Raw genomic sequence first — 57,671 nt, forward strand, 5'->3', positions numbered from 1 at the left:
AGGATTGAGCATCCCGATTTGGATTTATCCCGTAGGAGCAATTTTCCTAATTATTATCTTTATTCCCAAGATTGGCTGGACTTTGGGCTTAATTGCGATCGGCGAACGAGAAGTGGGAATTGTTAAGCTGTTTGACATCTAAACTGCATTAACTTGCGTTGCCTTTATTTTTTATTTTTCGGTTCCATTTCATAATTAGTTCTCCTTCATTTAACAGTTTATGTAACACTGCTTCTAGTTTTTCAATGGATTCAAATAATCTAGGTAGTCCTGCATAGCAAGGAAAGTCCAGGGTTTTAATTGATAGATAAACTGGCGTTATACTCATGAATAAAATACCAAATACCCCCAATATGATTGGAGAGTTTTTTGGAGAATGAAAGAGTTTTTCTCACCAATCTAGATATTCTTTGTCTCATCGTATTATTAAATCTTTCTATATAGTTTGTCAGACCCGTTTCCTTTCCTACTGCCTTGTGTCTTTTTTGAGGAAAAACTGTGACCTAGGCGCTCCAAAAGTCAGTATAACTTACGGCACATTGACGATAAACTGGTGGTAAAGAATCCCATAATCCTTGAGCGCCAGCTTGATCTCTTTTGCCAATATACACTCCTACAATTTCTTTGGTTGATACATCAATTGCCAGCCAAATCCACTGCTTGTTATCTTTATTGCCTACAAATGACCACATTTCATAACATTGAATTGTTAGCTTCCCTTTCTTTTTTGACTTAACTTCTACTTCTCTTTTTACAGCTCCTAATTTTTTATAAACACATAGTATTGCAACCACCGTTCTGAAACCCCAGTTGCCCTCACAATCCCAGCCAGAGATATCTTTTCTAATAAAAGTCTATCTATCAACTCTTTTGTTGCTGATGAAATCGGTTGATGTCTGGGAGTTATGACGAATTGTCTTCCACAATCTCGACATTTAAAATTTTGCTTGCCGGAGTGAGTGCGACCATTTTTCAAGATGTATTCAGAGTTACACTTGGGACAGTTCATAAGCTAAAATTTAAGGTAGGTTATAAAAAATAAAATTATAACACATTTTCCTTGCTATGCAGGACTACCCCAGAAAACATTCCTGTATTGCTAAGTAAATGCTACACAGATCGAGCTTTAGTAGACATTTTTAAAATTAGAAAAGCTTATCTTGAAATAGCCCCTTCTCTATCTGAAGAATTGCAGTATCTCATTTTTCTAGCCATTTGTGCCATTCTACGTCCATCAAGTCATGTAGGTACTGCACAGTGGCAATATATTCTCCCTAACAAACGCAAAGCTAAGACTTGTGAACCCTTCGATGCGCTAGAAAAGCAGGTTGCTATGATGCAAGAAGATATGTATCAAATGCAATTTATCACTACATCTAGTCAAGCTACTTTGATTAAAGAAGATGCCAGAAACTTAAAAAGCATTCCCGATCATTCAATAGATTTAGTGATTACTTCTCCCCCTTATGCCAACAACTATGATTATGCAGATGCTACACGTCTTGAAATGACCTTTTGGGGCGAGGTTAATTCTTGGAGTGATTTACATGAGACAGTGCGTAAATTTCTAATCCGTTCAAGTTCACAGCACGTTTCCAAAGAGCGACTTAGCTTGGATACTCTGATGAATGAATCGATTATCGATCCGATTAGAGACGAGTTGCTCCCTATTTGTCAAGAAATGGAAATGATTCGCCGAACCAAGAGTGGCAACAAAGCATATCATACAATGATTGCTGCTTATTTTACAGATATGGGATTTGTATTTAAGGCACTTCGTAGAGTTGCAACATCTGATGCCAAGATTTGCTTTGTAATCGGAGATTCTGCTCCCTATGGAGTGTATGTTCCCGTTGAGCAGTGGCTCGGAAAACTGGCTGTTTCAGCAGGGTTTAATTCCTGGTATTTTGAACATATTAGGGAGCGTAATATCAAATGGAAAAATAGAAAACATAGTGTCCCGCTACATGAAGGTAGACTTTGGATAGAAGGTTAATTTATGGCAGAATCCTCATCACACAAATTTGGACAGGAACTAGGCAAACTTATTGAAGATATCGTACTTAACGATATTCTAAAACCTAGGTTACAACAGTTTGTACAAACCAAAAACTACTACCTCGATTGGCAGCGGACTCGTCCAGCTAGAAGTGGTAAAAAAGTTACTTGGAAAGACAAATATGAGAATAAACACGATCTAGATTTTGTAATTGAGGTCGATGGTAACGATACCCAGCTTGGTACACCTGTGGCATTTATCGAGTGTGCATGGCGTAGATATACAAAACACTCAAGAAATAAAGCTCAAGAAATCCAAGGCGCTATACTACCCATCGTTGAGCTTCATAATTTGTCAGCGCCATTTTATGGTGCGGTATTGGCTGGAGAATTCACAAAACCAGCTTTGGAGCAACTTAGAAATAATGGATTTGCCATTATTTATATTTTTTATCCAAATGTGGTAGCAGCATTTAACGAAATTAATTTGGGTATTGCATTTGATGAAACAACTCCAGAAACAACCTATACCATAGCCTCACAACAGTTAGCTAATCTGAGTATTTCAGATAGAAAGAAGCTAGGAGAAGCTTTAATCTCAGTTTCAAAACAAGAGGTCGATAGCTTTATGGATACGCTGGAAAAGACCCTTGAACGTTACATTTCCAAAATAATTATCATCCCGCTTTTTGGTACAAAACACGAGTTTAAGAGGATTGATGATGCACTAATAGAGCTAAATACCCTTGATATCGATAGTCCAAGTGGTGGGTTTGACAAATTTGAAATTATTGTTGATTACAACAACAATGATAGAATTAGAGCAACTTTTCACAACAAAACTTTGCTTGCTGATTTCTTGAGAAAACTGAAAAGTTGACATCAGCAGATTTTAGATTAATACCCAGAGTCCCGACTTCTTAAAGAAGTCGGGGTTTTAACACCGATCGCATTTATCGACTCCTACTCTATTCACTAACCGCCCGTGAATTCCTCGCCCTGACTAACAAACCGTGTTTCGGAGCAAAAATCATCGCCAACACAAACAGCAGCGTTTGCAGTACCACAATACATCCGCCCGTCGCACCGTCAATGTGATAGCTGATATAAGTTCCCATGACGCTAGAAAATACGCCAGAAGCCATCGCAATCAACATCATGTGGTCGAAGTTATCGCTCAATAAATACGCCGTTGCTCCCGGAGTCACCAACATTGCTACTACTAAAATAATCCCGACTGTTTGCAATCCTGCAACTGCGGTGAGCGATAGCAAAGATAGCAGCACGTAATAGAGAAACGTGATATTTAAACCGATCGATCGCGCGTGAGTCGAATCAAAACAAAACAAAATTAAATCTTTGCGTAAAACTGCCAGCGTCACTAAGGTGATGACACTAATAATTACAGTTTGAACAATATCTGAATCGGAAATGCCTAAGACATTGCCAAATAAGATATGCGTCAAGTCTATCGAACTTCTGACTTTAGAAACTAACACTAAACCAAGGGCAAAAAATCCAGTAAACACTAAACCGATGACCGTATCTTCTTTGATGCGAGTTTTCGCTTTGATAAAGCCGATCGCAATTACCGAGCCCACACCAAACACAAACGCCCCCACCGCCAAAGGAATATTCAGCACATAAGCAATCACAACCCCCGGCATCACCGCATGGGAAACCGCGTCACCCATCAATGCCCATCCTTTCAAAGTCATGTAGCACGAAAGCGCCGAACAAACAAGCCCGACTAAAGCACTGATTAAAATTGCTTTTAGCATAAACTCATGCTGCAACGGCGCGGCAAACCACTGAATTAAATCCATTATTTTTTCTCCAAATCGACTTGAGTTAACTGAGATCGGACACCACAATCAATAATCCTATAGGGGCGGATTCGCGATCGGGCATTAAACGTGCAAACCCACCAAAAAATCCTTTGTTGACATTGCTACAATATCTCAGGTTGACCGACTTTTTGCAGACGAAAAATCGCCAACGGAACCTCCAAAAGTTCGCGAAAGATTTTCTTCTGTAAATACATCAGAGGTATTGCCATAGGCGAGAATGCTGCGATTAATTAATACTACTTGGTCGCAAAACGTGGTAATAGACTCTAGATCGTGAGTTGAAACGAGAATTGTATGTCCTGTTTGACGCAGTTCCATCAACAAATCAATCATCAATTTCTCAGTTTTGATATCGACTCCAGCAAAGGGTTCATCCAGTAGCAAAACCGTTGCCTGTTGCGCCAGAGCCCGCGCAAAAAAGGTGCGTTTCTTTTGTCCGCCGGATAACTCTCCGATTTGCCGATCGCGCATCGGCCACATTTCCACCCTTTCCAAGCTTTCTCGCACCACTTGTTTGTCGATAGCTCCAGGAATCCGCAACAGATTCATGTACCCGTAGCGCCCCATCATCACCACATCGCGAACATTCACCGGAAAATTCCAATCTACCTCTTCCGACTGAGGCACATAGGCAACCAGATTGCGTTTTTGCACTTGACGAATCGGCAACCCATTAATTAAAATGCGTCCGGTGTTTAGCTTCACAAACCCCATAATCGCCTTGAACATCGTCGATTTTCCCGCACCATTCATCCCAACCAAACCGCAAATCGTCCCCGCCTTGAGTTGCAGCGAGGCGCTGTGCAAGGCTACTTTGCCGTGATAGGCAACTGTCACATTTTCAAGATTGATGCCGATTTCATTCATTTTTTTTATTTTCCTTAAGTAACTTTACTTAATTAAACGTAAGATACAGATGGCTAAAAAGCTTGCTGTATGAGAATTCTTCCTTCTTCCGACGGACATCGGACTGATGACGTTGGACGGAAAGTTCGGGGGGACAGCATTAATAACTAATGACTAATGACTAATGACTAATGACTTCTTCCTTCTTCCTTACTTTCCCTGTAACCCTTTTATCAAAGTATTGACATTGTATTCAAGTAACTTAAGATAGGTTGATGCTGGGCCTTCCGCTGGAGAGAGGGAATCGACATAAAACACCCCGGCAAATTTTGCGCCTGTTTCCTTGGCTACCTGAAGCTGTCCTTGGTTGCTGACGGTACTCTCGCAGAATACAGCAGGTATTTGATTTGCTTTGACTGTATTAATCACCCGTTCGACTTGTTTCGGTGTGGATTGCTGTTCGGCGTTGACAGGCCAAATATAAACTTCTTTCAAACCGTAATCGTTGGCAATGTAAGAAAAAGCGCCTTCACAACTTACTATGTAGCGTTTGTCCGGGGGAATGGCTGAAATAGCTTGTTTGAGTTTTTCGTCGATCGCCCGAATTTGTTCACTGTATTTTGCCGCATTTGCGTCATAGGTTGCAGCATTAGCCGGATCGATATTTCCTAAAGCCTTGCGAATATTATCAACATAAATCAAAGCATTTTTGGGGGACATCCAAGCATGGGGATTTGGTTGACCTTGATAGGCATCTTCCGAAATATTAACTGGTTGGACTCCCTCGCTCAAAGTAATGTGAGGAACCTTCGGAAAACTGTTATAAAATCGAGTGGCCCAGCGTTCTAAGCTCAAGCCATTGTCTAAAATCACATCGGCTTTTTGCCCTCGTGTTAAGTCGCTGGGCGTGACTTCGTAGCCGTGAATTTCCGCCCCTGGCTTGGTAATGGATTCAACAGTTGCCTTGTCACCGGCGACGTTCTGAGCCATGTCTGCCAGCACTGTGAAGGTGGTGAGAATGACTTTTTTATCTTTGTTTCTCAAATCGGTGGCGGTTGGGCCTGAAGCTGGATTTTGGTTGGTTTGAGGCTGGGTCGTATGAGTGTTGCACCCGCTGAGACAAACTGCTAGCAACAGCCCGAATCCTAGGAGATGATGTTTTTTACTAGGGGGAGAGTCCGGGAGGGGGAGAGGGAAATTTAGGGTAATTTGACGGTTTTTCCGCATATATTCAAAAATTCCAAGTGAACTTCGCTACAGTTTTCTGCTGGCGGTACGATCGACCGCCACTACTTTTCATAATCGTTTCATTTTTGACTTTACCACAAAATCACAAAGAATGAAAGAATTATGAAAAATGAATGAATGCGGGCCCGTGCAGCATCAGTCTGGTGTCAAAGAGCTCTAATAGTGCTATTATCTCGCCAGATAGAGCGGCTGTGATGGCGAAGGGCGATCGAACGTTTGGGGGAAAGTTGGGTGAAAATCCGGCGCTGTCGGCCGACTGTAATGGGACGATCGTAGGTTAGTTAGATTGAGATTTTTTTGACCGCAGATATCAGCAGACAAACACAGATGAACGCTGATGGAATTTTGTGATTTTGATGTCAATTTGTTGCAAAAGTTTGCTTTTTTGGCAGTTCAGTGTTATGAACAGGTATGCAAGGGCTGGGAAGAATTTTAACCCTCCCGGAAATCCTTAAATTAATCTAACTTTCTCAATGTCGAAGCAAAAATCAATCTCTATTTCTAAAGTGACTCGCTACCAAAATGCGGCGCTGAATTACTATTTGGGGTTGACGGATTCGCCGTATCTTCATTACGGTTATTGGAAATCTCTACCTGTGCCGGCTGAGGATCTCACTATCGGGCGGCTGCGTTTTGCTCAGCAAGCTTACACAGATAAACTTTTGGATTTTATTCCTAAAGAAATTAAGACTGTGTTGGATGTTGGGTGCGGGATTGGCGGAAATGCGGCTTATTTGCTCGATCGCGCTTTTGCAGTGGAAGGGCTAGCACCAGATCCGTTCCAACAACAGCGCTTTCTTAAGTGTACGGGCGATCGGGCAATCTTCCACCTCACCAGATTTGAAGACTTCAAAGCCACCCATTCCTACGATCTGATTCTCTTTAGCGAAAGTAGCCAATATATGTCTGCTGTCGATATAGCCAAAGGCGCTGCGGCTGTCCTCAATCCTGGAGGCTACGTACTACTTGCTGATATGATGCGCTCTAATCCTAACTATACAGAGGGAATGTTTTCTAATTGTCATGTTGTCAAAGAACTTAATGCGGCCTTGTTGCAAGCTGGGTTTAATTTAGTAAAAGCTGAGGATATTTCTGCTCATATTGTACCAACAATTGATTTATATGTCGATACTTTCCGCAGGTATGGACTTAACACAATGATTTATGTGGCAGATTTGATTTCTATCGCCGTTCCGCCCATTCACAAATTCCTGCGCTGGATATTTCGCCGCTGGTTTAAAAAATTGGTGGTTGAAGGATTGGAGGCGAGTCAACTTTTTGAAGAGCATCTTTGTTATGAAATTCAACTTTGGCAGTTGACAGTTGACAGTTGACAGTTGTGATCAGTTATTTGTTATTTGTTAGTGGCAAGCAATAACTAATGACTGATGACTGATGACTGATGACTATAGCAATCCTAAATGATTCACAAAATTTGTAGGTAGTGCCAATAATGCCTACCCTCGATCGGGGAAACCGAGCGGGGGATTGTTCCTACAATAAATTATACAAATGATGTGAGGATTGCTACTATAACAAATAACAAATAACAAATGACTAATAACAAATAACAAATGACTAATAACAAATGACTAATTCCTCACTCCCAATTCTCGAATTCGATCGCACTTTCTACTCCTATCCCTGCGGTTCGCGAGTAGCAATTCAGGACTTAAGCCTCAAAGTTCCCGCCGGGAAGCGCTGCGGGCTGATCGGTCAAAATGGCTGCGGCAAAACCACCTTTTTCCTGCTAGCAAATGGTTTGTACCAACCGCAACAGGGAATCATTCGCTGGGAAGGTGAACCCTTTCGCTACGATCGCAAATCTCTCACGCAACTGCGCCAACAAATCGGACTCGTCTTTCAAAATCCCGAACACCAATTAGTAGCTTCCACGGTAGAAGAAGATATATCTTACGGATTGTACAATTTGGGTTTGTCAGAACCGGATATTGCGAGAATGGTGCAAGAGGCGATCGAGCAATTCGATCTAAGCGAACTCGCCCGCGAACCAATTCACAACCTCAGCTTAGGGCAAAAAAAGCGCGTTTCCATCGCCGATATCATGGTTCTCAAGCCCAAACTGCTGCTGCTAGATGAACCTACGGCCTATCTCGATCCGCGTCACACGCGACAACTGGTCGGTTTACTCCAACAAATTCACGCAGCCGGAACCACTATCCTTTTAGCAAGTCACGATCTAGATTTCATTTACTCCTGGGCTGATTGGGTGTTTGTGATGGATCGCGGAAAATTGATTCTAGAAGGAACACCGGAAGCTGTTTTTGCTCAGCGGGAGGTTTTGGAGCAATTGCAGCTTGGCGTACCGCTGGCGATCGAGCTGATGGAGCAAATAAGGGCGATATTTGAGAAAGATCGTAACTCAAAAATCCCCGCTTTCGATGAATTGCAACAACAAATTTTAGATGCGCGCCGAGGGCTTTAATCATCCATTTTAGTCAACTTTGCTTACAGATTTTCTGCAAATTTTTGAACAGCTTTTGGCGCGAAAGCAGCAACTAAAAAAGCATTCGTAATGTATTTTACCTCAGAATCATTGCTAGTTATTGTGCTTGTGCCAAACACAATCGCTGCAATCAGCGCAATAAAACTCATGGCTCGTATTGTCGAGTATTTGCCATTATTGCCCTGGAAAAATTCGGCAAGCTCTTTTCGGTGTTCAGAAGAATTTGGTTGAGTCTCAAGGCTAGAAAAATATGTTCTTTTATTGGCTACCTTAAAGGTTAAAATTTAACTAAGTCATAACTTATTTATTGCTGAACAAGGGGGAAAGAGCGATCGCAGTTTTCACCTTCATTTCCTATTATTTGGTGAGGAGATGAATGGGTGACTGGGTGCGTTCAATCTATGGCTCTACTTCTTGCTAAAAATTAACAAAAACGCCATAATTTGATCTATTAGCTTTCAGTTTTTGCTGCATCACCTCTTAATAAATAAAACTGAGATTCAATAGCCTTCAATTCTTCTGTACCTTCTACATACTTAACATCAGTCAACAAATTATTAGCTTGCGCTTGAAGAATACGATACGCTCCCGCCCTTTGTTTAACTGGAAATGCGTTTCCAATTGATTGAATAGCAACGATAACTCCGCCTAGAATGCCAGTAGCTATCTTTTTGTCTTGCTCGTCTATTCGATCCCAGGTAGACAAAAGGGTAATTATTAAAGTAAGAACGATCGTGGTAATTGTCAAACCTCCATCCCAGTTCCGATTGATTCGTCTGAGCTTAGTCATTTCTTGAGTTAATTCCTTAACTTCATTCTCTAAATCTTGTCTTTTGTCCTCAAGTGAAGATTGAGATTGCATTTTTTATTCTCCTCTCATTTTTAAATTTGCACCAATTTGAAGTAGATGCACCTGATGCTGAGAACAGTCAGCACAACAGATTTTATAAGCACGCCGTCCGACTGCTTTAATCATCCATCTAACTCAACTTTACTTACTCTTTTCCGTGTTTAGAAAAATTTGGTTTAGTCTCAAGGCTAGAAGAATGTGGCATTTGATTAACCTCCTAAATGTTTAAAAATATCTACAGTCCCCAGTCCACAACTAACAGGCGTGGATCGTACTTGCGGAGCAATTTCACAAGTTTTATCAAATCATCAATTGTAGTAGCACACACACATCCTTCACTGCCTGCACTTCTACCACTTTGAATCCAGTTCCAATCAGCATGAAAGCCGAAGGCATCTCGACAGCCAATACCCTTTTTTTCACAACTTTCGTAACGCTCTTTCGATTTAACAAGAGGTACCCATACAGGTCCAAGTCCATCTCCATTTATGGGGTGTGAAGCAGAGTAATTGTCTTTGCCACCAGCCCAGTCGATATCCGAGATGTAGTAGTTATCTTGTGGGATAGGTGCCAGATTGCCCGGTTGACTTTCAGGATCATCCCACATTAAAAAGCTCTGAGCACCCGGTACGCCAGAAATAACATCTAATGAATCAACAACTACATTCCCTTGAGGATTTACGAAATCTAGTTTGCACCGTTTAAGTCCTTCGTAGGCATCTCTTCCTGTACGTGTGAGACGGCAGTATACACCTCCATCTAGCCCAGATGAATGTACAGATATCTCTCCACGCGCACGTTTGAGAGCATTCTCTATAGCCCTCCTCGTTTCTGGACCTACCTTACTATCAACTCGGCTAAGAGCTTCGCGGGTTTGAAAAAGCTTGACTGCGCTCTCCGTAATGTCAGTAAATTCGTTAGGCTGAGAACCTAAACGAAGAAATTTGAGTCCTGCTAGAGCGCAATTAAGTATGTAACAGTCTTCTCCAATATGTCGTTTCTGAAGAGTACGAGTGAACGGTAATGGTACGGGAGCAGGTTTATATGGAAAATCTCCCTTCGGCGGTTGAGCCAAATCTTTAGGCTTTGTGACAAAACCTATTGCTGGATCTATATCTGAAAAACCATCGCGCCGAAATAAAGCTTCTTCCTCGTTTCGACGATTGACCAATCCTGGGAATGGTCTTCTTGTGCCATTATCTTCACCATGTACCCAACGATCGAATTCCCTGACTGCTCCTTCATAATTGCCTTTGTTTAGCTCCCGCAACAGAGTTGACTCACCGAATGCACCAATCCCGATGTTGTAAGTGAAGGAAACAAGAGCATCAAACATACACTGCTTGAGCGAAACTTTGCATAAACGTTCAACATCTTCTGCTTTTTCCCCAACTTCAATCTGTAACCATCGCTCTGCTTTTTCTCGGGTGATAATATCACCCTCTACAATCGGTCTATTGAGATCCAAATGCTCAATAGAGCCATAACCAATTGTCCAAATCCCAACCGGATCTAGGTATGCTTTAATCCGTCCATCAGAAAGCTTTTTATGGAGTCCTTCCCATTTTTTGATTAGTTCAAAGCATTCGTTAGAAGGTTTCATATTTTTCCTCTAGTGTCAATGTCTTGAATGAAGTTTAAATTTCAACAGTCTGAGCGACTTCTGCTCTGCCTTAACTCAAAGAATAAACCACCCCGATCGCCCTGCCGGTGAGAAAAAGTGACATAGTTGTGTAAACTTACGTAAATTCACTCAATCGATTTGAGATTTGACATCTGAGATTGTGGAATTAACCTCTTCCCAAATCCGGCTTAAATATCCCTCTTACTTCTTAGTCCGCATTGGCGGACTTTGTTTGTGTAAACCTGGTTTCAACCGCCGAATATAAAAGGGACTACGTTGCGGTTAATTAAGTAAATTTGTTTTCTATCCTGAAAAGCAACCCCCACTCAGAATAATCGGTAAATCTACTGAATTAATCAATCAAAATAACAACTATGACAGCAGAAGAAGCGATCGCCCTAATCGACCATCTGTTACAATCTCTTAAGAAAAAGCAAAAACTCAATGACATTCAATCCCTCGTATTTCTGGAAACTTGGGAAGGACACTCTTATCAAGAGATAGCCGATAGCTTACTTTACGAACCTGACTATATCAAACACGTCGGTTCGCATTTGTGGCGAAATCTCTCTCAAATCATCGGCGAAAAAGTCTCAAAGCAAAATCTGCAAGCAGTCTTGCGCCGCTACCAGCATGGCCGCGCATCAGATAACTGCATCCAAGACTGGGGAGAAGCGATCGATGTTTCCGAATTTTACAACCGACAACAGGAACTCGAAACATTAGAAACTTGGATTAGCGGCAATTCTACTCGTCTGATCGGTATTTTTGGACTTGGCGGTATCGGCAAAACTTCTCTGTCTGTCAAATTCGCTCAGCAAATTCAATCTCAGTTTGAATTTGCGATTTGGCGGAGTTTGCAGCAAGCACCAACCTTAGATGTTATCCTCAGCAATATTTTGCCGATTTTAACTAATTCAGAACACACAAACAACCACTCTATTGATGCTCTCATGGAACAGTTGCGGCAAAAACGCTGTTTGTTAATTTTCGACAATTTGGAGTCGATTTTGCAAGGTGGAAATCGCAGCGGACAATATCAACAAGGCTATGAAGATTACCGACAGTTGTTGGCGCGCATTGCTGACGAACCGCACCGAAGTTGTCTGATTTTAACCGGAAGAGAACAACCGGGCGGGTTTGCTTTGCGATCGGGCGAAAATTTACCCGTGCGATCGCTCAAACTATTCGGAGTTTCACCGCCAGTATGCCAGCAAATCCTCGCGGCTAAAGGATTAAAGGCAACGCTATTGCAGTGTCAAGATATTGTCAACTACTTTGGCGGCAATCCCCTCGCCCTCAAACTTGCTGCAACGACTATTAAAACACTTTTTGGCGGTGATATTCACGCATTTTTAGTGCAAGGAAATACTGTTTTTAGCGATTTGTGGGATTTGCTCGATCGCCAGTTCGATCGCTTGTCACCCCTGCAACAAAAAATTATGTACTGGATCGCCATTAATCAAGAAGGAGCGACCCCTGCGAAGTTAAAAGCGGAAATTTTGCCCAAAGTTTCTGGAAGGCACCTGATGGAAGCATTGGAGGCGCTGGCTGAACGATCGCTCATCGAAGATCGGCGATCGCTCAATGATACCGCATCAACAAGTTTAATGCTACAACCGGCGATCGTCGAGTATGTCAGAGAACGCTTGCTCCAAACTGCTGAGCAATAAACGATCGCAAACAAACTTAACTCATGAAAACTCATGTTTTAATTGAATCCCAAACCCAAGACTAGATCGGCGACTCATAAATTCAACTGATGTTGTATCCTTTAATAGAACGTCTATTAACCCATTTTGAAACTGCAATTTCAACTCAAACAGCATCTCGGCAATATTTTAGCTTGGTTGCGCGATCGAAAAGCAAACCCGACAGATTATGCTGCGGTTAATCTGCTGAATTTATCCAGTCAGAAACCGGGTTTTTTACGAAAATACTGCGTTGTGCCCCGCAGATTCGGTATAAAAACCCAGTTTCTTTGTCGGAGTGCGATCGCGAACTGATTAAGTGCGATCGTACCAACTTTGCAGCGCCAAGCGGTGAACTTCGCGCCAACTAATGTTTTTAAGTCGGGCAATTTCCGCGCAATCTTCGTATTCCGGCTGCACGTTAACAATCGTTTGTCCAGACTTAGCAACTTTTATTTGCACTTCGCCGTATTCTGTTGTAACTTTCTTGATTTCTCGATCCAAAATCGTTCTTTGTTGAGTCGAGATTCTAATTCCCAGAGTAGTAGTCTCGCGAAAGATAACTGCTTCGCAAGCATCCTGAAATTCGGGATGACAAATCGCAGTTAACAAAACCCCCAGCCGCGACTTTTTCATCACTATTGGCGCAGTAAAAACATCCAGAGCTCCGGCCGCAAATAAAGCATCAAAAACATAGCCGATCGCCTGCGGACTCAAATCATCAATTTGCGTTTCCAATACCGCAATAGTTTCTATGGAATTGGTAATCGGTAATTGGGAATCGGGAATGGGGAATTGGGAATTAGTAGCCGTCTTTCTCCCACTCTCCCACTCTCCCCCTCTCCCCCTCTCCCCCTCTTCCTTCTCCCCAATCCAGAGGCGCAAAATATTAGGAATTGCCAGGTTTCGAGAACCCGCACCCAATCCGATCGCCCGAAGCTGCATCGGCGGCGGCGGGCCAAAAGCAGCAGCGAAAGTACAGGCGATCGCAGTTCCCGTAGGAGTGCACAATTCGCGATCGATCCCGTTGCTATAAACCGGCACTCGGTGCGTTTCCCACAACCGCATCACAGCAGGCGTGGGCACAGCCAGCTTACCGTGGGCGGCCTTCACCGTGCCGCCACCAGTCGGCATCGGCGAAAAGTAAAACTCGTCAATATCCAACCAATCCAAACCCAAACAAGTACCAACAATATCAATAATTGCATCCGTAGCCCCCACCTCGTGAAAGTGAACCTCGCTTGCGGGGATACCATGTACTGCAGCCTCTGCATCTGCCAATTTGCCAAATACGGCCAAACTCCAAGCTTCCACGCGCGGAGGCAATTTTGCAGAGACAATAATCTGCTCAATTTCTGGCAAATGGCGCTGATGACTGTGGCTAATTTCGGCATCTGCTTCGCCGTGACTGTGAGAATGTTCTTCCCCGTGATGGTGGTGGTGGCGGTTGTCGAAAGTCGGCGATTCAGTTTCCGAGGGATCGAGGGCGGAGTCAGCAGCCGGATTGTTTGATTTTAAGGGCAAATCGGCAGCTATATCGACATAAAATTTAGTTGCTTGTTGAGTATTCCGGTGGACTAATTCCGCCCGCAATTGGTACTCAGTCGAAATGCCGAGTAAGTTGAGTTTTTCGATTAGGTAGTCTAAGGGAACGCCCGCGTGGAGTAGGGCTCCGATACACATATCGCCAGCAATGCCGGTGGGACAGTCAAAATAAGCTATTTTATTCATTATTAGCAATTAATTTTCAACATTGATTGTTTTAGCACATTTGGCGATCGCCCACTTAGCCTACAAAATCTTAACATGGCAATTATTTACGGACTGCATCCAGTTGCACCCCAAAAAGACAGAATCGAGAAGATTGCAAAAGCTCTTAAAGATGGAGCAGTGATGCTTTATCCCACAGATACAGTTTACGCGATCGGCTGCGATCTCAACTCCAAATCAGCCGTAGAACGAGTCAGGCGGATCAAGCAACTATCCAACGATAAGCCTTTAACGTTCCTGTGTTCCTCATTGTCAAATATCACCGAGTATGCGAGTGTCACCGATGAAGCATATCGAATTATCAAGCGGTTAATCCCCGGCCCCTACACATTTGTGCTACCAGCTACCAAGTTAGTGCCCAAATTGGTAATGAGTCCAAAACGCAAAACCACAGGTATTCGTGTTCCCGACCACCCGCTTTGTTTTGCACTTGTGGAAGCCTTGGGAAATCCAATTGTTTCCACATCCGCTCACATTACCACTGATGAAGAAGGTACAGCACCAGCGCCGTCTGGAAAAGAAGAAAGCTTTGGCAAAGCTGAACTTTTTGATTGTTTTTTAAAGTTAGTAGATATCATTGTCGATGATGATTCCGATCCCAAAGATCGTGTTTCTACCATTCTCGATTTGACCGAAAGCGAACCGACTATCGTTCGCCGCGGTTTGGGATGGGAAGCAGCCGCTGCTTGGACAAAAGATTAAAATTTGAGGGGGCGGCTTAAGTGCAAAAGTCGCACAAAACCCGCCCCAAATTTTTAACTCATCCACTCGTGTGATATCGTTTCCGATTGCATCGGTATTGTTCAAATATTCAAATATTCAAATGTCCAAACAGTCAACAGTCAACAGTTATTTCTGATCGCATTGATGTTGTCCAAATGTCCAAATGTTTAAACAGTCAACAGTCAACAGTCAACAATTATTTCTGAATTCAACCGGAATTGATATCAAGCCTCTACCTTAACTCCTTTCCAAAAAGCCACATATCCGGCAATATTTTTAGCAGCATCTTTGGGAGTAGGATAGTACCAAGCAGCATCTTTATTCACTTCGCCGCCGACTTCCACACTGTAGTAACTAGCAACACCTTTCCAACCGCAAGTAGTGTGAGTGCTGCTATCTTTGAAATACTCGCGGTTGATTGCATCCGCCGGGAAATAATAGTTGTTGTCTACAACTTCGCACTTATCGCTTTCTGCCAAAACGGCACCATTCCAAATTGCTTTCGGCATCGGTTTCTCTGGTTAAATTTAGATTCTCAAATATTGTAACTGTATTTGTGCTCAAAAGACCTAGAATAGGGTAGAAGTCAACAACCAATTACTGCAAATGTCAGGGTCGAATCCGCCAACATCTCTCGCGCCCTCATCCCTCGAACAATCCCTCAAACATTTTTTTGGGTATGACTCTTTCCGCACCGGGCAGCGGGAAATTGTCGAAGCTGCTTTACAAAAACGCGATATGATGATTGTCATGCCGACTGGCGGTGGCAAGTCTTTGTGTTTTCAATTACCGGCTTTGTTGAAACCGGGATTGACTGTGGTTGTTTCGCCGCTGATTGCTCTGATGCAAGACCAGGTGGAAGCTTTGCAGGATAATGGCATTGGGGCGACTTTTCTTAACAGCACTTTGAGCGCGATGGAAACCCGATCGCGCCAAACAGCAATTCTCGAAGGTAAAATTAAATTGCTGTACGTTGCGCCCGAAAGATTGTTGGGTGAAAGATTTTTGCCGTTTTTGGATATAGTAGCAGAAAAGTTAGGAATTTCGGCATTTGCGATCGACGAAGCCCACTGCGTTTCGGAATGGGGACACGACTTTCGACCAGAATACAGGCAAATGCAGCGAGTGCGCGATCGCTACCCAAACATCCCCATTATGGGACTCACCGCCACCGCCACCGAGCGCGTCCGTGAAGACATCATCCAGCAGCTAAATCTGCGAAATCCCTACATCCACGTCGCCAGCTTCAACCGCCCCAATTTATACTACGAAGTTCGCCCCAAAACCAAACACAGTTTTGCCCAAGTTTTGCAAATCATCCAAAAAAAAGGCGGTTCAGGAATCATCTACTGTCTCAGCCGCAAAAAAGTTGACGAAGTTGCCTACAAATTGCAACAAAGTGGCATCCAAGCTTTACCCTATCATGCCGGCATGAGCGATAGCGATCGCACAACCAACCAAACCCGCTTCATTCGCGACGACGTACAAGTAATGGTAGCAACAGTCGCCTTCGGTATGGGAATCAACAAACCCGACGTGCGGTTTGTAATTCACCACGACTTACCCAAAAATCTCGAAGGATACTATCAAGAATCAGGCCGCGCAGGCCGAGACAACGAACCATCCCACTGCACCTTATTTTTTGGATTCGGCGATGTCAAAACCATCGAATACATCATCGAGCAAAAACCAGACGAACAAGAACAAAGAATAGCCCGCCAACAGTTACGGCGAGTAATTAACTATGCAGAATCCAGCGAGTGCCGCCGCACAGTCCAATTAAATTATTTTGGCGATTCATTTCCCGGCAATTGTGGCAATTGCGACAACTGTTGCAACAAAAAACCAGTTGAAGATTGGACAATAGAAGCAATGAAATTTCTTTCCTGCATCGCGAGATGCCAAGAGAAATTCGGCATGAATCATATTATCGACGTACTGCGCGGCTCAAAAAATCAAAAAATATTGCAATACCAGCACCAGCAACTTTCTACTTACGGCATTGGCAAAGACAGAAGTGCAGAGGATTGGAAAAGATTGAGCCGTTCGCTGATCAATCAAGGTTTGTTAGACGAAAAAACCGACGGTTTTCCCATCTTAAAACTCAACGAAAAAAGTTGGGAAATCATGAAACGCCAGCGCACAGTTGAAATTGCCATAGAAGCACAGCGGGAAGTACAGGGAAGAGTGCGGTCTTTGGCTGTAGAAGTCGAAGGTTTATTTGCCATACTTCGCACGCTGCGAAAACAAATTGCCGACGAACAATTTGTGCCACCTTACGTAGTTTTTGCCGATAGAAGCTTGCGAGACATGGCCGAAAAACGCCCGCAAAATCTCACCGAATTTGAGGATGTTTACGGCGTTGGTAGCAACAAACGAAATAAGTACGGCAAGGTTTTTTTAGAGGCAATTCACACTTTTTGCAAAGAACAAGGATTATCCACAGGTGCTGCACCTTCTGATGTGGTTAATCCTCCCAATCTTGCTAATGTTCCGTCTTATTCGCAGATGCAAACCTGGGAATTGCACAAGCAAGGTGTGACTGTAGAAGTTATCGCAGAAATGCGGGGGATGAGCCAGAATACTATTGCGGGACATTTGGTAGAATTGATGGATACGGGCCGGGAAGTTGATATAAATTTGTTGGTGGAATCGGAACGCCAGCAGGCTATTGTACACGCTATTGAAGTTATTGGAGATGAACGGTTGAGAGCGATTTATGATTTTTTACAAGAATGTTATACGTTTGAGGAGATTAAGTTTGTGCGGGCTTGGTGGCGACAAAATTATGTTAGTTTTTAACCGCAGATGTTGGCTGATGGACGCTGACAATTAATGGATTGGAGGGGGAAATGAGCATCAATAAAGTAGATTTTTTATATTTTCTGAAAGTGGCTTTTTGAACTAATCTATTTTTCTGATTTTGCCTTATTGGTTGGGGTGTCTGGTGTTGGCAAAATTGAAGTGTTTAAGGGAATTTTGAGGTTGACAAAAATAGCGAATGGTGTTTCGTTAAATGGCTGAGGGCGGGATATTACATTTTCGACAATTGATGAGGATGTGGAGTACAAATGGCAAGGGAAGTTTGAAACAAAAAGTGACGCGAGGGGAATTGTCGGATCTAAAATCCGGCTGAGGGTTATAAGGTTGTGTTTTTTAGTAAGGGTTATGATGAGGCACAGTATTGGCTTTTAGAGGATGAGTATGAAGCCGTGGAAGGGCGGCTGAGTGTGTCGGAGTTGGTTTGAATGATACAGTTCCCAGAGGTTGCGCTTTTTGACAATTTGGGATGTAAGGGCGATCGCGTATCAGAGAAACCGGGTTATTGACAGTTATAAATTCGCGATAAACTCATCAGGTGTGACCTTGGCTTGCTTTAGAACACCGCTGAGTGTACCAATTTTTAACTCGCGGTGGAGTGGCACAACGCAAACAATTTCTCCGTCTGGGAGAGGTTTTTTGAGGACAATATGGCTACCCGTTTGCCTAGCTTGATAGAAGCCTAAACGTTCTAATACACTAATTACTTCTAGGCTTGATATTCTGGGCAATCTAGGCATAGCTAACTTCTATGCTAGTTACAAACCTGGGACTTATTTTTGGTAAGGGACATTCTTCGAGATAGAGTTTTGTAGCTTCTTTGAGATTGGCGATCGCTTCTTCTATGGTTTCGCCTTGGTCAACTGTGCCGACTTCGGGACATTCGGCAATATACATATCTTCTTCTTTGTAAATGATGGCTGTGAAGCTTTGAGTTTTCATTATGGTTTTCGCTTCCATCATCAGAGGTTGCTTGATTTCTCTTTCCTAGTTTATCTCAGATGGAAATTTTTTACAAGCACAGGGGAAAGAAGGGCGATTCCCTACGGGATATCTGCGCTTCACGCACTTTTTGACAAATTGGGACGTAAGGGCGATCGCCTTTACGTAATTATTCTGCACTGTTTGCTACAATTATTTAAGTTAGCTCTCAGAACTGCCATGACTCAAGCTACCTCAATCACAACTGAATATCAAATAACTGTAAGTTCTCCAGTCTGGCAAAGAGTTGAGCAAATTGCCGGAGAATTTAACTTGTCGGTTTCTGAACTATTGGAACAGATAGGCGAAGGTCAACTGAAAGTTGTTGCGGTTCCAGCTAATTCGGACAAACTTAGCGATCGAGATATTGCAAATGCTTTCATCTGGTTAGCCGCGCAAACTGATGTAGCAATCAACGTCTACAAGCTACAAAAACTCATGTACTACGCTCAAGCTTGGTATTTAGGAGTTTACGGTAAGCCGCTATTTGATGCAGATTTTCAAGCATGGATTCACGGGCCGGTGATTCCTGATTTATTAGAGAAGTATCAACGCGAATTTAGTTGGGAACAAATTACAGAGAAAATCGAACAACCGAAACTTCCCCAAAAAATTGGGCAATTTATCGAAGAAGTTGCTGAGGCATATTTTGAGTATGATGATGAAACTTTGGAACGAATGATTTGCAGTGAAATGCCTTGGCTGGAAGCGAGAGGGGATGTACCCAGAGACGAATCTTGTCATGCGATTATTTCTCAAGAATCGATGAAAAAATATTATTCGGGTCGTTTTTTCTCTAAATAATCTAAGTGAGGGGCGATCGCACTTTTGGACAATTTGGGATGTAAGGGCGATCGCGCTTTTGTAGTAACTAGGATATCAGAATCTAGGGAGCGAGCTTATATCTCTGGTAAGTTCAAACTTAATTGGTAATCTTGATCTAGGTTAGAAGGTAAGCCTATTTTAGAAAAGAACTCATTAGAGAAGTTTAGAGAAGATTCCACAGCCCACTTAGCGCAACCATATCCCAGACACCGATGCGGGAAGAAAAGGCTTCCTTCTTGTGTCATTGGGTTAAGCTTTTTGATTTTCTTCTCTAACTTTTGCCTTAATTTTTCATTAAGCGTCTTATTATAACTTTCTCCAGTTCCAATCCACTCAGGTTTATAGTGGATTAAAGCATTCCGTAGGAAAATGAGTGAAGCAGCAGATTGATAAGGTTCTGCTCCTTTATCAAAGCTTTCTGATTTCACTATACAAAGAGCCCTTTCGTATTTTATTATAAGTTGTAAGCTTCGTTCCTTATCCCACTCTTCATTCATTTTTTGGGTAACATCAGGGCTCCATTCATTAGAACGGGAAATATATTCTACATTTGTAAACAATTCGTTGATTGTAGCCTCAAGATAGCAGACCGCAGTGATTATGGAACCTATGACATAGGATCTATGTTCGTCACGCAAATCTGACGAAGGTTGGCTGTCATCATACTCATCTTCTTTTTTATAACTTAACTTTGCAAAGTGAGCTGCTGCTTTAATATGGCTAAATGATAATTGATGACTCACTTCAATATCACTAATGTCCATGTTAGAGTGATCTGTGTAAATATTGGCGCTTAGAGGATAGTCAGTCATAGCTATTTTATGAGTAAATAATGAATTTGAAATTTTGAATGTTCATGGATGAAATCATGATCCTTATCGTTGACAAGGTTTTCAAGGTTATAGATAATTTACTTTCCTTTAAGTTGCTTAAACATACTTTTAGGAGCAATCTTAAAATCTGCTTTGGTCGCCCAATTTTCTAAGCTCATAATGGTTGATTACTCCGTGTCTGATGATTCAAGTATTGCTTCTATTTCATCAGAATAGCTAGAGGCTTTCCCCCAAATTGTACTGACAATTTTTTCAAAACTTCCATAAATAGGGCTACCTCTTAGCTCAGGGAATTCTGCGTGTATAATTCGCTCTAAGTCTTGATTAAAAAACTTATTATTTACGTTCCTCTGAAAGCACTCATGAGATATTTCATAATACAACATATTTTTATTTATAAGCTCACTTAAGTATGGGCAAATTTTATAATCCTTGGATTTTTCAAACTTCTGAGTGGCCAATTTAGCTGGAGCTATCACACTTGATAAATTCAGATAGCTGACACCGACGCTGACTCTAGCATCAACTTTTCTGAATTCATCTAAGACTGTATGAGCCAGATTAGTTGTTAATAATTTAGCTTCGGATTGAGCTGCCTCGATCAAGATTCTTTTTTGTTCTTCCTGCCTTAACCTTTCCTGTTCAGCTTCTTCAGCCTTTTGTAAAGCTTCTTCAGCTTTTTGTAAAGCTTCTAGCTGTCGCTTAGCAGCAGCAGCTTTCCCACTCGGAGTATTTTGATATTTTACATAAGCAATACTTGCTGCAATAGCTATAATAACTGCCAAGGTGTGATTCACAAAAAGCATGAAGAATGCTATTACACTCAGGATTATAAATGCAACATTCCATTGATTGTCTGATAATAGTTCTGTTGAGGTTTCATTAAGAATTTGTATTGAGGATTGCTCCTGGCTTGTTTCTGCATACGAATTATTAGCAGAAAGCCGATTTGTAGTATTCACTCCTAGATTATGGGAGGATGGACTTGCTCGTGCCATCAACTCAAATTCTCGATTCCAAGCCGGAAAATCCTCACCCGCCTGCTGCCCGTAAACCTTCACAGAAGCGATCGCCCCCGCCTTCAAATTCGTCAACTCCCTGCGGACAATCCTGATAGAAACCTCCTCATCAGGAACCCGATCGCCCTCCAACATCACCTGCAAACAACCATCTTGCAAACTCGCAGTCGCCGTAATTCCCTTATTTTGCAACGGAAGATTTAACAGAGATGCGATCGCCTCCACATCCCCAAGCTTAGCCCGTTCCTTCAAACTAAGCTGATTTGACTCCGTATGATCACTAGAACTTGCCCGCCCGTCTGTGACATTTGCGACAGGCAACTTTAGCCCCGCCACTTCAAACTCTTGACTCCACGCCGGCACCTTCGCCCCCGTCTGTCGCCCGTAAACCTTCACTTTCTCAATCGATGCAGCCCCCAAACCAGCGATCGACTTACTCACCCACCCGGCTAGGGCTTGCTGACTAGGCGCTTCTGTCGCTTCCAGCATCACCTGTAAACAACCATCCTTAAGGGAAGCTGCGGCGGTGATGCCCTTGCCTTGTAGCTGGCGGTTCAGCAGAAGCGCGATCGCCTTTGCATCTCCCTGTTTAGCGAGTTCCAGAATATTCGGTTGTGTCATAACAGGTAGATACAAGTAGCGCTTAGCATAATCTTTTGCTCTCTTAAGTATAAATCTTTCCCTAAATACCAAAGCTTGTCAAGCCATATTTAGTCATATTTAGTAGTTTTTTTCCATCCCAACTAGGCCATAAAAAGTAACATTTAGCTGGTTGCTACCGAAAAAGTCATGTTTAGTTGGGTTACAATCAAGTCAAACCCTTGCATCTACGTGACTAATGGATATTGAAGATGCCTTAAAATTTACTGACAATCTAGCTTTGACTACTACGGAAAAACACTTAGATAGTCTGCAAAAAGCTATACTACGTGGCGCTTGGAACAATCAGAAATATAAAGAAATTGCACAGCATCACAACCGTTCAGAGAAATACGTTAAAGAGGTTGGCTTCAAATTATGGAAACTTTTATCAGTTGCATTAGGCGAGGAACAAGTATGTAAAGCAAATTTTAGAGCAAAGCTGGAAAATTTACGAGTTTCCAATGTCTCACTCGTCGGGAATGGCTGTATTAATATTCGTAACATCTCCGCAGATACTTTTTACTCTCCAAAAGTCTCACAACCTGAAGCGCAAGACAAGGATAAATTTAACGAAAAAATCAGCAATTCCGAACCTAAAATACATTTAGACTTAGGTGATGCACCAGAACCCAACCTATTCTATAACCGCACATCCGAACTTTCCACCCTCGAAAACTGGATTTTAGGCCGCACCCGCCTCATCACCATATACGGCTTATCCGGTATTGGCAAAACCGCCCTAACACTCCAACTAATCCCACAAATTCAACACGAATTCGATCGCATTATCTGGCGAAGTCTCCGCGACGCGCCACCGCTGGCTTCACTCCAAACCGACTTAATTAAATTCCTCTCCCAGCAGCAAGAAACTAACCCCCCCAACCCCCCCTTATCAAGGGGGGGCGAAGAGATTCAACCTCTTTCTCCCGGGCGCGGCGAAGAGATTCAACCTCTTTCTCCCCCCCTTAGCAAGGGGGGGTTGGGGGGGGTAATCAACTATTTACGATCGCACCGCTGTCTCCTAATCCTCGATGATATCCAAACCATCTTCAGCAGCGGACAACTCGCAGGAACTTACCAACCACGCTATGAAAATTACGGCGCATTCTTCAAACAAATAGCAGAATCATCCCACAACAGTTGTTTAATCCTCCTGAGTTGGGAAAAACCCAGAGAAATCGCCGCAGTAGAAGGCGAAAACCGCCCCTGCAAATCTCTGCAACTCAACGGTTTAGGCCCGGAAGCACAAGAAATATTCAGAGAAAAAGGATTAGCAGAACCGGAAAAATGGTCACAACTAATCGACCTTTACCGAGGCAATCCCTTATGGTTAAATATAATTGCCACATTAATTCAAGACTTGTTCGGCGGCAGCGTTTCCGAATTCCTCTCCTATGATACCCTGTTTTTAGGTGACTTAGAATCACTATTGCAGCAGCAGTGCGATCGCCTAACCGCATCCGAACAACAAGTTATCTCTTGGCTAGCAAGTGCGATCGAACCAGCAGACATCTCAAAAAAGCCAGACAACCTGCAACTATCACCGCCAGAACTCTTGAAAGTCATGCAATCTTTAGGACGACGGTCATTAGTTGAAACAGTCAAGCAAAACGGGCGATCGCACTTCACGATCGAGCCAGCAATCAGAGAGTACATAACAAACAAAAAATGAAAATCGCCACCTGGAACGTTAACTCAATTCGCACCCGCATCGAACACGTTACTAACTGGTTGCAAACCAACCAAATAGACATTCTCTGCTTGCAAGAAACCAAAGTCACAGACAAAGACTTCCCCCTAGAACCCTTCACCAATCTCGGCTACAACTGTTACATTTCCGGCCAAAAATCCTACAACGGCGTCGCCATTTTTAGCCGATCGCCCATGTCACAAATCAGCACCGGATTTTCCCCCCTTCTCGGCACCGAAACCGTCGGCAGCTTCGACGAACAAAAACGCCTCATAGCCGGGGTTATCGACGATATTTGCATCATCTCCGTCTACGTTCCCAACGGTTCCGAAGTCGGTAGCGAGAAATATGAGTACAAACTGCATTGGCTCAAACTGCTGCAAGAATACCTCAAAATAGCACTAGACAAATCGCCCAACCTGTGTATTTGCGGCGACTTCAACATCGTCCCGGACGATCGAGATATCCACAATCCCAAAGCTGCTGCAAACTCAGTTGGCCTATCAGTAGCCGAACGCCAAGCACTAACAGAAATCATCGAATTAGGATTAAACGACCCCTTCCGCAAATTCACCTCAGAAGGCGGCCATTATAGCTGGTGGGACTATCGCGCCGCCGCATTTCCCCGCAACAACGGTTGGAGAATCGACCACCATTATCTCAGCCATTCCCTGTACGAAAAAGCAAAAAACTGTACAATAGATATTGCTCCCCGAAAATTAATCAAACCCAGCGACCACACCCCCGTAATTGTCGAAATTTGAATTGTGAGTTATAAATAAGATTAAGGCAAAAGAAACCCGGTTTCTACGATAAATCCTAGGTTTAACAACCAGAAATTTAAGAAACCGGGTTTCTTTCTATAATCCTAAGCGATGCTTGGCAAAAGAAACCCGGTTTCTACGATAAATCTTAGGTTTAGCAACTAGAAAATCAAGCAACCGAGTTTCTAAAACCCCTTGCAGAAAATTGCTCATTCCATCCGTTACATCCGTTACAAAATCCGCTGCCGAACTTTCTTCTCCCATAACAACCAACAAAAATCATGTTCTTAGTAACCGGAGCAACAGGCTCACTAGGCCGCCGAATAGTACGAGAAATCAGACAGCAAGACAAGCCTGTCCGCGCCTTTGTTCGCCTCGCATCTCGCTACTCAGAACTAGAAAACCGAGGCGCTGAAATTTTTATCGGCGACTTGAAACAAGACAAAGATATTAAAAAAGCCTGCCAAGGAGTGCAGTACATCATCAGCACCCACGGTACTGGCGGCGACGTTCAAGCAGTACACTACCGCGCTAACATAGAACTGATCGACTGCGCCAAAGCAGCCGGAGTTGAGCACTTTGTCTTTATTTCTGTACTGGGAGTCGATCGCGGATACGAAGATTCCGCAGTATTCAAAGCCAAACGAGAAGTTGAAAAATACCTGCAAAACAGCGGATTGAATTATACAATCTTGCGGCCTGCCGGTTTTGCTTCCAGCTTATTACCGCTAGCAGAAAGATTTCGAGAAACCGGACTTTACCTGCTGATTGGCGACGGCAAAAACCGCACCTCTGTTGTCAGTACCGACGACTTAGCAAAGATTGCCGCAGACTCGCCAACAGTCGAAGGCGCGCGCAACCAAATTTTAGCAGTCGGCGGCCCCGATGTTCTGAGCAGAGACGACATTGCCCGGATTTTCGGACGCTTGTTCAATCGCGAACCTGTGGTAATTAACCCGCCCTTGGTTGTGTTTGACGGCTTGCGAAATGTCTTGGGTTTGTTGAATCCTCAAGCTCAAAAAAGCTTAGGAACTTTGCGGGTATTGTTGGGTAACGAGTTTTTCTGCACTCCCGAAGAAGTACAAAACTTGGAGTCAATTTACAACATGAGAATGGAATCCCTAGAAAGCTTTTTGCGGCGCAATTTGAGCGTTTAATATTTTCTGATTTTCTGATTTTCTGATTTCTCGTTACCAGGCTCTGCCTGGTAATGAATATCTAGAGGCTCTGCCTCGCACTTGTCTTGTTTTATTGGAGGCAGAACCTGGAAAAGAGCAAATTTGAGCGTTTAGCCAGACAAAGAAACAGCTTCTACGCCACCAATATATTTGGTAACTGCGATGGGTGGAGAACAAGGCTTAGCAATCAAAAAACCTTGAACAAAATCCGCTCCCCGCTGTCGCACCCACTCCAATTCCTCCACAGTTTCCACACCTTCAGCAACAGTTTTAATCTGTAATTGAGCGGCAACTTCTAACATTTTTTCAGTAATTAGTGCCTTATAAAAATCTTGATGAACGTTGCGAATTAATTGCATATCCAACTTCAGAAAATCCGGCCGCAACTGGTGCATCAAATTTAAATTAGAAGAACCGCTGCCAAAATCGTCCAGGGCAATTAAAAATCCCGCTTCTCGGTAAAAACTCAGAATTTTAATCAAGTGATCAATATCAGGAGGATGCTGAGATTCCGCTACTTCAAAAACAATATTGCTGTGAGGAATTCCCGATTCATCAATAGCCTGCACTGTCATTCGCAGGCAGGTAGCGGGATCGTAAACAGCAGTAGGAGAAAAATTAATAAAAAGTAGTTCTTTGAGCTGGTGCACGTTGGCTTCGCGAATAGCGCGAGTCCGGGCTAAAGCATCTAGTTGAAAAATTATACCTGCTGATTCAGCTTGACCAAAAATCCGGCCCGGAGGAATTAAGTTTCCTTGCTCGTCAATACCTCGGAGTAGCGCTTCGTGGGCAAAAATCTTAGAAGTATCTGAGGTATAAACAATGGGCTGAAAATGTGTAGTAATGCGTTCTTGGGACAATAAATCTAATAGCCAGTCAGACTTGTTGAAGTTAATAAAAGAGTCTAAGGAAGTGCTGCGATAAAAATCGCTAAGTTTCGGCTGTTCAACTTCGCGCATCCACAAAACTTTTGTTTCTTTCAACTCTTGATTTGTCAACACCGAGGCTGCTAGGGCGCTAAAGTTTTCTTTTGCTATTCCCTCCAGGGTAATGTACAAACACTTGCTCTCCTCTAAAAGCTGGAATTCAAGTTTTGTCTCCCTCAGTGCAGAAATAACCTTGTTCAGCGTGTGCGACACTGGAAACCACAGGTATAAGCCTCCGCGACCCTCTATTTTTTGGGGTACTGTTTCGCAGCGAGAACAGGAGCCGAAGGCTTTGCCACTTCTTTGCACTAGAATCTCCTCCGATTTTTGGATAAATTTCACAATTAATATATTGGTTACAATTGTAAGCCTATTCAGCTATTAATACATCTACCTCAAGGTGTAAAGATTGATTAAGAAATCGTTAAGAATTACTATGGCAGTGTTTTTACTTGCCTCTGGTTTCAAACCTTGGTAAAATTTCTCAGGTTCGAGTACATACAATCAAACACAGTCTCGAATCTCAACAAAGAGAGAATATTCAGACTTGCTCTCTACTGTCTACTGCTGCTCTGAATCTTGATACATTATTCTCTACATTGCTTTGCAAAAATAACCGTTACAGTTGATTTTTAGAGTCAAGGGGGATGAACAGCCCGATCGACAATTTCAGCTCAGTACAAGTATAGACAGCCGGACGATCGCCCGAAACAAACTTACTGGCTGCAGAATATCAAATTTAATTTTAAAATCGGGATGACAGGATTTGAACCTGCGACCCCCTCGTCCCGAACGAGGTGCGCTACCAAGCTGCGCTACATCCCGAATTTAGTCATCACATTTTACGATATCACATTCAAGTCAAAATTGAGCAAGCTCGTATATAATAATTAGTAAAACACTACTCAGGCGGAGACAGACGTGACAGTTAAGCCCCAGTGGTTGCGAGTTAAAGCCCCCCAGTGGGAGCGCGTCGGCAACGTCAAAGAAATTTTGCGGGATTTATCCCTGAATACGGTTTGCGAAGAGGCTTCGTGCCCCAACATTGGGGAATGCTTCAACGCGGGTACTGCGACATTTTTGATTATGGGCCCGGCTTGTACCCGCGCCTGTCCTTACTGCGATATCGATTTTGAGAAAAAGCCCCAAGCTTTAGATCCGACGGAACCCGAAAGATTGGCGCAAGCTGTGCAGCGGCTAAAACTTAATCACGTTGTGATTACTTCTGTCAACCGGGACGATTTGCCGGATGGAGGCGCGTCTGTGTTTGTCGAGTGCATTCAAGCGGTGCGATCGACCATGCCCGATACAACTATAGAAGTTTTGATTCCCGACTTGTGCGGCAACTGGCAAGCTTTAGAAATTATTCTCGCAGCCCGCCCCGATGTACTCAACCACAATACCGAAACCGTAAAGCGACTTTACCGGAAAGTGCGGCCGCAAGGAAAGTACGATCGCACGCTCGAACTGTTACAGCGCAGCCGCCAAATCGCACCGGGAGTTTACACCAAATCCGGCATCATGGTGGGACTGGGAGAAACAGACAGCGAAATTCGGGAGGCGATGCAGGACTTGCGGGCTGTCGGCTGCGATATTTTGACAGTTGGACAGTATCTGCAACCGACTCAAAAGCACTTGAATGTAGAAAGTTTTGTGCCGCCCGAACAGTTTGATGCTTGGAGAGAGTTTGGCGAATCTTTGGGATTCTTGCAAGTTGTTGCTTCTCCCTTAACTCGCAGTTCGTATCACGCCGAACAGGTGAAGGAGTTGATGAAACTTTACCCGCGCTAGCAATTTAAACTCGCGGTGCACTGGCGATCGATCGGACACTAGCTCATATCATGTCCGATCGATTACCATCAAAAAAGGGTTTGTAGTGCGGACTAAATTCCGCAGTCTGAGAACAAACTGAAGTCCGCACGCGCGATCCAAATAGTGCGGTTAATCTAGCGCACGCCGTATCAAACCCGATCGACCTCCGGTAACAGCAGGAACAACCAGCTTTTTCCGTCCTCCAAGCGCGAGTGCAAAAAACTCGGTTTCCGATGCCGTTTCTCTTGGGTGAGGTTGAACCAGAAGCCACAGCCAACAGCAAAATAATTATCGGCTGCTGTTTCCTCAAAAAAAGCGATTCCGGCAAAAAACCTCGATCGAGCGAGTTTTTTCCTCAAATTATCAGTTTAAATCCTAAATTTTTGTCGGGAAACCCGGTTTTTTCGTCAGCCGCAACTCGGTATTGAAAATAAGATCAACTCTGAACCTCATATTCTGCAAGGGATTAAACTTCCACCCACAGCAGGTATTTAGTTAATCCCGCCGAGTTATATAAAGTTTTATTAAAAAAATCCTTAATTTTCCGAAGTGATCGGGAACCAGGTTATTGGTGATGAAGATTAACTTAACTTCTGACGAACGTCACTTGTTTTTAGCCTGTCACTATCTATACTAGCTATACAAACAAAGAAGTACAACGCACTTTTCTGGCCTTCAACCTGTTACATCAGAAAGTTCTTAGGGTTTTCCTGAATCTTTGTAAAAGAAGTGGGGCTGCCAAAGTTCGATCGAACAACAGCAAAAAAAGTCACGAAAGTTAGTAAAGAAACAAACAGCGGTGATGGTTCGTCTTAATAAAGCGGGCATCATAATTATAAATAGCCGCTAAGCGTAGCATCTTTTCACCCGGAGCAACTGAGAAAATCACTATGCCAGCCACCTCTTTTTACGCTGAAGCTGAATTCGACGAACAACTGCAAGTCAATCCATTGCAAGATGTAGATGTGTTGGATGAAGATGCTGAAGAAGCTGGGGACGAACTCATCGACCAACGCGCAGCAGAGATTGAGGATGCAGAGACAGCATCCAAATTGCAAAAAAATGCCAGCCGCCGCACTACGGATTTAGTGCGCCTTTACTTACAAGAAATCGGTCGCGTTCGTCTCTTAGGTAGAGACGAAGAAGTTTCTGAAGCTCAAAAAGTTCAGCGCTATATCAAACTACTGGAATTACGCAGTACCGTCGCCTCTCAGGAAGAAGGGCTAATTGGGCGCTTCGTTCATGTAATAGAGGTGCGCGATCGCCTGTCCGCACAGTTGGGACACAAGCCTTCCCTGGAACGCTGGGCATTAACAGCAGGTGTAGGCGACGTGCCAGAACTAAAACGAATTATGTCCGAAGGCAAGCGCCATTGGGCAGAATTGGCAGAGATGACTGTCGAGGAGATAGAAAGAATTCAAGCTGAAGGCATCGAAGCAAAAGACCACATGATTAAGGCGAACCTGCGCCTGGTTGTTTCGGTAGCGAAAAAATATCAAAATCGCGGTTTAGAGTTGCTAGATTTAATACAAGAAGGTACTCTCGGATTGGAGCGAGCCGTCGAAAAATTCGACCCGACGCGGGGCTATCGGTTTAGCACCTATGCCTACTGGTGGATTCGGCAGGGAATTACGCGGGCGATAGCTACTCAAAGCCGCACCATCCGCCTCCCCGTTCACATCACCGAAAAACTTAACAAAATCAAAAAAGCCCAGCGCAAAATTTCTCAAGAAAAAGGTCGGACAGCTACCATCGATGATATCGCGATCGAGCTGGAAATGACACCATCCCAAGTCCGAGAAGTTTTGTTGCGAGTCCCGCGCTCTGTTTCTCTGGAAACTAAAGTGGGCAACGAAAAAGATACAGAATTGGGCGACTTGCTCGAAACAGACAGCATCTCCCCAGAAGAAATGCTGATGCGGGAAGCTCTGCACCGCGACTTGCAGCAACTTTTGGCTGATTTGACCAGCCGCGAACGAGATGTAATTCTGATGCGCTTTGGTTTGGGCGACGGACACCCCTACTCTCTGGCAGAAATCGGTCGTGCTCTCGACTTGTCCCGCGAGCGAGTCCGTCAAATAGAAGCTAAAGCGTTGCAAAAACTCCGTCAACCAAAGCGCCGCAACCGAGTCCGTGATTATCTGGAGTCTCTCAATTAAATTAATGGGCGTGCATCTACTGTCGGTTTCTGAATCTAGATAGAAGACGGAAAGCAGAAGTATTGATTTCTACTTCTCAAGGATTTCTATGTCTTCTGTCTGGGGCTTTCGGGCCTATTTGCCATCGAAAAATATCAAAAAATAAATTTTTTCCTCAACCTTTTTTCAATAAGCTCGGATATTTGCACAATATCTCGATCGTTGTGTATGATTGTCAATAGGCAGACTTTCTTGAGAGGGTCATAATGGCACTTTACACCGCGTCTTCATTCAAATCCGAACTCAATGACAAAGGCTGGCGGATGACTCCCCAACGGGAAACCATCTTGCACGTTTTTCAAAACCTCCCCAAAGGCAATCACCTGAGTGCCGAGGATTTGTACACTTTGTTAAAAAATCGCGGAGAAAACATTAGCTTGTCCACCATTTACCGAACTTTAAAGTTAATGGCAAGGATGAGCCTGCTCCGTGAACTAGAACTAGCAGAAGGTCACAAGCATTATGAAATAAATCAGCCTTATCCCCACCACCACCACCACTTAGTGTGCGTTCAGTGCAACAGAACGATCGAATTTAACAACGATTCGATTTTGAAAACAGGTATGAAGCAAGCTGAAAAGTCTGGATTGCACCTGCTAGACTGCCAGCTAACTATTCATACGGTGTGTCACGAAGCTTTACGGATGGGATGGCCGTCTTTGGTTTCGAGCAATTGGTCTTGTCCGAAGTCGATCGCCGAAAACGGCCACAACATTCTGGAGTCAATCGAGTGAAGGTACACTATTTTCGCGTTTCAAGTACAGATTGTTACAATAATTAACAAAAAATCGGCGCAAGTGCGATCGCAGTTACGCCGAAACCGGTTTTTTAAGGCAAATACATCATTTGACGAATGACTCGGAAGTTAGAAACCCGATTTGTTTGATGTAGCGTCCGCAAGTCCCTAAAAAGTTTGACTCAACAAATCGTCACTGCTAACGCCGTAACTGCTCTGAGCTCGATCGAGGGCATCTCTCGTCTGAGCATCCAAAACTCCGGTGACTGAACCCCTGTAAAAGCCGAGGTTTTGCAGCCACCTTTGTCAGTATTAAATGCTCGATCGACGAGAATTGACAGTGCTGCTAATCGGAACAGCAGGAACAGGCAACCTCCGAGCCAATCCGTTTTGAATTTCGGCCAAAGTTGCCGGAGTGGCAATACCCGTCGCCGGAGACAAATTGCGTTCCTGCTGAAACGACAGCACCGCCCATTCAGTCTCGGCTCCAAATACTCCGTTCATCGGGCCGGGATTTTTGCCAAGACTTCTGAGCGCTGATTGAAGCTGTAGCACCGCAGGCCCTCTATCACCCCGCCGGATACCCCTTGCGACTGGCTGCTGCGCCTTTGCTGCCTGCCTGTGGCCTAGTCGCAAAGCCGATCGAGTGCTGCGATCCACCCGACCAGTCCCGAACATCCCGCTATCTTTCTGAAACCGGATCAAAGCTATCTGAGTTGGTCGATCGAACCAACCGTGAATCTGGCTCCTGTAATAACCCAATTGTTGCAGCCGCCGCTGCACAAATTCAACTTCTCGGCCTGTGTCGCCCAACTCCAGAAAATCTCCAGCATTACTCTGCTCGTCATTTTCTCCAGGATATAAGGTAATTTGATTAGACCTCATCTCGGCATCGATAGCAGTCAAAGTGGCAGTGTCAGCGCAGCCGTCAGAAACCAAATTATAATCTTGCTGAAAACGAGTCACAGCGTAAAGAGTGCGCTCGCGAAACTTGCCGTCAACGTCGCCTTCAAAATAACCCAAAGCTTTTAACTGCCGCTGGATCAAGTCTACCGTCGCCCCTCTGTCCCCGAAGCGCAGCCCCTTGCAACCGCCATTTCCCGAAATATTCCCCGGAGGCGTAGCGGGCGGAATCTGCCCGATGGAGCCAAACAGCAAAGCTAAAGTTTGCCGGTCAGCAACTCCAGTCACCTGCAGCCCATTAATTCGCTGGAAATATCTCACCGCACGGACAGTAACTTCGCGAAAATTTCCTGTGGGATGAGTGTTGAAGTAGCCTAGCTGCTGCAACCTGCGCTGGAGGGCGGAAACCTCTGCACCGGTGTCTCCAAAACTGAGTTCGGTATAGCTATAGTTTGTATAAGTAGTTTTAAAAGGTCGATCGTCCTGGGCTAAACTGTTGAGAGCGATCGCCGTAGCTCGATCGGGCCGGCCAGTCAGCGACAATTGATAGTCTCGTTGAAAGTTAGTCAGAGCTTGTCTAGTTACCGGGCCTAGCTGACCGGTGGAAGAGCGGGGAAAATAGCCGAGTTCCCGCAACCGGTCTTGAACAGAGCGCACATCTGGACTAACAGGATCTATTTGAGCAAAAGCCGAACCGGCCGCGCTCAAAACCGACAGCATCAAGGTCAGAGACAACAAACGGACATAAGTCTGAGTCGATCGATTTTGCCACTTTGGCCCATCAACAATTTTCGACTCTGCGGGTGCTTCGCAAACAAGAGCAAGTTCGAGGTAGGCTAGGGATTCCATAAATTTTTACTGTTAAATTGTGGCTGTGGTGTACGAGCAAACTCAAACTGAGCTTTGGATTGCTCCGATTCTATCAAGACTGAGTTTTACCTGTTCGCACGAAGCAACCCTGTTTGTCTAAAAAAATTGCCTTCAAAAATAATTACAGGTAACAACCAAGATAGCATCGCTGTTTGTACTGACGCGAGTGTCAGGCAAAAAGTTTGCAGCCACATCGTAACCTCGATCGCCAAAAATGATAAATTTTTGAGTTAGTCCTGATATACTGCCCAAAATGCGGTTTATGGCTCTATCACCGATTGGATTGACCGCACAGGCGCGGTTAAGGTTCGTAGTGAAGACTTGCATACGCTCACAACAGACTAAAGTCCGCACTACGAAAAGTTTTTGTTGCGGTAATCGACCGGAGATGATGTTATGAGTATTTTTGACTAAATTTTTATTTTTGATTGATAAAAATATTATTTATTGAAGCATCAATACAAATTCCCACCCTTGCTGGTTGCAAATAGGGGTGGGATCTTGGATCGAGTTTAATCTATTACAATCACAAAAACCAAATCAACCCGACACGATATTATTGGTTAAATGTTCGTCTTAAAAATGGGACATTAACTTAAATTAAGCCGAACCGATCGCAAATCAAAGCTACTCCCGCCGCAAAAACAGTAATTGCCAAAGCTACCAGCGGGTTTTGGCCTCTGCTGACTGCAAAAGAAGTGACCACCCCAGCTCCTAATGCCGCAGTTACAGCAGCAGTCGCCAAATCTCGATCGGGACGTTTGTCGTACATATCTTTTATTTTTGGTAGCTATTAAGCTGAAAAGTTACCTCTTGGGATCAAAGCTATCACTGTTGCTTCTGCCTAGGTCACAAATCCCTCAGTTTCGCAACTAAGCTTAAAATTTTGCTAAGTTTCTTAACATACTCTAATTAATTAGATAGCTTTTACTTATACAAAGCCTGGTCTGGGGGTGGGATTTTTGGTTAAAAAACCTTTGCGCTGCTTGGCTTTAATGTCAAATTGCTGATTTTGCTCGGACTCGCACCCACAGTCTCAGAGTCTCTGATTGCCATCCCAAATATTGCAAATAAACTTTACTTGACTTTTATAAATAAATGTGATATTGAATTTTTGAATCGGAGATTAAGATTAGACTTGTTGCGTAGATTTTCGCTCTCGGAAACCCCAGGTATCAGGCAGATCGACGCTTTCTTAAGGCAGATAATTTCCCGATCGCCGATCGGGCTTGTCGTGCAGGACTTGAGATCGGCTATTGTCCTATTCACCTTCGACTTTGGCAGTATTGCCGCCCTTTACCCAGCCTTCGCGATTGCCATCCTCAACCCGAATTCGCTGCCACTCTTTGTCCGGGGAATCTTCTAAAACTACGACTTTTTCGTTGTAACCGACACCGCCAATCCGGTTTGAGTCTCTGCTCCCACTGTCTCGGAGAATTAAGCCGATCGGCTGAGTCACTAAAGCTCGGTAAGCTCCCGGTTCTAAGGGTTTCGGAGACTGCTCATCGCTAGATGTAGAAACAGGGCTAGCTTGCGCTGTTGACTTGGGTGTTGCGCCGGCAACCTGAACTGCTGTTTTGTCATTGGAAAACATCGGTTTTTCGGGCACAGTAGTTAGCTTAGCGGCAAAGTAAAGTGCAGCCGCCACGCTAGCGCCTGCCATGAGGACGATCGCTAGCAGAAAACCCACTAAAAACTTGAAAACGCTATATATACTGTTCATATGAAAAAGGAAGAAGGAAGAAGGAAGAAGGAAGACGGAAGAAGGAAGAAGGAAGAAGGAAGACGGAAGAAGGAAGACGGAAGACGGAAGAAGGAAGAAGGAAGAAGGAAAATTGGGAATTGGGAATTGGGAATTGGGAATTGGGAATCGGGAATGGATGAATTTGGACTGGGTGGGATAGACACTGGGAAGACAACTTCAGATTCGGGTAAATGGCGAATACTGACTATCTGCACAATCTCTTCGAGCGACTATCCCTGAATCCGGCGGCTCAGACTGCCGTATCTCGAAGCAAGGCGAGCTTTCCCAGCAGCGGCCCAATCTTGTAAAAATTGGATTTGCTCGCTCGCCGTTCTGGCTAAGGGTACCATCTGACTGGCTGATTCTAAAATATCATCTGTGGTAAAGTCTCGATTTTGGCTAAACCCAATGTGCATGGCTTCAATCAAAGTTTGCTCAATTTCGGCACCCGAAAAATCGGGAGTTTCGTAAGCCAAGCGCTCTAAGTCGTAATTTTTGATACTGTGCGATCGCAACCGCAACAAATGTACCTCAAAAATTGCCCGCCGTTCCTCCTGACTGGGCAAACCTACAAAAAATATTTCGTCAAACCTGCCTTTTCTGAGCATTTCCGGCGGCAAAGACTGGATGTTGTTCGCCGTAGCGACTACAAAAACCGGTGAAGTTTTTTCTGCCAGCCAAGTAATAAAAGTCCCGAACACGCGGCTGGTTGTCCCGGAATCGCCTTTACCGTCCAATCCCGAAAAAGCTTTATCAATCTCGTCAATCCACAGCACGCAAGGGGCCAAGGCTTCGGCTAGCTGAATCATTTGTCTGGTGCGCGATTCCGATTCGCCGACTAATCCGGCAAATAAGCGCCCGACATCCAATCGCAGCAAGGGTAAATGCCAGTGGTGGGCGATCGCCTTTGCAGTTAAGGATTTACCTGTTCCTTGAATTCCGACTAACAACAGGCCTCTGGGATGCGGCAAACCGTATTGGCGGGCTCGTTCGGAAAAAGCACCGCCGCGCCGCAGCAGCCATTCTTTGAGATTATCCAAACCGCCGATATCGGAGATGTTTTCGCGGGCTGGGTAAAAATCGAGAATTTGAGTTTGGCGGATTGTTTGGCGCTTTTCTTCTAAAATCAGTTCCGCGTCGTCTGGGTGCAGTTCGCCTCTGGTGGCGATCGCCTTTGCCAAAACTCGCCGGATTCGTTCGATCGACAGACCTTGACAGGAGCGCACTGTTTCGTCCAGCAAACGCCCTTCTATGGCTTGTCCGGTAGACCCTAACAGTCTTTCCACCTCAATTTTTATTTCCGCCGCCGCAGGCAGGGGAAACTCCAAAACTGTGATTACTTCGCTGAGGTCTTCGGGGATCGAAGTTATTGGAGAGACGATGACAATATTTTTGGGCATCGATTTGAGGAGTCTCGCCAAATTCCGCAGCTTGCGGGAAATTGAAACATCTTCTAAAAACCGCTGAAAGTCTCGCAAAATAAAGATCGCCGGCGCGGATGCGGGCAATTTTTCGAGAAATTCTAAAGCTTGCAGCGGGTTGCGCTTGCCAAAACCGGCATCGTTGGGATTTCCTTGGTAGCCGTCAACAAAATCCCAGATGTAGACTGCGCGAGAACCCTGTTTTTTGGCGCATTGGGCGATCGCTGCTTCGACGCGCTCTTCTTCCCGTGTGGGAATGTAAATTAGGGGGTAGCGCGATCGTAGCAGCAGTTCAAACTCGTCGCTAAAAATAGTCATTAGTTATTAGTTATTAGTTATTAGTTATTTGTTATTTGTTGTTTGTTATTTGTTATTTGTTGTCCGGTAGATTGACCGAGCTAAAATTGGAGTTGTGTGGACTTTAGAATGGAAAATAATGCGGACTAAAGTCCACACTACGAACCGTTTTTGTTATTGTAATCGACCGGGTACGATCTCATTAGTCATTGGTGGCTAGTTGGTGTTATTTTTGAACTCGTTATTCCACAGTTCTTAGTGGTTAGCTACGGAAGCATTTGTTTCGGAGAGTAAAAATATTTTTTGTTTGAGTGCGATCTAGGGCGATCGCACTCGCGTGTAAAAGCAAAACTCAAATACTTCATTAATTATTGACTATTGCCAACTGCCAACTGCCAACTACCAACTACCAACTGCCAACTGCCAACTGCCAACTGACTAAGGCAATTTCCGTTTAAGTGCTGCCAAAGAAGCCCAGCGACTGTCCGATAATGTTTCTGAGCTTTCTGTCTCAGCAGCAGCATCATCATCATTTATATCTATTCCCGGACATTCAGTATCGCATAGATGTTTGTGCGGTAGTTCCAAACACATTTGCTGGTACACCCAATCACTCGGAGAAAAAGAGCCTGTAGGTGGCAAATTTTCCACCAAATCTTCTAAATCAACTTCATATTCTCCTGAACTTGCATCGGGCTGAAGGTTTTTTTCTTCCAACCAAATTATTTCAGAAGATCGCAGTTTTAAACGATGATTGTATTGTTTCAAGCATCTGTGGCAAGTTAGAGTAACAATTGTTTCTGCTTTTGCTTTCACTTCAAGATAATTACCTTGGTGAGCAACTTGCAATCGTCCCCGCACCGGAGTGAGAGTTTCTAAATCGGGAATAAATTCTTCAAAATCAATAACCTCTTTCCGCTCTAATTTTGTGAGTAGATGAGGAATATAAATTGTCTCCATAATCATCTTTCGCCGTTTTATGCTTTTCGTCTCAAGGCACAAGTCAGTCGATTTGAGATTTTAGATTTTAGATTTTAGATTTACTTCACAGATGAATCTGGGATCTGAAACTTTGGTCTAAAATTTTGGAATATCCACTTCTGACATCGGGGGCTTGTATCTGTTTTTGGGCTGATTCAAAAGTCAAAAGTCAAAAGGAATAGCTAATTTTGGGCTGTTTCCTTTTTCCTTTTTCCTTTTTTCCTTTTTTACCGTCAGCGCCGACGCACTACCAAACGCCGATCGGGTTCATGTCCTTGACTGTAAGTTTCTAGATCTTCATATTCGCTCAAAAAACCGTGGACTTGACGGCGTTCTGCTGAAGACAACGATTTTAGTTCAATTTCAGTTCCTGTCGATCGCGCTTGATCTGCTGCATACTCAGCCATCGAGCGCAATTCCTCTTGGCGGCGGATGCGATAGCCATTGAGTTCCACCGTATAAGGAATGGACTCTTCTGATTCGTTACCTATGTTCGCAATCGCGTTGCAGAGGTACTGAATCGCATCTAGTGCATCACCGTCAGGCCCGACTAAGATTGCCACTTGTTCGGGAGTCAGATTGCTGTGATCTATGGTCATCCAATAGCAATCTTTTTGTTGTTCGCATACCACTGTTGAAGGAATTGCGGACAGTGTTAGCAATTCTTCTAACCATTCCTGTCCGCGCTGCATTTGAGAGTCTTTCATTTTTGTTAAAATCAAGCCTTTTTCTTAGAACGCTTTGGTTCAAAGGGAAGTGCATCTAATCCCTGTTCTTTTTGAGTTTTCGCCTCTGCTTCGTCCACGATTTTTTGGAGATTTTCAGGCAGCGGTTCTCTGGACAAAATAAACGCTTGAACTGTTTGGAAGATGTTAGCAATCAGCATATACATCAACACGCCAGCGGGCAGCGGGAAGAACAAAAACATCCCCGAAAATATGACTGGCGTTAGTTTGTTGACTGTCGCCTGTTGGGGGTTGTCGTTTGGCCCTTGTGCTTGTCCCGAAAGGGTTTGGTTGATATACAAACTAATGCCGAAGCCGAGGATCATCACCAAAATATCCCAGTGGATCTTACCATCTGGGTCGATCGCGCCAACGCGGCCTAGAGCTTCAATAAACAGGAATCCTTTGTTGGCGGCCAATCCGGGGATTATGCCTTCAACAGTGATTTCACCGGGCGCTAAGGCTGTGATGTTGCCCTGTTCGTCTACGTTGACGAGTTCTTCGCCTTTGATAATTTTCCAGCGGGGTTCAAGGTCTATTTCGGTGTTATTTTCTGTCGCTATGCTTTGAAGAGCTTTGCCCTCTGAGGTTTGAAAATTTATTTTGGTTGTGTCGCCGACTGCGAGTTTGTTGCCACCTGGAATCACGCCCACAATTGGAGCGTGAAAAGTACCTGTGAAGTAAATATTTTGGGGCGGTGTAGCAAAAGCTTGCGGTTGAACAGTTTCGATTTGTTCTTTCGGGACAATTTCAAGGTTGACGTTGTAATTTATGTCAGAAAATGGCGAACCCCTGAGCGTTGCGAAAAGTGCAAACAGCACTGGCATTTGCAGCACCAACGGGAAACATCCTGCTAGAGGGTTGCCAAATTCTTTGTAGACTTGGCTCATTTCCTCCTGCTGTTTAGTAGGATTGTCTTTATAGAGTTTTTGAATTTGATCTACTCGCTCTTTCATCAAAGGCTGGGCTACTTTCATGCGTCGCATATTGCGAAGAGAGCCTGCGTTGAGAGGATAAAGAGCAAAGCGAATCACGAGCGTCAGAGCTACGATCGCTAAACCGTAGCTTGGCACGATCCCGTAGAAAAAATCTAGGATCGGCAGCATTAGGTTGTTGGAGAGAAACGAGATACCAAAATCCATTCGCTTTGAGTTAATTTAGCTGCTCTTTGTTTGCTGTTGAGAACTATTTTTACCCGCTGAAGGCGGGCCGTCTCACTTTTTAGGCTTTTGTCTATATCTTAGGACATTGCCTGTCGATCGACCGCCCGACCCGCAGGTTTTTGTAATCAATTGGCTAATACTCGCCCTGACTTCACCCAACAAACGGACACAAGCGCCCGACTTCTGTCGTTAGCAGCCTCTAATTTTAGACTTTTGTTCAACATTCCAGATTCATCGGCAGCAAATAAATCTCAAATTTCAAACTTGTTCACTTGCGTTGTCGAAGAATCTGCAAATGCGAAAACAGACTAATTTGGGCTTCAAACTAGGGTGAAAGCGCTGCGGTTATTTAGTTTTAGCCGCGTTGGCTTTTTGAGCGGCTGCGGGCAGTTTTTCGTTAATGTAATCATACATGGCTCGGAATTTCGGAATCGATCGCAATTCTAAGCGGCCGCCATTTTTCATTGTCAGCACCATGTCTCCGTAACTCCCGAAACCGCGAGGTACTGTGACCATTTTGACTATATCGGAGTAGATAACATCTGTGCGATCGCCCCCCATCCAACCGCTAGTTATGGAGACACGGCGGCTGGTGATCCGGTAGCGCAGCCACAGAGCCCGGACAATTGCTCCTACTGCGAGGGGGATTCCCACGACAGTAAGCCCCAGGAGCAAGTTGATGATCAAGTCTCCAAGCGCGGGGCCGCCTTCATAATATACTTCCTCTCGAATTCCCATCTAGTACCTCGGCTTCTACCAACAACTGCTCTAATTCTTGCAGAATTTCTGCATAATTGCACTCTTGTGCGATCGGACGCACGACAATTACTAAATCCCACCCAAATTTTAATCTGGGCAATAGCTCTCGCAAAGCTGCCCGAATCTGGCGCTTAATCCGGTTACGGACTACAGCGCGCTTGCTCACCTTGAGACTGATAGAAATGCCCGTGCGAGTTGGTGGCACCGATTTCTCGGCTGTCGTCGGTTTGCTGATTTCGACGCTTTTAGGTTTGCGAAGAGCTCTTAAGCTGAAATGAGCCGAGTTGCGGCGCATTCCCTTGCGGTAAACGGCGCTGAAGTCTTTTCGGTGCTTGAGTCGGTTTGTAGGAGGCAACATGGTAGCTGCGATCGTTGAGGCTTCTCCACCAAGGCTGCAGTGCTAGACTGCGAGGCGGTGGCGACCTTTGCTGCGGCGGGCTTTGATTACCAATCGACCGTTTACGGTACGCATTCTGGCGCGAAAACCGGATGTTCTTTTTCTTTTGCGGCTGGTTCCGTGCAGGGTTTGCTGTGTCATTTAGATTTCTCCCGGCTTGTTACTTTACTTTTGATTAATATTCACAATCTGGTAGTGTACCATAAAGTTGTTTTATTCGCAAAAAAACTTAGATTCGTGATAGAATGAAGTTTTAATATTGTTTTTAGGGCAATAAAAATAATCTTCCAGAAACTTAGCCCGTGCATAAATTTCCAGAAACCAGGTTGATTCCGATATTTTTCGCTGCGCCACCAAAATAATCGCAGAAACCCGGTTTCTTAGCCCCTGCATAAATTTCCAGAAACCGGGTTGATTCCGATATTTTTCGCTGCGCTACAAAGATAATCGCAGAAACCCGGTTTCTTAGCCCGTGCATAAATTTCCAGAAACCGGGTTGATTCCGATATTTTTCGCTGCGCTACAAATATAATCGCAGAAACCCGGTTTCTTAGCCCGTGTATAATTTCCAGAAACCGGGATTCTGCGACCAAACCAGGCTTCTTGGCCTGTGTAATGACTGCTTAATTTATTTCAGTTCCACATTCACTGTAGCAGACATCCCCGGTGCGATCCGAGTTTCGTAGCCTTTAATGCTTTCGGCATCAAACACAACTTTCACCGGAATCCGCTGCACTACTTTGGTGAAGTTTCCCGTCGCATTGTCGGGAGGCAATAGGGAGAATTGAGCGCCAGAAGCAGGGGAGAAACTATCGAGATGACCTTCAAATTTGCGACCACCAAAAGCATCTAATTTGATTTCTACTTTTTGGCCTGGTTTCATGTTTGCCAGTTGCGTTTCTTTGAAATTGGCAATTACCCACAAATCGTTGCTGACGATCGCCATTAATGGACTTCCCGGCTGCACCCGCTGCCCGACTTCAACCGATTTGCGGCCGATTTGTCCGGCGGCTGGTGCGGTGATACTCGTGTAGGAAAGTTGCAGTTGAGCGTCTTTAACCGCAGCTTCCGATTGGGCGATCGCAGCCTTAGCAGCATCATACTGCGATCGGCTGACTTTAGTTTGCTCGCCCGTAGCTTGAGCTTGTTGCAACCCGCCCTGGGATGCAGCAAGTTTCGCTTCGGCGGTACTGATACCTTCTTGGGCTACGGCGACTTTAGCTTCGGCGCTGGCGATGCCGACTTTGGCTTGCGCTACTTGGGCTTCGGCTTGTTTTACCCCTTCTCTAGCTTGGGCTACTCCTGCTTGGGCTTCGGTTACACCTTCTTTGGCTTGGGCTAAGCGCGCTCTAGCTTGGGCAATTCCTTGTTGGGCTGCGGTGGTTTGGCCTCGGGCTACTTCGTAGGCGGCTTTGGCTGCGTCTAGTTGCTGGCGGGCGATCGCACCTTCTTCTTGCAAGCTTTCGTAACGTTTATAATCGGCTTGCGTTTTAACCAGACTAGCTTGCGCTTGTACTAGCTGAGCTTGCGCGGCTGCAATACCGGCTTGGGCTTCCGTCACTTTGGCTTGTGCTTGGGGAATTCCGGCTTCGGCTTGGGCGACTTTGGCGATTGCTGCGGGCACGCCGGCTTCGGCTTGGGCGACTGCAGCTTCGGCGGCGGGTACGCCTTGTTGGGCTTCTTTAATGGCTGCTTGGGCGGTGGAAATGCCAGCATTGGCGGTGCTGATATCTCCTTGAGCTTGGGCTGTTTTGCCTTGGCTGGTTTGAGAGGCGAGGGCAATATTGGCTTGGGCGGCTTCGGCTTGGCGGCGGGCGTTTTCTAAGGCTGCTTGGGATTGTTGCAGTTTAACTTGGTAGTCGCGGGGGTCGAGTTTAATCAGCGGTTGTCCGGGTTTGACTTGTTGGTTGTCTTGCACTAAGACTTCGCTGACTGTACCGTTGATGCGGCTGCTGACTTGGTGGATGTGTCCGGCAACTGTGGCGTTGTCGGTTTCTTCGTGGATGGAGGCGTATTGCCAGTAGTGGTAGCCGAAGCTGCCCGCTGCGATCGCCCCGATGCCCAATACAGCGAAAATTAGTGGTTTCTTGGACTTTTTCTTGGGTGTTTCCGACGGCGGCAGGGGTGGTTGGATTTCTGTTTCTGGGCCGGTTTTGACCTCGGCGCTGACTTCTGTTTCTGGGGCGGGGATTACTGGTAGGCTTTTGGCTATAGTGTCATCGATCGGCTTTTCTAATACAGCTACTGCTTTGCTTTTACCGTTGCCGTTGCCGTTGCCGTTGAATTCTGCTTGGTTGATTTCGTTTGTGTCTTTCATGGTATTTGACTCCTAATTCTTTAATAAGATGTCGTTTGTTTAGGGTACGTAGTTTTTATTTATTAAAACGGCTTTTTTTGGTGCTATCAAAGAGAATACGTAGTATTTTGCAGTTATTTGTAATTTAGTGGAGGTAGATGCTGCAGCGCTTCACTCGAAAGAGCGATTTGTCGGTTTAGGAAAGATTAACGATCGCCCGATCGACCAGTTGGGAAAAGAGTTGTCGATCGGCTTCTGGAATGCCTTCCATAGCTCGCGAGCGGGTTTCAGCTACCAGCGGGGGCAGTACGTCTTGCAGTTGGGAACCAGAGTCTGTCAGCCAAATGCGCCATATACGCCGATCGCGCGTGTCTCTCTCCCGGCGGACTAGGCCTCTTTCTTCCATGCGATCGATCACGCCTGTCAGCGTCCCGCCTACCTGTTGCAGTTTGTCGCCAATGCTGGAAGTCGGCAAACCGTCTTCTTGCCACAAGCAGCACAGTACCAGCCAGTGGAAAGGTGTCAGCCCGAAGGGTTCGAGTATTTCTTGCAGCCTGCGAGTTCCTAGCTGCCCCAGCAGTTTGAGCCGGTAGCCCAGGCTATGGGGAGCAAGAACGTCGTGCCACTGAGCTAGATATTTGCGATCGATAGTGGATGTAGTAACCATCGGTTTATTACTTAGCGTTCGTACTATCAGTGTAAAATGTATTTTGGAAGTTGTCAAGGGCGATCGCGGATTTTCGGTCATCGGATTTGAGATTTGAGATTGAGCCTGCAGCAAGCAAGTCAGTTTTTATTAGAGTGATTTTACGTAGGTAGTACGCAAAATGCCAATTCTTCACCCAGGTCAGCTCCCGGACTTCTTTCAAAAGTCGGATATCTGTTATTTTGGGCTTACTTGGTCAAAACTATCTGTAGCTTTATTTTTCAGGATTGGTATAATGAGGGCGATCGCCCACGCTCGATCGCAAAAACCAGCTAAATTTTCGTCAAACTTGTTTGCATTTCTTAATTATTCCTAAAATAGGAAGGGTAAAGTTGCGATCACACGTAATGCTATTCCCAGGAAATCAGCACACCAAGTTGATGATACCGACGATAATTTGTTTTATTCCTATATAAGTTAGTCTCTCAAGGAGTGATGAATGTGATGTCCGAAGAGCAAAGAAAAAAATTGCATCAAATCCTTCAGCAATTAAACAACGCCCAATCCGAGGTGCAAGAAGCCTACGAAACAACAATGATGAGTGATGCCAAATGGGCACTGTCTAGCCTGTGTGATGATTTAAAAAAAGATGAGTCGATCGATCCGTCTATAAAGAGCCAGCTCATGCCTTATTTTGAAACCGCTCGTTCAGCTATTCTCAGTCCTGCATCAACGCATAAACGAGCCGGAAGCTGTGGTGACAAGCTGAATGAAGCAGAGTCTTGCATAAGAGAAATACTCAATAGACTCTGAAGGGGATGATTTAAGATTGGAGCGGGCGAGTGCCGGAAATCCATCCTGCGGAATCTATTTACATTTCTTAATTATTAGTAAAATAAGAAGAGTAAAGTTACGATCGCACATCGCACGTTATGCCACTCCAAGGAAATCAGCGTACCAAGTTAGACGACACCGACGATACAGTGTTCTATTCCTCTCCTCGGTTTGTGACTCATGTAGATGACGGGTTTATTCAGCAACTAACCGATTTGTATCGGGAACGGCTCAAACCCAATACTCGGATTTTTGATATGATGAGCAGTTGGGTGTCTCACTTGCCGGAAGAAATGGAATTTGCCCATGTCGAAGGCCACGGCATGAATGAAGAGGAGTTAGCAAAAAATCCCAGGCTGAATCATTATTTCTTGCAAAATTTGAACGCAAATCCCAAATTGCCGCTGCCAGATGCAGAATTTGACGCAGTTGTCAACTGCGTATCCGTGCAGTATTTGCAACAGCCGGATGCGATTTTTGCCGAAATTCGCCGCATTTTGAAGCCCGGGGGCGTAGCAATTATCAGCTTTTCCAACCGGATGTTTTCTCAAAAGGCAATTGCGGCTTGGCGGGAAGGTTCGGAGGGCGATCGGGTACAATTGGTCAAGAGTTACTTTGATTCGGTCAAAGGAGCGAACATACCCGGATTTAGCCAGCCCGAAGTAATTGTTCGCAAGCCTAACTTGCCGAGTTTTATGCAAATGCTGCGAATAGGAAGTGGCGATCCGTTTTATGCAGTAGTTGCTTATCGCCAAAGTTAGAATTTTTAAGGTTTGTAGTGAGGACTTTAGTCCTAGGATTTTTTTAAGGACTTTAGTCCTTACTACAAACCGAGCCAGTGCTACGCTCTTTAAGTTAGAATATATTTAATAGTTGCTCCTCAAATATGGAAAACCAACTTTTGCAGCGCATCACGCTTGACCCGAATATCTGTCACGGAAAACCCTGTATTCGCGGCCTCAGATATCCAGTAGAGTTGATTCTTGAATTACTTAGTTCTGGTATGAATTTTCAAGAAATCATAGATGATTATGACGATTTAGAACATGAGGATATTCTAGCTGCCTTGCTTTTTGCAGCACGGCTTACTCAAGTGAAAAGCATATATCGAGTATTAGTGTAATGAAGTTTTTGGTAGATGCACAATTACCAGTACGTCTGGCGCGCGTTCTGCAATCTGTTGGTCACGATACTATTCATACTAAGGATTTACCTCGACAAAACGCAACTCCCGATTCAGAAATTAACTTGCTTTCTATCCAAGAAGGTCGAATTGTTATCACAAAAGATAGAGATTTTATCGATTCATTTATGATTAAACAGCAACCTTATAAGGTGTTAATATTGACTACAGGCAACATAAATAATAACCAGCTTATCGACTTATTTATGAATAATTTACCGCTGTTGGCGGAACTATTTCAGCAACATTCATTGATAGAACTGAATCGCGATAAAATTGTAGTTCATCAGTAATAATTAAACAGGTAAAACCTTGATATGAAACCATATCAGCAAATAGCGATCGATGAATGCGGCGAACCCTTAGTGCCAATTCCCACCGAACATTTTGCCTTGGAAACGCCGCCCCCCTATCAAAAACTCGGTGCTCCTTATCACAACAGCAAAGCAGATTCGCCTTACTATTTGCGGCAAGGAGTTGTCAATAGTTTAATAACAGCTAAAACGCAACTACAGCAACATTATCCTCATTGGCAAATTCTGATATTTGACGCTTATCGGCCGGTAGAAGTTCAGCAATTTATGATAGATTATACTTTCAATCAAATTGCTGTAGCTCAAGGCTGCGAATTTCCGGTTTCCGAAGACAAACGTGAAGTAATTATCAATCACGTATATCAATTTTGGGCAGTACCGACTATGGATCTGGCTACGCCTCCGCCTCACAGTACAGGCGCTGCTTTAGATATAACTTTAGTGGATGAAAATAATCAACAAATTGATATGGGTTCTCCGATTGATGAAACATCAGAACGCTCTTATCCCGATTATTTTGCCAATAGCAAGCAGCCGGAAAAACAGCAATATCACCTGCACAGGCAAATATTAAAAGATGCCATGATAGCGGCTGGTTTTCAGCAGCATCCTAACGAGTGGTGGCATTTTTGTCTGGGCGATCAAATGTGGGCATGGTTGACAAATAACAATAATAGTGGTAATAAAGTTATCGCTAGATACGGTCGCTATTAAACTATTTGAGATTTTCCATTTTTCAATTTGAGATGACTGAATGCTCGATCGACTATAAATCAATTGGACAGCAACCGCCAAGAGACTGAGAAAGTTCTCGCATTGCTCAAACCCTTGCTTTGATTGCTGCTTCCTTCTTCCTTCGTGCTTCTTTTTACCTCGATTGAAGCCTTTGAAGCCTGCTTTCTGCTATCGAGGCTATTGCCAGCGGGGTAGCGGTGCTTTAAAATTAACCAGAGCGAACAAGTGCAGGCAAATCGAGCCAGCACCGCAAACCCTAAAGGATAACTTAGATTTCACCCCATGAAAGCACTCATCCTCTCTGGCGGCAAAGGAACACGCTTGCGTCCCCTAACCTATACGGGTGCTAAGCAGTTGGTTCCTGTGGCAAATAAGCCGATACTGTGGTACGGAATAGAAGGAATTGTGGCGGCTGGGATTACGGATATTGGGATTGTTATTAGTCCCGAAACTGGGGAAGAGGTGAAGGCGAAAACTGGAGATGGATCTCGCTTCGGTGCAAAAATTACTTATATCTTGCAATCAGAACCGGCGGGACTCGCTCACGCGGTGAAAGTTGCCCGACCGTTTTTAGGTGATTCTCCGTTTATTATGTATTTGGGAGATAACTTAATTGAAAATTCGCTAGATCCGTTTTTAGAGATTTTTCAAAAGCAAAAACTAGACGGTCTAATTTTGTTGCGTCCAGTTGTAAATCCCTCGGCTTTCGGTGTGGCAAAAGTTGATGAAAACGGGCGAGTTTTGCAGTTGGTAGAAAAACCAAAAGTTCCACCGTCAAATTTAGCACTGGTAGGAATTTACTTTTTTGCTCCTACTATTCATGAGGCGATCGATCAAATTCAACCTTCGCCCCGCGGCGAACTGGAAATTACTGATGCTATCCAACAGCTCATCAATCAGAAAAAACAGGTAGAAGCCTGTAATTTAGAGGGTTGGTGGCTGGACACAGGGAAAAAAGATGATTTGCTGAGTGCAAATCAAATCATTTTAGATAGCCGTATCGTAGCTTCATCTGAATTGAAAGTAGACAGCACAAGTCAAATTATCGGGCGCGTGCAAATAGGCGAAGGAACGGAAATTATTAATTCTACAGTTCGCGGGCCTGTGGTAATTGGAGAAAATAGCCGCATTGAAAATTGCTTTGTCGGGCCTTACAGCAGTATTGGCGATCGCGTGACGATGATTGATGCTGATATCGAACACAGTGTAATATTGCAAGGGGCGAAAATAATTGGCATTCATCAGCGAATTGTTGATAGCGTGATCGGGCAACGAGCTCAACTGATTAATGCGCCGGCGCGTCCAAAGGCTTTGCGGTTTATGATCGGTGATGACAGTCAAATTGAGTTAACTTAAGTTGAGACGCGCACCATTTTCCTAGGCAAAATCTAGGGAATGGCGGGCGGTTTGTAGGGTGCGCGCTGCGCGCGGGTTGACCGATAATTCACGGGATACTGTGCGGCGCACGCCTAAATTCACGGGATGGTGTTACATTGGCGGGATGGTTCGCAGTGGGAACCCTAGGTTTTAAGGAGGTGAAAGATTGAAGTCCGAAGAAATACCAACTCAACAAATTATAGATAAATTGCGACAAACTTTGGAGCCGCGAATTGGTATTGCTGATTCGGTGATGTTTGCAAGAGAAAATAGTGCGATCGCCCGAGATGAAGATGACGAAGATATCGCGCTTTTGAAGACTGGTTTCGACATTTACAACGTCCCCATTACTTCTTACCAAAGGCAATTGGGTTCCGCAGTCATAGCCGTTAGGAAAATCGTCCGAAAATTGCTCAGGCCGGTACTAGAACGACAAGTAATTTACAATTTTGCTAATACCCGCGTGGTGCAAACGTTGAGCAGACAGTTGCAAAAATTGCAAGAAAATCAACAAACTCTAGAGAAAAAAATTGTATCAGAGTTCAGTGGCTGTTTTCCCGAAGTTAAAGCACAGCTTGAGACTCAACAACAGGCGATCGCCAATTTTCAGTCAGAAATAGAGGAAATTAAAGCAGTGCAGCAGCAACATACTGCTATTTTAGAGATGATTACCGCTCAATTGCGCGATCGATCGCCATCAAATATCAAAAATGACCCCAAATAATTTGGTAACAAGGCTCAGGGTTTATTCGCGCCAGCAATTCTTCAATCTAAAATCTTCAATCTAAAATCTAAGAATCTAAAATCGAATGACTGTACTGCCCATATGCTCGTTGATTATAGTCAATTATAACAATCTGCGCCACACTAAAGATTGCTTGAAATCTCTACAAAAACTTACCTATCCAGAAGAACAACTTGATTTAATTGTAATTGATAACTGTTCTCAAGACGATTCGGTTAATGCTTTGCGCGAACTGTTTCCTAAAGTTCGGATATTTGTTAATTCCGCGAACAACTTCGCCAAAGCTCTCAACCTCGGAATCGGCGAAGCACAAGGGGAATATATCGCCTTTTTAAATAATGATGCAACCCTTGACAGTCACTGGTTGGAAATATTAGTAAAACGGCTAGAAACTGACGATAAAGTCGGCGCTGCAAGCGGTAAATTGTTGTTTAAAGACGGGCGAATTAACAGCGCGGGAATTCAGCAATTACCTGAGTTTTATTGGCAAGATATCGGTTTTGGCGAGAAAGATTCGGGACAGTACGATACAGAAGGGGAAGTCGAGGGACTTTGTTGGGCGGCGGTGCTTTTTCGCAGGGAATGTCTAGAAGATGTGGGGTCGATTGATGAAGATTTTGTGATGTATTTTGAGGATGTAGAGTTTGCGAAACGCTGCTCCAAACTGGGTTGGAAAATGCTTTATGTTCCCGCAGCTATCGCCCATCACGAGTATCGGGGTTCGAGTAAAGGTAGCAAGCTGACTGAGTATTTCTGCAACCGCAATCGGTTTTTGTATTTGGCGAAACACGAACCTTTGCAATTAGTTAAGGCGATTCATACTTCAGATTTTTTTTCTAACAAACAGTACAATTTGCTGTTCGAGAGTTTGTTTGTGGCGATTAAAAAACTGCTAGATTATCAGAAACCGGAAATCATCGCAAATGTACTGCCGCAGTTGTTGGAAAAGTTGGCGGTGATTTACAGCCGCAGCAAGGTCGATCGCATTTTACCTCGATTAGAGGTGGTTCGGGGCGATCGCAAAATGTCGATCGCCATTTACGATCACGGACTCCATTTTATCGGCGGCGGCCAAAAATACGTCGCTACCATCGCCTCGTTGCTGCAAAATGAATTTGATATTACCTTCATCGCCAACAAACCCGTTGCTGTTTCCGACTTAGAATCCTGGTACGGGCTGAATCTTTCTCGATGCAAAATTAAACTTATTCCGTTGCAGTTTTACGACAAACGCGGAATGCAGTGTATCGATTCCAGCATCATCGTGGAGGACATGGACAATCCCTTTGATGAAATTTCCAGAGAAAGCAAAAATTACGATATTTTTATCAATGCTAACCAATTAGAAAAAGTGAAACCGCTATCGCCGATATCAATATTTTTTTGCCACTTTCCCAATGTTTTTCACAACCGTCACTTTGCTGTGGATGACTACACTTTTATTATTGCTAACAGTCAATTTACTGTCAAGTGGCTGGAAAAACGCTGGAACTTGCAGCCAACTTTTTTACTTTATCCGCCCGTGGAAATGGCAACGGTGAAAGTGGCGAAAGAAAAGGTCATTTTAGCTGTGGGACAGTTTGAAGCTGGGGGAACAAAAAAGCAAATTGAACTAATTAAAGCTTTCCGCAGTTTGCTAGCAGATTATCCCGATCGACTTCAAGGATGGCGGCTGATTTTAGCTGGTAGCAGCATTCCCAAAAATCCTTATTTAAAGACGGTTCAAAATTTATTGAGGCAAGATTCAAGGGCGATCGAACTCAAAGTTAATGCTTCTTTTGAGGAGGTAAAATTGCTTTATGCTAAAGCGAGCATTTTTTGGCACGGCTGCGGTTTGGGTGAAGTGAATCCTCAAAGGTTTGAACATTTCGGGATGGCGACTGTGGAAGCAATGCAAAACTGTTGTGCTCCGATCGTCTTTGCTGGTGGTGGCCAAGTGGAAATTGTCGAACACGGGCGATCGGGCTTTTTGTTCAATACCGTTGAGGAACTTTGCCAGCATTCGCATCAACTAATTGTTAATCCCGATTTGTTAGCTGAACTTCAAGCTGGTGCACAGCAGCGCAGTCAGAACTTTAGACTTGCAGGTTTTGAGAAAAAAGTCAATAGTTTTTTTGAGATTATTCACCAAGAATATGCTACAATTCGGCTGCCAAATCCTGCTGATATTGCTCAAATGCTCGATCGACCTTAAAGGCTAATTAAAAAATCCGCCAGGGGTTTTTAATTCCTGACTCAAAGCTCAAGTTCTCTTGCATAAAACAAATATCAAAGTCGATTTTATTAGCATTTTCTTCAGTCCTCCTCTGCTGCGGACTTTGTATGTGTAGTCGCGACTTCCAGTCGCCGGATATCTAAAATCATGTCTAATTCACTGTTAATCAATTTGTCTTTTTTAACTCCCGAACCTACAGGAATCGGGACTTATGCAGCCAATCTTTTTCCGCAATTGCAACAGCTAGAACCAACATTACTCGCTTCCCAGCAAATTGATAATTATAGTTGCTATCAAATCCCCGAAACTCTGACACCGAATCGCGGCCCGAAAGGACAAATTAACAGGCTGCTGTGGACTCAATTTAAATTGCCCCAAATTTATAATAAATTGCAGTCAAGCCTAATTTTTTCGCCAATTCCCGAAGCACCTTTATATTCAAAATGCCGCTACATTGTTACGGTACATGATTTAATTCCTTTGCGGTTTCCCCAAAAATTTTCTCGCTTGACGGCTTATTTTCGCTACTACATACCGCAGGTTTTGCGACAAGCGGAACACATTATTTGTGATTCTGAAGCAACGGCGGCGGATGTTGCTAATTTTTACCATATTCCGCGTCAAAAAATGACCGCAATTCCCCTAGCTTGCGATAATATTAATTTTAGATATCTCGACTTGCCAGCTAAAAATTATTTTCTTTATACCGGCAGACACGATCCTTACAAAAACTTAGAAAGATTAATTGCTGCATTTGCGAGTTTAGCCGATCGCACAAACTATGAATTGTGGCTGGCGGGGCCTCCCAACGCCTACACAGCGCAGTCGATCGCCCAAGTTGAAGAATTGGGTTTACAATCTTCAGTAAAGTTTCTCGGTTACGTTGCCTATTCTCAATTGCCCGTACTAATGAATCAGGCGATCGCCCTCGTATTTCCCACACTTTGGGAAGGATTCGGCTTGCCAATTTTGGAAGCAATGGCTTGCGGTACACCCGTCATCACTTCCAACCTGTCATCAATGCCGGAAGTAGCCGGAGATGCGGCATTATTAGTCAATCCTTACAGCATCGGAGAAATTGCCCGCGCCATGCAAACAGTAGCCACAGATTCAAAAGTGCGATCGAACTTAAAAACTGCTAGCTTAGCACGAGCAAATCAATTTAGCTGGCATAAAACCGGAGAAGCAACCGCCAACATCTTACAAAAATATCTCTAAAACCTCCCTCTCTGCGCCCTCTGCGCCCTCTGCGGTTAAATAAAAAAAATCCCACCACAAAACCGCAATCTAAATATTATCCCATGTCCAATCCCCAATCCAACCTGCTAATCAACCTTTCCTTCCTAATTTCCCAACCAACAGGCTTAGCCATCTACGCCAAAAACCTATTTCCCCACCTAAATTCTCTCAATCCCACCTTACTTACAGCCCAGAACTTTCCCAACAATAACTGCTACGAAATTCCCGCCAACCTCACACCCGAACAAGGAAGCAGAGGACACATCAATCGATTGCTGTGGACACAAACCCAACTACCAAAAATTTACAAACAGCTAAAATCTAACTTATTATTTTCTCCAATTCCCGAAGCTCCTTTATTTGCAGGCTGTCGCTATATAATTACAGTACACGACCTAATAGCGCTGCGATTTCCCCGCCGCTTCGATCCGCTGACACCTTATCACCGCTACTACATTCCGCAAGTTTTGCGACAGGCTGAACATATCATCTGCGATTCCGAATCGACGGCCAACGATCTCATGAATTTTTGCAAGATTCCCAGTTCTTTGATTTCGCGAATTTTTCCCGGCTATGATGCGAGTTTTTTTAAGTTTCTAGACTTACCAACAAGCAATTATTTTCTTTATATGGGCCGCCACAATCCCCATAAAAACGTGCAGCGAGTTGTATCAGCGTTTGCAGCTTTACCCAAGAATTCCGAGTACGAATTGTGGATAACAGGTTCCGAAGATCGGCGCTATACGCCGCTGCTGAAGGCGCAGGTTCAAGAATTGGGATTGTTCGATCGAGTAAAATTTCTAGATTATCTCCCGGCGGCTGATTTGCCCAAAGTCATCAATCGGGCGATCGCCCTGCTATTCCCCAGTCTTTGGGAAGGATTCGGCCTCCCCGTACTCGAAGCAATGGCCTGTGGCACTCCTGTTATCACCTCTAACCTATCTTCGATGCCAGAAGTCGCGGGGGACGGCGCACTGTTAGTCAATCCCTACAGCGTCCAGGAAATAGCCTCTGCTATGCAAGAGCTTGTAACGGATGCCAAAGCTCGATCGCACTTGCGGCAACTCGGTTTGGCCAGAGCAAAACAATTTAGCTGGGAAAAGACAGGCCGGGAAACTGCTGCTATTCTCGATCGATATCTTTGACGAAGGAAGAGGGAAGAGGGAAGAGGGAAGAAGGAAGAGGGAAGAAGTCATTAGTCATTAGTCATCAGTCATTAGTCATTAGTCATTAGTCATTAGTGCTGTCGCCTCCGAGCTTTCCGTACAACGTCATCAGGAAGAGGGAAGAGGGAAGAAGGAAGACGGGAGAGCGAAGACGGGATAGGGAGAGGGAAGAAGGAAGACGGGAGAGGGAAGAGGGAAGAAGGAAGAGGGAAGCAGGAAGATTTTTCCAATCTCCCCCTCTCCCAATCTCCCAATCTCCCAATCTCCCAATCTCCCCCTCTCCCAATCTCCCCCTCTCCCCCTCGCTTCACCGAGGCACTATAGGCCCCTTTTACTTGTTGATACCCAACTGATCGCCGCGCTTGTACTGCTGATATGCAGCAAAAAACAGCCCCGACAGAGTAACAAAGATTAGACCCAGAACAATACCTGAAAGTAGCGGTTCTACCATGAGAGCTCCTTAACGTTAAGATTTAACAACCTATTTTTAATATTACCAGCACTTATACAGATGAATTTTCGCAAAAACGCCCTTCAAGCGTTCTTAAGGCTTGATCTCCCCGCTGGGAAGGATTAAGCTATGTTATGAGAAATAAATTTTCTTGTAGATACAATTTTTAAATTGAAATCCTTTGAATCACCAACTTGCCAGGAATGAAATTAAGAACCCGATCGAGCGACTTGCCATATTTGCGATCGCGGTGTTGCTTGCCATCATATTGGCGAGTATGACAATTCGTCAGTTTCAAGTCGCCGATCCCTACGTCAAAAGCGTACTGTCGCTGACTGGCAACCAGCTTCAGGGTTCAGCCATCTTTCAAATGAACTGTGCCGGGTGTCACATATCGGTTGCAGACAGTCAAGTCGGGCCTAACTTGCACCGAGTGTCCGAGCGCAAATCCGAATTCGAGCTGATCCGCCAAGTCACCAGCGGGCGAACTCCACCAATGCCGCAGTTTCAGCCTAGCCCGCAAGAAATGGCTGACTTGCTGGAGTATCTGGAACAAATTTGACCGCAGAATGGGAACGGAATTTCGTTTCCCTACTTCCAATTGTCTGGGTAAGGTGCGCGGCTTTTTTGAGATGCGGACTGAAGTCCGCACTACGAACCTGCGCGCGGTTAATCGATCGCACAGGATATTAAACCTCAAACCCGCAGGGAAAGCAGGGGTTTCAACTGCTACCTCAAACTCAAAGTCCACAAAGCGTGGACTTAAGCAGGCTCAAAGACTTTAGTCTTTGAGCCTGCTTAAGTTGAAACCCCTGCGTGCTGGGGACTGCTGACTAAACCAGCAAGCTAAAACTGCTCGCCGATAGCTGTGTCGGAAGTACGCCCGCCACTACAGCTAAAATCTGGTCGCTGTTAGCAAGCCCGATCGCACTTGAGCCATTATTTTCGGTAATTGACAGTTGATTGAAGTCCAAGCCTCCCACCAACACAAGTGAATCAACTCCTGCGGTGAAGTTGAAAATAGTATCAATTCCCGCGCCGTCTGCCAAGATAAAACCATTGCGGCCAGATCCGCCGACGAGGGTATCGTTGCCAATACCTCCAAAGAGCAAGTCATCGCCGGTGCCACCAAAGAGCAAATCATCACCGTTGCCGCCAATTAAGGTATTGTTACCGTCGTTGCCGCAGAGAGTGTCATTGCCCTCATCGCCAAATAGCACGTCGTCGCCAGCGCCTCCCAACATTACGTCATCGGCTTTGCCACCGTACAATAGGTCATCGCCTTCGTCGCCGCTGAGCGAGTCGTTGCCGCGATTGCCGTAAATCGTATCATTCGAGCGATCGCCAAAAATCAGGTCAAAGCCTTTACCGCCAAAGAGAGTGTCGTTATCGATGCCACCGTAGACAGTATCGTTACCCGTATTGCCATTGATGTAGTCGCCGCCCTGTTGGCCAAAAATCAAATCGTTGCCGCCCAATCCGAAGATCGAGTCACTGTTGGCCGTACCGACGATCGTATCGTCGCCGTTAGGGCCGTTGATGACATTACCCCCAGAAGAATTGCCGAACTGATTAGAAATAGGGTTTCTGGGGAAGTCTGCAGGGCAAACCAAATCTGTCGGTACAGGTGAAGGTGTCGGTACCGGTGCCGGTGCCGGTGTCGGCGTTGGTGTCGGTACAGGTGTCGGCGCAGGTGTCGGCGCAGGTGTCGGTGCCGGTGTCGGTGCTGGTGTCGGTACAGGTGTCGGCGCAGGTGCCGGTGCCGGTGTCGGTACAGGTATCGGCGCAGGTGTCGGAGTCGGTGTCGGTGTTGGTGTCGGTGTCGGGAAGTTCCCGAAGTTGATGCCACTGACAATAGCACCCGAAGTCAGCGTGATGTCGGCTGGGTTGGGCGTGCTTTGGGTGAAACCAGTTTGGTTGACTTCCCGGACGCTGTAGGTTCCCGGCGTTAGGTTCGCGAACAAGTAGTTGCCGCTGTTGTCGGTAGTAGTAGTAACAGCAGGCGCAGCAGGAGCTCCTGGGGTTGGAGGTACGACCTTAGTTAACTGAATTTGGAAATTGGGTAAACCCGGTTCTCCGGCTTCCTGAGTGCCATTGTTGTTGCTATCTCGGAACTTCAGACCTCGGATCGTGCCCGGTTCCGGCAGGAAGTTGCCGAAGTCAATGCCCGCGATCGCATCTCCACCAGCCACCGTAATCGGGGCGGGGTTAGGCGTCGTCTGCGTCCAGCCGGTTTGCGGTACTTCCCTTACCTGGAAAGTGCCTGCGGGTATGTCTTTGAGAGTGTAGTTGCCTAGGGCATCAGTGATGGTAGTCGGTTCGCCCTGTTCAAATATGCCATCGGGATTGATACTGTCGAGGAATATTTGCCAGTTTTGCAGCCCCAGTTCTCCGGCATCCTTAAGGCCATTGTTGTTGGCATCATTGAATTTTTGACCGCTGATGGTGCTCGACTTGAAGTTACCGAAGTTGATATTAGCGATGTCTTGACCGCTGACGACAGTGATGTCGGCCGGATCGGGGGTAGCTTGCGTCCAAGTAGGCTGCGAGACTTCCCGCACCTTGTAGGTTCCTGCTGACAAATCGAGGAATTTGTAGTTACCGGTGGCATCGGTGAGGGTGTTTGGTTCGCCGGTGTCAAGGGTGTCATTGCCGTTGGTATCGAGGAATATTTGCCAGTTGGGCAGTCCTGTTTCCTCGGGGTCTTTAAAGCCACTATTGTTGGCGTCGTTGAATTTCAGCCCGCTAATTGAGTTGGGCTTGAAGTTGCCGAAGTTGTTGTTTTGGGAGTCGGTGCCGCTGGTGACTGCGATCTTAAATGCCCCGGAAAGGGTAGGCGTGGCTGCGTCGGCGGGCGGCACAGTTTGCGTCCAGCCGGTTTGTCCAACTTCCCGCACTGTATAAGTGCCGGCTGGTAAGTTGGTGAACTCGTACTTACCGGCGGCATCGGTAACGGTGGCGTTGGTGCCTGTTTCTGCTGCTACTTGTTCTTGCACGCCGTTGTCGTTGGCATCCAAGTAAATTGTCCAGCCTCCTAGGGGTTCTTCTGCTGGCGCATCTTGCACGCCATTTTTGTTGAGGTCGTTAAATTTGATCCCGCTGATTTTACCGAACTGGAAGTTGCCGAAGTTTTGACCTGCGATCGGCGTATTACTAACGGTGTTAATTGTATAAGAAGCCGGGCCGGCGGTTTGTGAGAAACCGATCGGCACATCTTCTCTCACAAAGTACCGACCGATGCCAACGTTGGTAAAGCTATAAGTGCCAGCAGCCGCAGGCGCTGTCCCGGTAACTTGACTGGCGACTTCGGTATCGCCGGTATCTAAAGTGCTGTTATTGTTAGTATCCTTCAACAAGCGAACGGTAGTGCCGTTGAGGGGGGTATCGTCGGCAGAGAAGCCGTCGCCTGTGAGGTCGGTGAATTTGGTGCCGCTGACGGTGATGTTTTGGAAGTTACCGAAGTTGAGGCCCGCAACGGTAGCATTAGTTATCGTTGCGCCGCTTTCGGGAGTGATGTCGGCGGGATCGGTTGTGGTTTGTGTGGAACCTGTGGGCACCGTTTCCCGGACACGGTAGAGAGCACCACCTGCAAGGGGCTTCAATCCTGTGAAAGTGTAAGCACCAGTGGCATCTGTGGTGGCTGGTGTTCCGATCGCAGCCCCTGTGACGGAATTGGTTAAATTAAGCGTAACCCCAGCTACTGCCACATCCCCTGCATC

General features: G+C 44.9%; 56 protein-coding genes, 1 tRNA gene and 2 pseudogenes (2 of these 59 cut by a window edge). 29 read left to right on the top strand and 30 right to left on the bottom strand.

Annotation, left to right across the window (positions count from 1 at the left end; translation table 11 throughout):
• Positions 1-142, top strand: the end of a protein-coding gene (locus QUB13_RS02265; protein WP_333378488.1) for a hypothetical protein. The gene continues 152 nt to the left of window position 1, outside the view; the window shows 142 of its 294 coding nt (coding positions 153-294); its start codon lies off the left edge, out of view; it ends in the stop codon at positions 140-142.
• Positions 143-296: 154 nt separating this feature from the next.
• Here QUB13_RS02265 and QUB13_RS02270 read toward each other — a convergent pair.
• Positions 297-1,009, bottom strand: a pseudogene (locus QUB13_RS02270) (IS1 family transposase).
• Positions 1,010-1,096: 87 nt separating this feature from the next.
• On the opposite strand from QUB13_RS02270, the gene QUB13_RS02275 reads away from it, so the two are divergent.
• Together QUB13_RS02275 and QUB13_RS02280 are read left to right on the top strand one after the other, a co-directional pair.
• A complete protein-coding gene (locus tag QUB13_RS02275) occupies positions 1,097-1,996 on the top strand; it encodes a hypothetical protein (protein ID WP_333378490.1) in 900 nt (299 codons plus the stop codon).
• A 3-nt stretch (positions 1,997-1,999) separates the two neighbouring features.
• Entirely contained in the window at positions 2,000-2,878 is an 879-nt protein-coding gene (locus QUB13_RS02280) for a hypothetical protein (protein ID WP_333378493.1), read from the top strand.
• 88 nt (positions 2,879-2,966) lie between these two features.
• On the opposite strand, the gene QUB13_RS02285 is transcribed toward QUB13_RS02280, so the two are convergent.
• The 3 genes from QUB13_RS02285 to QUB13_RS02295 form a co-directional block, all read right to left on the bottom strand.
• Positions 2,967-3,824: a metal ABC transporter permease gene (locus QUB13_RS02285; protein WP_333378495.1), complete on the bottom strand. Its 858-nt coding sequence runs from the start codon at positions 3,822-3,824 to the stop codon at positions 2,967-2,969.
• 135 nt (positions 3,825-3,959) lie between these two features.
• Complete coding sequence (locus QUB13_RS02290) at positions 3,960-4,715, bottom strand: metal ABC transporter ATP-binding protein (protein ID WP_333378498.1); 756 nt, start codon at positions 4,713-4,715, stop codon at positions 3,960-3,962.
• A 189-nt stretch (positions 4,716-4,904) separates the two neighbouring features.
• Complete coding sequence (locus tag QUB13_RS02295) at positions 4,905-5,921, bottom strand: metal ABC transporter substrate-binding protein (protein ID WP_333378501.1); 1,017 nt, start codon at positions 5,919-5,921, stop codon at positions 4,905-4,907.
• 164 nt (positions 5,922-6,085) lie between these two features.
• Between QUB13_RS02295 and QUB13_RS02300 the strand changes: the two genes are divergently transcribed.
• The 3 genes from QUB13_RS02300 to QUB13_RS02310 all read left to right on the top strand — a co-directional run bounded on the left by QUB13_RS02300 (position 6,086) and on the right by QUB13_RS02310 (position 8,388).
• The gene (locus QUB13_RS02300) at positions 6,086-6,223 is read left to right on the top strand and encodes a hypothetical protein (protein ID WP_194012274.1); all 138 of its coding nucleotides are present in this window, start codon (positions 6,086-6,088) and stop codon (positions 6,221-6,223) included.
• Between the two features lie 192 nt (positions 6,224-6,415).
• On the top strand, positions 6,416-7,276 hold the full coding sequence (locus QUB13_RS02305) for a class I SAM-dependent methyltransferase (RefSeq protein ID WP_333378506.1): 861 nt from the start codon (positions 6,416-6,418) through the stop codon (positions 7,274-7,276).
• Between the two features lie 254 nt (positions 7,277-7,530).
• Positions 7,531-8,388: an energy-coupling factor ABC transporter ATP-binding protein gene (locus QUB13_RS02310; RefSeq protein ID WP_333378509.1), complete on the top strand. Its 858-nt coding sequence runs from the start codon at positions 7,531-7,533 to the stop codon at positions 8,386-8,388.
• A 472-nt stretch (positions 8,389-8,860) separates the two neighbouring features.
• Here QUB13_RS02310 and QUB13_RS02315 read toward each other — a convergent pair whose 3' ends face one another.
• Entirely contained in the window at positions 8,861-9,271 is a 411-nt protein-coding gene (locus QUB13_RS02315; RefSeq protein WP_333378512.1) for a hypothetical protein, read from the bottom strand.
• Positions 9,272-9,494: 223 nt separating this feature from the next.
• Positions 9,495-10,862 carry a glycoside hydrolase family protein gene (locus tag QUB13_RS02320; protein ID WP_333378515.1) on the bottom strand — a complete coding sequence of 456 codons (1,368 nt, stop codon included), beginning with the start codon at positions 10,860-10,862 and terminating at the stop codon, positions 9,495-9,497.
• Between the two features lie 395 nt (positions 10,863-11,257).
• On the opposite strand from QUB13_RS02320, the gene QUB13_RS02325 reads away from it, so the two are divergent.
• A complete protein-coding gene (locus QUB13_RS02325; RefSeq protein ID WP_333378518.1) occupies positions 11,258-12,556 on the top strand; it encodes an NB-ARC domain-containing protein in 1,299 nt (432 codons plus the stop codon).
• 333 nt (positions 12,557-12,889) lie between these two features.
• Here QUB13_RS02325 and larC read toward each other — a convergent pair whose 3' ends face one another.
• Positions 12,890-14,305 carry a nickel pincer cofactor biosynthesis protein LarC gene (gene larC, locus QUB13_RS02330; RefSeq protein ID WP_333378521.1) on the bottom strand — a complete coding sequence of 472 codons (1,416 nt, stop codon included), beginning with the start codon at positions 14,303-14,305 and terminating at the stop codon, positions 12,890-12,892.
• A 75-nt stretch (positions 14,306-14,380) separates the two neighbouring features.
• Here larC and QUB13_RS02335 point away from each other — a divergent pair, with 75 nt between their 5' ends.
• Positions 14,381-15,046 carry an L-threonylcarbamoyladenylate synthase gene (locus QUB13_RS02335; protein ID WP_333378524.1) on the top strand — a complete coding sequence of 222 codons (666 nt, stop codon included), beginning with the start codon at positions 14,381-14,383 and terminating at the stop codon, positions 15,044-15,046.
• 245 nt (positions 15,047-15,291) lie between these two features.
• Here the strand turns inward: QUB13_RS02335 and QUB13_RS02340 are convergent, their stop codons facing one another.
• A complete protein-coding gene (locus QUB13_RS02340; protein ID WP_194012269.1) occupies positions 15,292-15,576 on the bottom strand; it encodes a DUF427 domain-containing protein in 285 nt (94 codons plus the stop codon).
• A 97-nt stretch (positions 15,577-15,673) separates the two neighbouring features.
• On the opposite strand from QUB13_RS02340, the gene recQ reads away from it, so the two are divergent.
• The gene (gene recQ / locus QUB13_RS02345) at positions 15,674-17,869 is read left to right on the top strand and encodes a DNA helicase RecQ (RefSeq protein WP_333378528.1); all 2,196 of its coding nucleotides are present in this window, start codon (positions 15,674-15,676) and stop codon (positions 17,867-17,869) included.
• Positions 17,870-18,399: 530 nt separating this feature from the next.
• On the opposite strand, the gene QUB13_RS02350 is transcribed toward recQ, so the two are convergent.
• Positions 18,400-18,627: a type II toxin-antitoxin system HicA family toxin gene (locus tag QUB13_RS02350; RefSeq protein ID WP_333092764.1), complete on the bottom strand. Its 228-nt coding sequence runs from the start codon at positions 18,625-18,627 to the stop codon at positions 18,400-18,402.
• Positions 18,620-18,829 (bottom strand): type II toxin-antitoxin system HicB family antitoxin, encoded by a 210-nt coding sequence (locus QUB13_RS02355; protein ID WP_333378532.1) that lies wholly within the window; start codon positions 18,827-18,829, stop codon positions 18,620-18,622. Before QUB13_RS02355 ends, QUB13_RS02350 begins: the two co-directional genes overlap by 8 nt.
• Positions 18,830-18,856: 27 nt before the next feature.
• Here QUB13_RS02355 and QUB13_RS02360 point away from each other — a divergent pair, with 27 nt between their 5' ends.
• Positions 18,857-19,672 carry a Panacea domain-containing protein gene (locus QUB13_RS02360; protein WP_333378535.1) on the top strand — a complete coding sequence of 272 codons (816 nt, stop codon included), beginning with the start codon at positions 18,857-18,859 and terminating at the stop codon, positions 19,670-19,672.
• Positions 19,673-19,767: 95 nt separating this feature from the next.
• Here QUB13_RS02360 and QUB13_RS02365 read toward each other — a convergent pair whose 3' ends face one another.
• Both QUB13_RS02365 and QUB13_RS02370 read right to left on the bottom strand, forming a co-directional pair.
• Positions 19,768-20,505 (bottom strand): hypothetical protein, encoded by a 738-nt coding sequence (locus tag QUB13_RS02365; RefSeq protein WP_333378538.1) that lies wholly within the window; start codon positions 20,503-20,505, stop codon positions 19,768-19,770.
• Between the two features lie 188 nt (positions 20,506-20,693).
• Entirely contained in the window at positions 20,694-22,166 is a 1,473-nt protein-coding gene (locus QUB13_RS02370) for a hypothetical protein (RefSeq protein ID WP_333378541.1), read from the bottom strand.
• Positions 22,167-22,383: 217 nt separating this feature from the next.
• Here QUB13_RS02370 and QUB13_RS02375 point away from each other — a divergent pair, with 217 nt between their 5' ends.
• The 3 genes from QUB13_RS02375 to QUB13_RS02385 all read left to right on the top strand — a co-directional run bounded on the left by QUB13_RS02375 (position 22,384) and on the right by QUB13_RS02385 (position 25,798).
• Positions 22,384-23,859 carry an ATP-binding protein gene (locus QUB13_RS02375; RefSeq protein ID WP_333378544.1) on the top strand — a complete coding sequence of 492 codons (1,476 nt, stop codon included), beginning with the start codon at positions 22,384-22,386 and terminating at the stop codon, positions 23,857-23,859.
• Positions 23,856-24,641, top strand: a complete 786-nt coding sequence (gene xth / locus QUB13_RS02380; protein WP_333378547.1) for an exodeoxyribonuclease III — start codon at positions 23,856-23,858, stop codon at positions 24,639-24,641. The genes QUB13_RS02375 and xth overlap by 4 nt, the downstream gene beginning before the upstream one ends.
• Positions 24,642-24,922: 281 nt before the next feature.
• Complete coding sequence (locus QUB13_RS02385; protein ID WP_333378550.1) at positions 24,923-25,798, top strand: SDR family oxidoreductase; 876 nt, start codon at positions 24,923-24,925, stop codon at positions 25,796-25,798.
• A 131-nt stretch (positions 25,799-25,929) separates the two neighbouring features.
• Here QUB13_RS02385 and QUB13_RS02390 read toward each other — a convergent pair whose 3' ends face one another.
• A complete protein-coding gene (locus QUB13_RS02390; protein WP_333378552.1) occupies positions 25,930-27,087 on the bottom strand; it encodes an EAL domain-containing protein in 1,158 nt (385 codons plus the stop codon).
• A 409-nt stretch (positions 27,088-27,496) separates the two neighbouring features.
• A tRNA-Pro gene (locus tag QUB13_RS02395) sits at positions 27,497-27,570 on the bottom strand.
• A gap of 90 nt (positions 27,571-27,660) precedes the next feature.
• Between QUB13_RS02395 and lipA the strand changes: the two are divergent.
• Positions 27,661-28,536: pseudogene (lipA, locus tag QUB13_RS02400) on the top strand (lipoyl synthase); the annotation flags it as partial.
• A gap of 170 nt (positions 28,537-28,706) precedes the next feature.
• On the opposite strand, the gene QUB13_RS02405 reads toward lipA, so the two are convergent.
• The gene (locus QUB13_RS02405) at positions 28,707-28,916 is read right to left on the bottom strand and encodes a hypothetical protein (protein ID WP_333092773.1); all 210 of its coding nucleotides are present in this window, start codon (positions 28,914-28,916) and stop codon (positions 28,707-28,709) included.
• Positions 28,917-29,447: 531 nt separating this feature from the next.
• On the opposite strand from QUB13_RS02405, the gene sigC reads away from it, so the two are divergent.
• Positions 29,448-30,716 (top strand): RNA polymerase sigma factor SigC, encoded by a 1,269-nt coding sequence (gene sigC, locus QUB13_RS02410; RefSeq protein WP_194010915.1) that lies wholly within the window; start codon positions 29,448-29,450, stop codon positions 30,714-30,716.
• 245 nt (positions 30,717-30,961) lie between these two features.
• Positions 30,962-31,489, top strand: a complete 528-nt coding sequence (locus QUB13_RS02415; RefSeq protein ID WP_333092774.1) for a transcriptional repressor — start codon at positions 30,962-30,964, stop codon at positions 31,487-31,489.
• Positions 31,490-31,659: 170 nt separating this feature from the next.
• Here the strand turns inward: QUB13_RS02415 and QUB13_RS30365 are convergent, their stop codons facing one another.
• The 4 genes from QUB13_RS30365 to QUB13_RS02430 all read right to left on the bottom strand — a co-directional run bounded on the left by QUB13_RS30365 (position 31,660) and on the right by QUB13_RS02430 (position 34,987).
• Positions 31,660-31,788 carry a peptidoglycan-binding protein gene (locus QUB13_RS30365; RefSeq protein ID WP_442922125.1) on the bottom strand — a complete coding sequence of 43 codons (129 nt, stop codon included), beginning with the start codon at positions 31,786-31,788 and terminating at the stop codon, positions 31,660-31,662.
• 15 nt (positions 31,789-31,803) lie between these two features.
• Entirely contained in the window at positions 31,804-33,243 is a 1,440-nt protein-coding gene (locus QUB13_RS02420; RefSeq protein ID WP_333378557.1) for a peptidoglycan-binding domain-containing protein, read from the bottom strand.
• Positions 33,244-33,859: 616 nt separating this feature from the next.
• Positions 33,860-34,036 (bottom strand): hypothetical protein, encoded by a 177-nt coding sequence (locus QUB13_RS02425; RefSeq protein ID WP_194010918.1) that lies wholly within the window; start codon positions 34,034-34,036, stop codon positions 33,860-33,862.
• Between the two features lie 489 nt (positions 34,037-34,525).
• Positions 34,526-34,987 carry an SH3 domain-containing protein gene (locus QUB13_RS02430; protein ID WP_333378560.1) on the bottom strand — a complete coding sequence of 154 codons (462 nt, stop codon included), beginning with the start codon at positions 34,985-34,987 and terminating at the stop codon, positions 34,526-34,528.
• Between QUB13_RS02430 and QUB13_RS02435 the strand changes: the two genes are divergently transcribed.
• Complete coding sequence (locus QUB13_RS02435) at positions 34,988-35,248, top strand: hypothetical protein (protein WP_333378563.1); 261 nt, start codon at positions 34,988-34,990, stop codon at positions 35,246-35,248.
• Here QUB13_RS02435 and QUB13_RS02440 read toward each other — a convergent pair.
• From QUB13_RS02440 to QUB13_RS02480, 9 genes are all read right to left on the bottom strand, one after another.
• Positions 35,239-36,747 (bottom strand): AAA family ATPase, encoded by a 1,509-nt coding sequence (locus QUB13_RS02440; RefSeq protein WP_194010920.1) that lies wholly within the window; start codon positions 36,745-36,747, stop codon positions 35,239-35,241. The genes QUB13_RS02435 and QUB13_RS02440 overlap by 10 nt on opposite strands.
• 417 nt (positions 36,748-37,164) lie before the next feature.
• A complete protein-coding gene (locus QUB13_RS02445; RefSeq protein ID WP_333378568.1) occupies positions 37,165-37,686 on the bottom strand; it encodes a YceD family protein in 522 nt (173 codons plus the stop codon).
• A 254-nt stretch (positions 37,687-37,940) separates the two neighbouring features.
• Positions 37,941-38,414 carry a Jag family protein gene (locus QUB13_RS02450; RefSeq protein WP_333378571.1) on the bottom strand — a complete coding sequence of 158 codons (474 nt, stop codon included), beginning with the start codon at positions 38,412-38,414 and terminating at the stop codon, positions 37,941-37,943.
• 11 nt (positions 38,415-38,425) lie between these two features.
• Positions 38,426-39,574, bottom strand: a complete 1,149-nt coding sequence (gene yidC / locus QUB13_RS02455; RefSeq protein ID WP_194010923.1) for a membrane protein insertase YidC — start codon at positions 39,572-39,574, stop codon at positions 38,426-38,428.
• Between the two features lie 366 nt (positions 39,575-39,940).
• The gene (locus tag QUB13_RS02460; RefSeq protein ID WP_333378575.1) at positions 39,941-40,333 is read right to left on the bottom strand and encodes a PH domain-containing protein; all 393 of its coding nucleotides are present in this window, start codon (positions 40,331-40,333) and stop codon (positions 39,941-39,943) included.
• Positions 40,305-40,712: a ribonuclease P protein component gene (gene rnpA / locus QUB13_RS02465; RefSeq protein ID WP_333378577.1), complete on the bottom strand. Its 408-nt coding sequence runs from the start codon at positions 40,710-40,712 to the stop codon at positions 40,305-40,307. Before rnpA ends, QUB13_RS02460 begins: the two co-directional genes overlap by 29 nt.
• A 42-nt stretch (positions 40,713-40,754) precedes the next feature.
• Entirely contained in the window at positions 40,755-40,892 is a 138-nt protein-coding gene (gene rpmH, locus QUB13_RS02470; RefSeq protein ID WP_193974120.1) for a 50S ribosomal protein L34, read from the bottom strand.
• A 487-nt stretch (positions 40,893-41,379) separates the two neighbouring features.
• Positions 41,380-43,068 (bottom strand): HlyD family secretion protein, encoded by a 1,689-nt coding sequence (locus QUB13_RS02475; RefSeq protein WP_333378580.1) that lies wholly within the window; start codon positions 43,066-43,068, stop codon positions 41,380-41,382.
• Positions 43,069-43,243: 175 nt separating this feature from the next.
• Positions 43,244-43,714 (bottom strand): MarR family winged helix-turn-helix transcriptional regulator, encoded by a 471-nt coding sequence (locus QUB13_RS02480; protein ID WP_333378583.1) that lies wholly within the window; start codon positions 43,712-43,714, stop codon positions 43,244-43,246.
• A gap of 483 nt (positions 43,715-44,197) precedes the next feature.
• On the opposite strand from QUB13_RS02480, the gene QUB13_RS02485 reads away from it, so the two are divergent.
• From QUB13_RS02485 to QUB13_RS02535, 11 genes are all read left to right on the top strand, one after another.
• Positions 44,198-44,506, top strand: coding sequence for a hypothetical protein (locus tag QUB13_RS02485; RefSeq protein ID WP_333092782.1), 309 nt, complete (start codon positions 44,198-44,200; stop codon positions 44,504-44,506).
• Positions 44,507-44,625: 119 nt separating this feature from the next.
• The gene (locus tag QUB13_RS02490) at positions 44,626-45,288 is read left to right on the top strand and encodes a class I SAM-dependent methyltransferase (RefSeq protein WP_333378587.1); all 663 of its coding nucleotides are present in this window, start codon (positions 44,626-44,628) and stop codon (positions 45,286-45,288) included.
• A gap of 125 nt (positions 45,289-45,413) precedes the next feature.
• Positions 45,414-45,650 carry a DUF433 domain-containing protein gene (locus QUB13_RS02495; protein ID WP_106333745.1) on the top strand — a complete coding sequence of 79 codons (237 nt, stop codon included), beginning with the start codon at positions 45,414-45,416 and terminating at the stop codon, positions 45,648-45,650.
• Positions 45,650-46,003 carry a DUF5615 family PIN-like protein gene (locus QUB13_RS02500; RefSeq protein ID WP_333378591.1) on the top strand — a complete coding sequence of 118 codons (354 nt, stop codon included), beginning with the start codon at positions 45,650-45,652 and terminating at the stop codon, positions 46,001-46,003. The genes QUB13_RS02495 and QUB13_RS02500 overlap by 1 nt, the downstream gene beginning before the upstream one ends.
• A gap of 24 nt (positions 46,004-46,027) precedes the next feature.
• Positions 46,028-46,738, top strand: coding sequence for a M15 family metallopeptidase (locus QUB13_RS02505; protein ID WP_333378594.1), 711 nt, complete (start codon positions 46,028-46,030; stop codon positions 46,736-46,738).
• 303 nt (positions 46,739-47,041) lie between these two features.
• Positions 47,042-48,115 (top strand): glucose-1-phosphate thymidylyltransferase, encoded by a 1,074-nt coding sequence (locus QUB13_RS02510; RefSeq protein WP_194010932.1) that lies wholly within the window; start codon positions 47,042-47,044, stop codon positions 48,113-48,115.
• 187 nt (positions 48,116-48,302) lie between these two features.
• Positions 48,303-48,860: a hypothetical protein gene (locus tag QUB13_RS02515; protein ID WP_333378597.1), complete on the top strand. Its 558-nt coding sequence runs from the start codon at positions 48,303-48,305 to the stop codon at positions 48,858-48,860.
• Positions 48,861-48,945: 85 nt separating this feature from the next.
• On the top strand, positions 48,946-51,075 hold the full coding sequence (locus QUB13_RS02520) for a glycosyltransferase (protein ID WP_333378600.1): 2,130 nt from the start codon (positions 48,946-48,948) through the stop codon (positions 51,073-51,075).
• A gap of 168 nt (positions 51,076-51,243) precedes the next feature.
• Positions 51,244-52,314, top strand: a complete 1,071-nt coding sequence (locus tag QUB13_RS02525) for a glycosyltransferase family 4 protein (protein WP_333378604.1) — start codon at positions 51,244-51,246, stop codon at positions 52,312-52,314.
• Between the two features lie 83 nt (positions 52,315-52,397).
• Positions 52,398-53,480: a glycosyltransferase family 4 protein gene (locus QUB13_RS02530; RefSeq protein WP_333378607.1), complete on the top strand. Its 1,083-nt coding sequence runs from the start codon at positions 52,398-52,400 to the stop codon at positions 53,478-53,480.
• Positions 53,481-53,575: 95 nt separating this feature from the next.
• Entirely contained in the window at positions 53,576-53,854 is a 279-nt protein-coding gene (locus QUB13_RS02535) for a hypothetical protein (protein ID WP_333378610.1), read from the top strand.
• On the opposite strand, the gene petG is transcribed toward QUB13_RS02535, so the two are convergent.
• A complete protein-coding gene (gene petG / locus QUB13_RS02540; protein WP_015174208.1) occupies positions 53,833-53,952 on the bottom strand; it encodes a cytochrome b6-f complex subunit V in 120 nt (39 codons plus the stop codon). The two genes, QUB13_RS02535 and petG, sit on opposite strands and share 22 nt — an antisense overlap.
• A 181-nt stretch (positions 53,953-54,133) precedes the next feature.
• Here petG and QUB13_RS02545 point away from each other — a divergent pair, with 181 nt between their 5' ends.
• Positions 54,134-54,514, top strand: a complete 381-nt coding sequence (locus QUB13_RS02545) for a cytochrome c (protein ID WP_333378613.1) — start codon at positions 54,134-54,136, stop codon at positions 54,512-54,514.
• Positions 54,515-54,785: 271 nt separating this feature from the next.
• Here the strand turns inward: QUB13_RS02545 and QUB13_RS02550 are convergent, their stop codons facing one another.
• Positions 54,786-57,671, bottom strand: partial view of an SdrD B-like domain-containing protein gene (locus QUB13_RS02550; protein WP_333378617.1) — the 3' portion only. The gene runs 2,460 nt beyond the window's last position; the window shows 2,886 of its 5,346 coding nt (coding positions 2,461-5,346); its start codon lies off the right edge, out of view — the gene reads right to left on this strand; the stop codon is at positions 54,786-54,788.

The sequence above is a fragment of the Microcoleus sp. B4-D4 genome (assembly GCF_036705185.1).
Lineage (GTDB): Bacteria > Cyanobacteriota > Cyanobacteriia > Cyanobacteriales > Microcoleaceae > Microcoleus.

Coding starts and splice junctions, on each gene's coding strand:
- rpmH (WP_193974120.1), bottom strand. CDS start 40,892: ATGACACAGCAAACCCTGCACGGAACCAGCCGCAAAAGAAAAAGAACA.
- QUB13_RS02420 (WP_333378557.1), bottom strand. CDS start 33,243: ATGGAATCCCTAGCCTACCTCGAACTTGCTCTTGTTTGCGAAGCACCC.
- QUB13_RS02355 (WP_333378532.1), bottom strand. CDS start 18,829: ATGAAAACTCAAAGCTTCACAGCCATCATTTACAAAGAAGAAGATATG.
- QUB13_RS02460 (WP_333378575.1), bottom strand. CDS start 40,333: ATGGGAATTCGAGAGGAAGTATATTATGAAGGCGGCCCCGCGCTTGGA.
- QUB13_RS02320 (WP_333378515.1), bottom strand. CDS start 10,862: ATGAAACCTTCTAACGAATGCTTTGAACTAATCAAAAAATGGGAAGGA.
- QUB13_RS02310 (WP_333378509.1), top strand. CDS start 7,531: ATGACTAATTCCTCACTCCCAATTCTCGAATTCGATCGCACTTTCTAC.
- QUB13_RS02440 (WP_194010920.1), bottom strand. CDS start 36,747: ATGACTATTTTTAGCGACGAGTTTGAACTGCTGCTACGATCGCGCTAC.
- QUB13_RS02480 (WP_333378583.1), bottom strand. CDS start 43,714: ATGGTTACTACATCCACTATCGATCGCAAATATCTAGCTCAGTGGCAC.
- QUB13_RS02375 (WP_333378544.1), top strand. CDS start 22,384: ATGGATATTGAAGATGCCTTAAAATTTACTGACAATCTAGCTTTGACT.
- QUB13_RS02510 (WP_194010932.1), top strand. CDS start 47,042: ATGAAAGCACTCATCCTCTCTGGCGGCAAAGGAACACGCTTGCGTCCC.
- QUB13_RS02350 (WP_333092764.1), bottom strand. CDS start 18,627: ATGCCTAGATTGCCCAGAATATCAAGCCTAGAAGTAATTAGTGTATTA.
- QUB13_RS02335 (WP_333378524.1), top strand. CDS start 14,381: ATGGCAATTATTTACGGACTGCATCCAGTTGCACCCCAAAAAGACAGA.
- QUB13_RS02530 (WP_333378607.1), top strand. CDS start 52,398: ATGTCCAATCCCCAATCCAACCTGCTAATCAACCTTTCCTTCCTAATT.
- QUB13_RS02520 (WP_333378600.1), top strand. CDS start 48,946: ATGACTGTACTGCCCATATGCTCGTTGATTATAGTCAATTATAACAAT.
- QUB13_RS02295 (WP_333378501.1), bottom strand. CDS start 5,921: ATGCGGAAAAACCGTCAAATTACCCTAAATTTCCCTCTCCCCCTCCCG.
- QUB13_RS02445 (WP_333378568.1), bottom strand. CDS start 37,686: ATGGAGACAATTTATATTCCTCATCTACTCACAAAATTAGAGCGGAAA.
- xth (WP_333378547.1), top strand. CDS start 23,856: ATGAAAATCGCCACCTGGAACGTTAACTCAATTCGCACCCGCATCGAA.
- QUB13_RS02435 (WP_333378563.1), top strand. CDS start 34,988: ATGAAAAAGGAAGAAGGAAGAAGGAAGAAGGAAGACGGAAGAAGGAAG.
- QUB13_RS02305 (WP_333378506.1), top strand. CDS start 6,416: ATGTCGAAGCAAAAATCAATCTCTATTTCTAAAGTGACTCGCTACCAA.
- QUB13_RS02500 (WP_333378591.1), top strand. CDS start 45,650: ATGAAGTTTTTGGTAGATGCACAATTACCAGTACGTCTGGCGCGCGTT.
- QUB13_RS02485 (WP_333092782.1), top strand. CDS start 44,198: ATGTCCGAAGAGCAAAGAAAAAAATTGCATCAAATCCTTCAGCAATTA.
- recQ (WP_333378528.1), top strand. CDS start 15,674: ATGTCAGGGTCGAATCCGCCAACATCTCTCGCGCCCTCATCCCTCGAA.
- larC (WP_333378521.1), bottom strand. CDS start 14,305: ATGAATAAAATAGCTTATTTTGACTGTCCCACCGGCATTGCTGGCGAT.
- yidC (WP_194010923.1), bottom strand. CDS start 39,574: ATGGATTTTGGTATCTCGTTTCTCTCCAACAACCTAATGCTGCCGATC.
- QUB13_RS02285 (WP_333378495.1), bottom strand. CDS start 3,824: ATGGATTTAATTCAGTGGTTTGCCGCGCCGTTGCAGCATGAGTTTATG.
- QUB13_RS02475 (WP_333378580.1), bottom strand. CDS start 43,068: ATGAAAGACACAAACGAAATCAACCAAGCAGAATTCAACGGCAACGGC.
- QUB13_RS02415 (WP_333092774.1), top strand. CDS start 30,962: ATGGCACTTTACACCGCGTCTTCATTCAAATCCGAACTCAATGACAAA.
- QUB13_RS02315 (WP_333378512.1), bottom strand. CDS start 9,271: ATGCAATCTCAATCTTCACTTGAGGACAAAAGACAAGATTTAGAGAAT.
- QUB13_RS02490 (WP_333378587.1), top strand. CDS start 44,626: ATGCCACTCCAAGGAAATCAGCGTACCAAGTTAGACGACACCGACGAT.
- QUB13_RS02370 (WP_333378541.1), bottom strand. CDS start 22,166: ATGACACAACCGAATATTCTGGAACTCGCTAAACAGGGAGATGCAAAG.
- QUB13_RS02525 (WP_333378604.1), top strand. CDS start 51,244: ATGTCTAATTCACTGTTAATCAATTTGTCTTTTTTAACTCCCGAACCT.
- QUB13_RS02365 (WP_333378538.1), bottom strand. CDS start 20,505: ATGACTGACTATCCTCTAAGCGCCAATATTTACACAGATCACTCTAAC.
- QUB13_RS02430 (WP_333378560.1), bottom strand. CDS start 34,987: ATGAACAGTATATATAGCGTTTTCAAGTTTTTAGTGGGTTTTCTGCTA.
- sigC (WP_194010915.1), top strand. CDS start 29,448: ATGCCAGCCACCTCTTTTTACGCTGAAGCTGAATTCGACGAACAACTG.
- QUB13_RS02505 (WP_333378594.1), top strand. CDS start 46,028: ATGAAACCATATCAGCAAATAGCGATCGATGAATGCGGCGAACCCTTA.
- QUB13_RS02325 (WP_333378518.1), top strand. CDS start 11,258: ATGACAGCAGAAGAAGCGATCGCCCTAATCGACCATCTGTTACAATCT.
- QUB13_RS02290 (WP_333378498.1), bottom strand. CDS start 4,715: ATGAATGAAATCGGCATCAATCTTGAAAATGTGACAGTTGCCTATCAC.
- rnpA (WP_333378577.1), bottom strand. CDS start 40,712: ATGTTGCCTCCTACAAACCGACTCAAGCACCGAAAAGACTTCAGCGCC.
- QUB13_RS02495 (WP_106333745.1), top strand. CDS start 45,414: ATGGAAAACCAACTTTTGCAGCGCATCACGCTTGACCCGAATATCTGT.
- QUB13_RS02280 (WP_333378493.1), top strand. CDS start 2,000: ATGGCAGAATCCTCATCACACAAATTTGGACAGGAACTAGGCAAACTT.
- QUB13_RS02450 (WP_333378571.1), bottom strand. CDS start 38,414: ATGAAAGACTCTCAAATGCAGCGCGGACAGGAATGGTTAGAAGAATTG.
- petG (WP_015174208.1), bottom strand. CDS start 53,952: ATGGTAGAACCGCTACTTTCAGGTATTGTTCTGGGTCTAATCTTTGTT.
- QUB13_RS02425 (WP_194010918.1), bottom strand. CDS start 34,036: ATGTACGACAAACGTCCCGATCGAGATTTGGCGACTGCTGCTGTAACT.
- QUB13_RS02340 (WP_194012269.1), bottom strand. CDS start 15,576: ATGCCGAAAGCAATTTGGAATGGTGCCGTTTTGGCAGAAAGCGATAAG.
- QUB13_RS02385 (WP_333378550.1), top strand. CDS start 24,923: ATGTTCTTAGTAACCGGAGCAACAGGCTCACTAGGCCGCCGAATAGTA.